The sequence below is a fragment of the Xanthomarina sp. genome, assembly GCF_035306605.1.
Taxonomy (GTDB): Bacteria; Bacteroidota; Bacteroidia; order Flavobacteriales; family Flavobacteriaceae; genus Xanthomarina.
Genome location: NZ_DATGNR010000056.1, coordinates 1 through 57,671 on the forward strand (window position 1 = coordinate 1; position 57,671 = coordinate 57,671).

Consider the following 57,671-nt stretch of genomic DNA (forward strand, 5'->3'; position numbering starts at 1 on the left):
CATTCCGAACAGAGAAGTTAAGCCCATTAGCGCCGATGGTACTGCATTTGTGGAAGAGTAGGTCATCGCCTTTTTAGAATCCCGATTCATTTATTTGAATCGGGATTTTTTTTTGGAATAATTTGAAAAAATAATCGGAAATCTCTTTCTTAGGTTCTTTTGATATTTTTATTATAGAATATGTTTGTATCTTTATATTAGTAGTGAAACGATTTATATGTTATTCTTTTGGAAAGTAATAAAGAACTAGACTTGGCTTGGGCCTTTATCAATAATACGTCCAGAAATATATTCTTAACGGGTAAGGCAGGTACTGGAAAAACAACTTTTTTACACAGGCTTAAAAAGGAATCCCTTAAACGTCTTATTGTTGTTGCTCCTACAGGAGTGGCTGCTATTAATGCCAAAGGAGTCACGATACATTCATTTTTTCAAATGCCTTTCGGTCCAATAATCCCTTCGAAAGAAAATCACCAAACTTTAAATTTTAGTAAAAAGTTCAGTAAAACCAAAATTGATATTATTAAATCCTTGGATTTATTGATTATTGATGAAATAAGTATGGTTCGTGCTGATTTACTAGATGGTATAGATCAGGTATTAAAGAGATATAGAAAATCTAAAAAGGATTTTGGAGGGGTTCAAGTTCTGATGATTGGGGATTTACAACAATTATCACCTGTAATAAAAGATAACGAATGGAACTTATTAAAATCATATTATAATACAGAGTTTTTTTTTAGTAGTCATGTATTTCAGTCTTGTAAAGCATTGACTATTGAGTTAAAGCATATTTACAGGCAGGATAATCAAAAGTTTATCAAGATTTTAAACGAAGTTAGGAATAACTCATTAACACAGGCTTCGGCTGATGCACTAAACAGTCGTTATATTGAAAACTTTAGGCCTAATCCTAAAGAAGGATATATTTATTTAACCACTCACAATAGAAAGGCTGAAAATGTAAATTTGGAAGAATTAAAATCGTTGTGTTCAAAGGTATATAGCTATAAGGCTGAAGTTGGAGGTAAGTTTCCAGAATATTCTTTTCCTACGGATGAAATACTTAATTTAAAAGTTGGGGCGCAAGTAATGTTTATTAAAAATGATAGTTCTCCAGATAAACGTTACTTCAATGGAAAAATTGGAAAGATTGTAGGCCTTAATAAAAATGAAGTTATTATACGTTGTCCGGAGGATGATTTTGATATAACCACAAGTCCAGAAGTTTGGGAAAATATAAATTATACTGTAGATAATGAAACAAAGGCTATAAAAGAGGAGAGAGTTGGGTTTTATAAACAAATTCCATTAAGGTTGGCTTGGGCTATTACTATACATAAAAGTCAGGGTTTAACATTCGAAAAGGCCATTATAGATGCGGCAGGTGCTTTTGCACATGGCCAAACCTATGTGGCATTAAGTAGATGTAAATCTCTGGAAGGACTTGTTTTAAAAAGTAAAATCAGCTCTAGTCATATAATTAGCAATACTGATATTAATTCCTTTAATAAGGAATCTGAGGTAAATGCTCCAGATGAAGATGTTTTAAGGCAATCACAATGCGAATTTCAATTAGATTGTATTTTTGAGATTTTTAATTTTCATGATTTTTTGTTTCCGGTTAATCGTACTTTAGATATTTACTATAAAAATAGAAATAGTATTGAAGGTAAAATAGAGCAGGCTTTATTAAGGATTAAAGAAGAAGCTGTAATTCCATTTTTAAAAATTAATACAAGCTTTATTGATCAGTTGAAGGGTATTTTAAATAATGGCGAACTTCCTGAAGATTGCAAATTAGTTCAAAAACGATTTAGTAAAGCTATTGGTTACTTTAAAGCTAACACTGAAAACATTATTGTTTCTGCTTGTAAAGCTCTTGTGTTTACAACAGATAATAAGGAATTGGAAAAGGAGCTGACTAAACACATGGATCTTATTGAGGAATTGTTAGAAGTAAAGCTTTTATACTTTAATGAGTTAGGTGATAATTTTGACAGTCATAAATTTTTGGAATTAAAAGCGAAATCTGCTTTTATAACTAAAGAAAAACCTAAGGTAGATAGGAAAACCGTTGTTGAAGGGACTTCTAATGTTATTTTATTTGAATTACTTAGAGAATTAAGAGATCGTATTGCTAAAGAAAATGATTTAATCCATTACCAAATATTTAATCAGAAGTCTTTATATGAAATGTGCGAAGTTTTACCAACTTCAACAAAAGACCTTTTAACAATTAATGGAATGGGAAAAGTACGAGTTGGAAAATATGGAGATGCCATTTTAAAAGTTATTCATGATTATTTAGAGCAAAATAATATAGATGTTCCACACAATACTAGTCGAATTCAATCTGAAACAATCAAAAAACCGAAGGTTGATACCAAAAAACTATCTTTAGATCTTTTTAAAGCCGGTAAAAACATTCAAGAAATTTCAGAAGAAAGAGAATTAAATGAAAACACCATTTTTGGGCATTTAGCTAGTTTTATTCCCTCAAAGGAAATTAAAATTACGGATTTAATGCCCGAATCTCATTTTAACGAATTGAAAGAAATTATTCCTAATACAGCTTTTGAAAACCTATCGGATTTAAAACATCAATTGGATGAGAAGTATACCTATGGTGAATTACGATTGGTTTTAGAATATTTAAAAGGCTAAATTGTTACTTTTTTATTTAAAAGTTAATAGATTTTTAACTGTGTTATTTGGAGGATGGTTTATCAAACATACTATCCATAATAGTCTTTAAACCAGTGAAAGCTAAGTAAACTGCAAGAACACAAATTAATATTGAAACAATTAGTATGGGTATATATAAGGGTTTTTCCTGATTGCTAAAAGCGATATAAATTAGAGTAGGACCAAGAAACATACATAATAATGAAAGCCCCATTTTTTTTAGCCCCTTTATTAGTACATCTTTGTTTGTTCTTTTAGTTTCCATGATTGTAATTTTTTATTGCTTCGCGAACATTTTTATATTGGTTTAAAAGAGATTGTGCTTCATTTTTAGAAATTTGTAGTACCTTCATAATCATATTTACACCTCTTTCTACAAGTTTATTATTACTTAGTTGCATATCCACCATTTTATTTCCTTTTACATGACCAAGCTTTATCATAGTTGCTGTGGTAATCATATTTAACACTAACTTTTGAGCTGTTCCAGCTTTCATTCTAGAACTTCCTGTTACAAACTCTGGCCCTACAACTACTTCAATAGGATATTTAGCTGTACTAGACAAAGGACTATTTTTATTGCAGGTAATACATCCAGTAACTATTCCGTTGTCATTACAGTTTTTTAATGCATGAATGACATAAGGTGTTGTTCCTGAAGCTGCAATTCCTACAACGATATCTTTTTTCGAGATATTATGCTTTTGTAAATCTTCCCAGCCTTCTGTTTCCGAGTCTTCTGCAAATTCAACCGCTTTTCGTATGGCCGAATCTCCTCCTGCAATTAATGCAATTACCAAATTATGCGAAACACCGAAGGTTGGGGGACATTCAGAGGCATCTAAAATACCTAATCTTCCACTTGTACCCGCACCAATATAAAATAATCGACCACCGTGCTCTAGTTTCTCAACAATCTGTTTAACTAAGGTTTCTATCTGAGACAAGCTTTTTTCTACTGCTTGTGGTACTGTTCTATCTTCTGCATTAATATTTGAAAGCAACTCGTTAACATTCATCTTTTCTAGATGATTATAGTTAGAGTCTTGTTCGGTAGTTTTTATAAATTCCATGATTTCAAAAATACTGAATTTAATAATCTAAGTAAATGTTTGGATGGGTTTATTCTTGTACGATATAGTTTACTTCTGAAACCTCCGATAATCTAAAATAGCCTAAAGGATAGTTGTTTGGATTTGTAATGTTTATACAATTTCCTTTTACAGTAGCTGGTTGGGTTTCAAAAGGACCTCCGGCTGCACCAGTTTGTTGTAATAAAATATACATAAATTCGTAGAATTGTTTTGAAACCCCATTACTTCTTATAAGAACTTCATCTCCTGGTTTTAATTCTTCTTCGACATAGTATCCGAAAATTAGATTTCCGTTCACAAATTCATCCTTAAAGGTATCCAAAGTGGCTAAAACTGGAATGTTCGGTATATATTCAAAAAAATAATAATTTTCTTCATCTACAGGGTCTGTGAAATACGGTTTAATTTCGGTGTCTTCACCAGAAATACCGCCTTCCAAATTCTGCTCTACAAATTCAATTTCGCTAACAGGTAAAAGCGTTTCTGTAGCAGTATATGTTTCGTTGTTATAGGTAATGGTTAAGTTGTAAACCCCATTTAATTCAGTAATAAAATTAGAGTTGTAATAAATGCCTGTATCGCTATCTTCTATAAAATGGAATACATTATTATGTTGGTCTGTGATGCTTACTTGTGCGTTATTAGCAGGAGGCACACCATCATTGAAATAGGGAGCTGTAGTTGTTAATTTAATAATTTGATTGGTTCCTGGAGTTCCTTTTACCCAATTAATGGAAGCTTCAATTACTAAACGTGGTTCTGTTGTTGGTACGTCTACCTCAATTACATCTTCACACGAATAAAGTGCTAAGGTTAATATGAGTAAAAATATATGCTTTTTCATTTTATTAAAATTTGAAATTATACGATATTGAAGGAACAATTCCGAAAATTGATAATCTTAACGCTTCATTAACTCGTGTTTCTTCATTTTGTTTAAAAGAAATAGAAGCTGCATTTTTTCTGTTATATGCATTGTAAATTCCAAAAACCCATTCACTTTGCCAACCTTTATTTTTATCAGGTTTAGGTGTATAGGTAGCCGAAATATCTAGTCGATTATAAGCGGGTAATCTGTATTCGTTTCTTAAACCATAGTTGGGAATATTAATTCCGTTATATACGTATTGTGCGTCTGGATAAGTAATGGGTTGTCCTGTTTGGAATAAAAAATTCACATTAAAACTCCATTTTTTTGTTAAATCGTAACTAGCTGTAATGGATATATCATGTGTTTTGTCGTATGGAGTTTTATACCAATCGCCATTATTTATTCCTGGTTCAAAGGATGACCTTCCAGGTGTTCTTTGTTCAGAATTAGCTAGGGTATAGGCAAGCCAACCTTTAAAACGACCTAAATTTTTTCTAAATAGTAATTCTAAACCGTACGCCTTAGCTTCTCCATTTAAAATAACTTGCTCAATGGCGTTATTAGCAATTAAATCTGCACCATCTATATAATCGATTCTATTTTTTACTTTTTTGTAAAAGGTCTCAACTTCTAAAGAATAAGTATTTTCCTTAAAGTTTTTAAAATAACCTAAAGCAACTTGATCTAGTTGTTGTGGCTTGATGTATTTGCCACTTGGGGTCCAAATATCTAAAGGAGTAGGTGAACTTGTGTTGGATAACAAATGTAAATATTGGTTCATTCGGTTGTAACTAGCCTTAATTGATGCGCTGGGATTTAGTTCGAAGGCCAAGGCCAATCTTGGTTCTAAATTACCAAAAGACTTTATAACATCACTACGTTTAAATTTATCCGTTCCAATAGGAATTGCTTTTTGGTAAATTTGAAGGTCTTGATTATAAATTACAGCCTGGTTATTTTCATAAGTATTTAATTCGTCTTGACCTAAGCGTAAAAAAGTACTGTAACGTAAACCATAGGATGCCATTATTTTATCAGTTAATTTGTGTTCTACATCTATATATATGGCATTTTCAAAAGCGTATTTATCTATAAGTTTCTGTGCATTAATTCCAGACTCTGGATTTGAAGGCTCGATTTCACCAGGATTAAATTTATGATAGATGCTGTTTAATCCATATTGGAAATTTATTTTGTTACTTAAATAGTGCTTGAAGTCGTATTTAATATTTACGTTTCTTATGCCAGAATTCCATTTAAATTCTATAAAACCTAGATCTAAACCGTAATAATAATCGGAGTATATTAAAGAGAGGTTAGAGAATAATTTATCTGAGAACAAATGGTTCCACCTAAAATTTAAAACACTATTTCCATAGGTGTTTTTAAAACTATCATTGAAACTTAAAACATCCCTTCCAAAGTAGCCGGATAGATATACATTGTTATTTTTATTGAGTTTGTAACTTATTTTGGTGTTTAAGTCATAAAAATAGGCCTTGTTTTCAAGGTCGAAAATAGGCAAAAATAGATGGGCGTAAGTTGCTCTACCTCCCAATAAAAATGAACCCTGTCCTTTGTTTATTGGACCTTCGGCTAAAAGTCTGCTGGAAATTAAACCAATTCCCCCATTAACTTTAAACTTGTTACTATTTCCTTCTTTCTGATAAATATCTAAGACCGAAGATACACGGCCACCATACCTTGCAGGAATGCCTCCTTTAAATAGTTTTAAATCCTTTATTGCATCCGGATTAAATACAGAAAAGAAACCAAATAGGTGAGAGGAGTTATAAATAGTTGCTTCGTCTAGAAGTATTAAGTTTTGATCTGATGCCCCTCCACGCACATTAAATCCTGAGGAGCCTTCGCCAGCACTTGTAACTCCAGGTAATAATGTTATAGCCTTTATAACATCAGCCTCTCCAAACACTACAGGGATTTTCTTAATAGTATTTGAACTCAAGGAATTGACACTCATTTGTGGTTTTTTAATATTTAATTTTTCAACATTTTGAGTGATAATTATTTCGTTTAAATTTTCAAGCGCTTCCGTTAAGCTAAAGTTTTTGCTTAAATTAGTTTCTAGAATAATGGTTTCTGATATATCGGTATATCCTAAATAGCTAACAACTATATTATAAGTTCCTTTTGGAATGGTAATGGAATAGAACCCATATTCGTTGGTAGTAGCTCCAGTATTTAATTCTGGAAATAGAATATTTACACCAATAAGTGTTTCGTTGCTGCTAATATCAGATACAATACCACTAAGGGTTACCTTGTCTTGTGCAAAAATCTCGCTATAACTTAATCCTGTAATTAAAAGTAAACAGAGAAATCTAATTTTCATTAATAAAGCATTTTGACTAAAGTTATAAAAAAAAGCTCCCAGAAGGAGCTTTAATTTATTAAATGTTATTTTTGAATTAAATAGCTTGTAAAATGCTATTTAATGTTGTGCTTGGTCTCATGATTTTGTTAGTTTCATTTTCTCCAAATCTATAATAACCACCAAGATCTGTAGGCTGTCCTTGTACCTCATTTAATTCTTGCATGATTTTCTCTTCGTTTTCTTCAAGCTGTTTAGCAATAGGAGCGAAGATAGCTTGCAATTCATTGTCTTTAGTTTGTTCAGCTAAAGCTTGTGCCCAATACATAGCTAGATAAAAATGACTTCCTCTGTTGTCAATTTCTCCAACTTTTCTAGAAGGTCCTTTTTTGTTATCCAATAATTCTTCTGTAGCAAGGTCTAATGCTTCGGCTAAAACTAATGCTTTTGGGTTGTTTGTAGCTTCGCTTAAATGTTCTAATGAAACAGCCAGTGCTAAAAACTCTCCTAAAGAATCCCAACGTAAGTGGTTTTCTTCTAATACTTGTTGAACGTGTTTTGGGGCAGAACCTCCAGCTCCAGTTTCAAATAAACCACCACCATTCATTAAAGGCACAATAGAAAGCATTTTTGCACTTGTACCCAATTCTAAAATCGGGAATAAATCGGTTAAGTAATCTCTTAATACGTTTCCAGAAACTGAAATAGTATCTTTTCCTTCTTTAACTCTTTCTAAAGTGAATTTTGTTGCTTCAAAAGGGGATAGAATTCTAAGATCTAATCCAGAAGTGTCGTGGTCTTTTAAGTATAGGTTTACTTTTTTGATTAATTCAATATCGTGAGCTCTGTTTTCATCTAACCAAAATACAGCAGGGGTTTCAGAGGCTCTAGCTCTTGAAACGGCTAATTTTACCCAATCTTGAATTGGGGCATCTTTAGCTTGGCACATACGCCAGATATCTCCAGCTTCAACTGTATGTTCAATTAATACATTTCCTGAAGCATCAATAACGCTAACAGTTCCGTTAGCTTTCATTTCAAAAGTTTTATCGTGAGAGCCGTATTCTTCAGCTTTTTGAGCCATAAGCCCTACGTTTGGTACTGATCCCATCGTTGTTGGATCAAAAGCACCATGTTCTTTACAGAAATCTATAGTTGCTGTATAAATTCCAGCATAACTACTATCTGGAATTACTGCTTTAGTATCTTGTAGTTTTCCATCGGCATTCCACATTTGTCCAGACGTTCTAATCATGGCCGGCATGGATGCATCAATAATAACATCACTTGGTACATGAAGGTTGGTAATTCCTTTGTCACTATTTACCATAGCTAGAGCTGGGCCATTTTTATAGGCTGTAGCAATGTCTTCTTGTATTTCTAGACGTTTAGCTTCAGGAAGTTCTTGTAGTTTTTCTACTAAATTTCCAAAACCATTATTAACATCTACACCAATAGATTTAAATGTATCACCATGTTTAGCAAACAAGTCTTTGAAAAATACTTTTACAGCATGACCAAAAATAATTGGATCACTAATTTTCATCATGGTAGCTTTCATATGTAAAGAGAATAGAACCCCTTGGTCCTTAGCATCTTTAACTTGAGCTTCTAAAAATTCAATTAAAGCTTTTTTGCTTAAAACAGTAGCATCTATAATTTCGCCTTCTAGTAGATTTAGATTGTTTTTTAATACTTCCGTTTCACCATTTGCTCCTTTAAATTGAATAGAAACTGTTGTCGCTTTATCTAAAGTCATCGACTTTTCATTATGAGCAAAGTCACCCGCATCCATAGTTGCTACATGCGTTTTAGAATCTTTGGTCCAAGCTCCCATAGAATGAGGGTTTTTCTTGGCGTAGTTTTTAACGGCTTTTGGTGCACGTCTATCCGAGTTTCCTTCGCGAAGTACAGGATTTACAGCAGATCCTTTAATTTTGTCGTAGCGTGATTTTATTTCCTTTTCAGTGTCATTTTTAGGCTCGTCAGGATAATTAGGTATTTTAAAACCTTTAGCTTGTAATTCTTCAATCGCAGCATTTAACTGAGGAGTAGATGCACTTATGTTTGGTAATTTTATAATGTTAGCTTCTGGTTGTTTTACTAATTCACCAAGAATAGCTAAGTCGTCGCTTACTTTTTGTTCATCAGATAAAAAATCCGGAAAAATAGCTAAAATTCTATTAGCAATGGATATGTCTTTTGTGTCTATATCAACCCCAGTTGGTTTGGTAAACGATTTTACAATAGGTAAAAAGGAATAAGTTGCTAAAGCTGGAGCTTCATCTGTTTTAGTATAAATAATTGTAGATGGATTTGCCATAAGATTTTTCAGTTTTATTTAATAGAATTTGCTTGATTTTTAAGCCATGCAAATATATGAAAATATAAACTCTTTTAAAATGAAGAACCCTTTAAATAGGCATGTTTTATGAAGATGATAAAAAAGTGAATTGTCTATTGCTGAATTCGATTATTCTATGTCTAGATTATAAGATATTAGTAGATTTAAGGCTCCTTCTTTTGAAAATTTGGCTTTATTTAGACTGTTTGATTCTGGATTTATGTAGAAATTATATGCGGTTCTAAAATCTGTCTGTTGTAAATTGCAGTTTTTGAAGACGCTTTGGCTTAAATTACAGTCTAAAAATTTGGCCTGGCTTAAATTTGCTTCAGAAAAATCAATATTTTCTAAAATGCAGTGATCGAAAACGGTTTTGTTAAGATTGCATTTGTAGAATGAAGAGAAATTTAAGTTTGATTTATTAAATGCAAATGATAGTAAAAACGGATTACAGTCGGAAAATGAAATGCCTAACAATTTACATTCCGTAAACAAAGTATCCTTAAAAGTGGTATTTTTCACTTTAACATTACTTAAGTTACAGTTTATAAATTTACATTCAATAAAGGAAATAGTGGCTAGATAGCTGTTTGAAAATTCACAATCTATAAAACTACAGTTATCGTATTCTGCTTTTTCTAATTCGTTTTTCGTGAAATCAACTTTATTAAATTCTTTATCTAAAATAAGAGGAAGGTTCATTTTGTGGATGTGTTTTTAGAAAATCAAAGGTAGGGAGGATATCTCAAATTATTATCAAACAAAAAGCCATATCATACTAGATCTAAATCTACTTTGATATGGCTTTCTTTGAAATAGCTTAACGTGATCTAATCTAGCATCTCTACTACATGGTATAAACTGTCGTTTACACTTTTCAATTCAAGTACTACTATTTCAAAAGAAACATTCGTTTAATACAACTTTCAAAATGTATTGACTTGTTGCCGAAATGTTTCTGATAAATTGTTTTTCTTGATGTTTTACACTTTGTTTATTGCTATGCAATCTAACTACTTATAAAACATTGCAATGGTTAACTAAATTTACTTTCGTAACATCTAATTAGCACAAGCTTTCAACTTCTTTAGGATTCCACTGTAAACAGTCAAACCTTCTACAAGTATCATGATTTCTTGGTGTACATGTATTCACACATATCCTTAAAACCTCAAAAAACAATTATAATAAAGAACGTTTCTTTTAGAATTTATAAGTAATTCTTTTATGTGAAACCAACAAAACGTCGTTTATAAATTCTAATACTAAGTTACGTTATCTTATCCTTAATCACAAGGGTTTTAACATATTATATATCAACCGGTTATAAACATTAGTTATTAACATTTGTTTATAAAAAAAGCCCTGTATTAACAGGGCTTTTCAAGATTATTAAACGTTTATTAACGTTTCATGTTTTCTTTGATTCTTGCTTTCTTACCAGTAAGACCTCTGAAGTAATAGATACGAGCTCTACGAACTTTACCTTTTTTGTTTACTTCAATTTTCTGTAATGCTGGCATATTGATTGGAATAATACGCTCTACTCCAATAGTTCCAGACATTTTTCTAATTGTAAAAGTTTCTGTAGATCCAGTCCCTCTTTTTTGAATTACTACACCTTTAAAGAACTGAGTACGAACTTTCTCACCCTCTCTAATTTCATAGTATACTGTAATTGTGTCTCCAGCTTTAAATTCTGGAAAATCCTTTTTTATTACAAATTCGTCTTGTACAAATTTTACTAAAGAATCCATATCTTTATATTTAATTATAATTTTTTCGAAACAACATATACGATTCTCGCCAGAGGTTAACCCGAAATTGGGTGCAAATATAAGTAAAAACTTTTATGTAGTATTATATAAGTTAAAAGTTTTTTTTCTTTTTTTGTAACCTATTCTAATGACTTAAAGTCTTAGTTTTCTTCAGATTAGCAATCCAAAAACAATTTATTAGGTTACTACTAATCATTTAGTAAGTCTGGACGTCTGTTTTTTGTGTGTTCGTAGGCTTTCTCCTCTCTCCATTTTTCAATTTCAGGAAAGTTACCACTAAATAGCACTTCTGGAACCTGCCAACCTTTATAGTCTCTCGGACGGGTGTAAATAGGTGGTGCTAATAAGTTATCTTGAAAAGAATCTGTTAAAGCAGAAGTTTCATTTCCTAGAACACCAGGAATTAGTCGGATAATAGCGTCACATAAAACAGCAGCTCCAAGTTCTCCTCCGGAAAGCACATAATCTCCAATTGAAATCTCGCGCGTAATAAAATGATCGCGTACTCTTTGGTCTACACCTTTATAATGCCCGCAGAGAATAATAATGTTTTCTTTTAATGACAAATGATTAGCTATGCCTTGGTTTAAGGTTTCGCCATCTGGAGTCATGTAAATAACTTCATCGTAATTTCTTTCAGATTTTAATTTAGTTATACACTTATCGATTGGTTCTATCATCATGACCATGCCTGCGCCACCACCAAACTGGTAGTCGTCAATAGTTTTGTAATTATCTGTTGTGAAGTCTCTTAAGTTGTGGAAATGTACTTCTACTAAATTGGCTTCAATGGCTCTTTTTAAAATAGAGGCTTCAAACGGACTTTTTAGTAATTCGGGTAAAACGGTAATAATATCTATGCGCATGATAAGACTTTAGAACTGCAAATATACTTGAAATGTTTTATGAAATTTTTAGTTTTAATGAGGAAGTTACCTTAATTATAATTTTCTAAATTAAGGTAACTTCATGAAAACGATTTTTGATAATATAAAGGGGAAATAACAACGGAGTAAAAAAAAACTGTAAACGAAAATTTACAGTTTTTTATAATAGAACTAATTTTCTATTTATGTTTATTTAATTCGTCTTGTAGTTGACGTCTTACTTTTTGTTCTCTTTCCAATGCTACTTTTCGATGTTCTTCAAATTCTTCTTCAATTTCTGATAGTGCATTTTTTGCTTCTTTTGTAACTAAATTACTATTCTTAAATTTATAAATAAATAATAACAAGAATGCTAGTAACAACCCGATAATTGACCACATCAATGCATTGTAATTAGATTTACTCATTTGTAAACCAAATAAAGACATATTGTCTTTTTCTGAAGTAGTTTTGTCTAAAACTTGTTGAGTGTTAGCTAAATTAGATTTTAATAAGGCAGTTTCTTCTGCCTGATTTTTTATAACCAATTTAGTGCTGTCCAATTGAGTTTGGATTGCTTTTAAAGAATCCAAAGTGTGAGATTTTAAAGTGTACAACCAATTTTCTTTAACAACTTTGTAGTCTTGATAGTTATTAGAACGCTTAATAACATAATTGAACTGGTTATCCAAACTTCCGCTAGTTAACGAAAGTTTATCGTCGTCTGATTGCTCTTGTGCGTAGGTATTAAAAGAAATAATGCAAAGGACGAACAATAAGGATTTAAAAATTTTCATTTGGGATTTTTTGTTTTTAAATGTTTATAATACGAAATTAAGGAATTAAGTTTAGTTTTAATTACCATTTATGAAAAAGCCTCACTTTGTGAGGCTAATTTTATATACGAATAGAAGCAAATTTTAGATGTTTAAAAACTCTTAAATTTTGAATACTTCTAATGGTGTCATGGTTTCTTGTGGTTATCAAAACATAAATTAATAGAGAGTTGCACGCAAAAAAAAAAATCTTGCTTTATACAAAAACAAGATTTTTTTAATATCAATTTTAGTGTGATACTAGTAATATGTATAACGTCTTACTTTAGCAATGTGTTTTGCTAAGCGAATAACTTGGTGGCTATAACCATATTCGTTATCGTACCATATATATAGTAGTACATTTTTCCCATCTTTTCTAACAATAGTTGCTTTACTATCGTAAATAGATGGAGCAGAGCTACCAACAATATCGCTAGAAACTAACTCATCGCTTAATTCATATTTAATTTGTTCTACTAAATCACCTTCAATAGCGGAGTTTTTAATGATAGCGTTGATGCCTTCAAGGGAAGTTTCTTTTTCCAATTCCAAACTTAAAATAGCTAAGGAACCATTTGGAACAGGGACACGAATTGCATTAGATGTTAATTTTCCTTCTAAAGCAGGTAGTGCTTTTGCAACGGCGCTTCCAGCTCCAGTTTCTGTAATTACCATGTTTAATGCAGCTGCACGTCCACGACGGTATTTTTTATGAAAGTTATCTACTAAGTTTTGATCGTTTGTGTAAGCGTGAATTGTTTCAAGATGTCCACTTTTTACTCCTAATGTATCTTCTACTACTTTTAAAATAGGTGTAATAGCATTAGTAGTACATGATGCAGCAGAAAAGATATCTACTTCGTCTGGGTTGTGCTCTAAATGGTTTACTCCGTGAACAATATTTGGAACACCTTTTCCTGGAGCTGTAAGTAATACTTTATCTGCACCTTTTGAAGATAAATGTCTGCTCAAAGCTTCTTTGTCTCTAAAAGCTCCAGTATTATCTATTACTAAAGCATTGTTAATACCGTAGCTTGTATAATCAATGTCTTCCGGATTGTCTGCTGAAATAATTTTAACAGTTGTTCCGTTAATTATTAATGCACTATTCTCTAAATCTGCAATTACAGTTCCTGGAAAATCTCCATGAACTGAGTCGTTTCTTAATAAAGACGCTCTTTTTTCTAAAACTGTTTGGTCTATGGTACCACGAGTAACTATGGCTCTTAAACGCAACTGACTACCTCTACCGGTAAGTGTTATTAATTCACGAGCAACTAAACGTCCAATTCTACCAAATCCGTAAAGAACAACATCTTTAGGTTTTATAATGTTTTGTTTGTTGGCATCTTTTAATTTATCGGCAACAAAAGCTAAAGCGTTACTAAATTTTTTCTCTTCTAAATGAAATTCGTAAGTTAACTTTCCAATATCCAGTCTAGCTGGTGGTAAATCTAAAGTTTGAATAGCTTGCGCAATTTCAACAGAATCGAAGATAGAAATTGGTTTTTGAACAACTTCGCCTGCGTATTCGTGTAGATTTAAAATTTGGCTAACATTTCTATCGATTAATTGGTTTCTGAAAAGTACCAATTCAATAGATTTGTCGTACCAAAGGTCGCTTACTATTTTAATAAACTCTACTGTAGCTTTTCTTCTATCCGCTTGAAATGCTAACTCGTTTTCAAAAGTTTCGTTAAAACTCATTGTTTTAAATTTTTAGTATGTGTCTGCTTTGTAGCTAGACTGGTTGTTAAATATTTTTCAGCTATATAAATGACTGAGTTGAATTTGGATGCAAAAATAAGACATTTTTAATGTATTTATACTCAGTTTTAAAAATAAAAATCCTCTAGAGTTTACTAGAGGATTGTTGTTAATTTTATTTAAAATGTTTATTTGAAATTATATCGTTCTATTTCACCTTTAGAGTTTATAAGTTCTATTCTTAAAGGTTCGTAATCTGATTTATTACTTATAATTTCCTGAACATCATCTACATTATAGACTTTACTATTATTAATAGAAATAACAATATCTCCTTCTTTAACGCCATTTGCTCTTAAATACTTGGAATAGGTTTGGCTTAAGTTTGTAATTTTTACCCCGTTATCCGTTTTGTATTTTTTGAGTTCTGCTTTTGTGGCATTTTTTACAATTCCTAACTGCGGAATTGTATAAGTTAGATTTCTATTAAGTGTTACAGACATTTCTTTTATATGTCCGTTTCTTAAAATTGTTACATTAACGACGTCATTTGGACGTTTGGTAGATAAATATCCTGTTAAATCGGAGAATTTTGAAATCTTCACATGATCAATCTTCTTTATAATATCCCCAGATTTAAGACCAGCCTTGTAGGCTCCTGATTCTTCTTCTACAGAATCAATATAGAAACCTTCTGTTTCTGCTAAGCTTAATTTTTCAGCAAAACTACTATTTAAGGCTCCTCCGGAAACCCCTAAAACACCTTTTTGAACATTTCCGTATTCTAGAATGTCTTCAACAACCTTTCTAGCAATATTACTTGGAACTGCAAAAGAATAACCAATGTAAGAACCGGTTTGCGATGAAATGGCTGTGTTAATTCCAATTAAATCACCATGAGTATTTACCAAAGCACCCCCAGAGTTTCCTGGATTTACTGCAGCGTCGGTTTGGATAAAGGACTGTGTGCTTCTACCTCCTGTTAAATCTCTAGATTTAGCACTTATAATTCCTGCGGTTACTGTGGATGTTAGGTTAAAAGGGTTTCCAACTGCTAGGACCCATTCACCAATTTTAGCTTGATCACTATCACCAAATGTGGTGTAAGGTAAATCATGTTCGGTTTCAATTTTTAATAAAGCAATATCTGTTTTATCGTCTGAACCTATTATTTCTGCGTTGTATGTGCTATTGTCGTTTAGAGTAACTGAAAGTTCTTTCGAGCCAGCAATAACGTGGTTGTTTGTGATTATATATCCGTCTGGTGAAATTATCACACCTGATCCTGAACCAATTTGTGGACGTTTAGGAGATCTTCCAAAAAATAAATCCTCGAAAGTCATCTGCCCAGAATTTCCAATAGAAGTGCTTTTAACATGAACTACTGTATGAATTGTTTTATCAGCAGCTTTAGTGAAATCAATACTGTTTTCAGGGATAAAACTAGAATTTGAATAATTGTTCACAGGAAAAACTGCAGGGGCAGACTCTGTTTGAACAGTTGTTTGTGTATGGTCTTTTTCTATAAAAAGTTTGTAGGATGAAAGTGTAATAATTCCACCTAAAACAGAAACTAAAACTAGAGTTGTTATCTTTTTCATTATTTAATAGAATTATATGGTTTATAGCTCAATTACGATTAAAATTAATTTTTTCTTTAATTCATTTTTAATTTTTAACGATTTTTAACTTCGTATTTAACGAGTGTTTAACAAGATGATTAATCGTCTTAATTCTTATATTTGCCTGACTTATGGAAATAACCTTTTACAAATATCAAGGAACTGGGAACGATTTTGTGATGATTGATAATCGTCAACAACAATTCGACAAAAACAATACCAAACTAGTTGCAAGTCTGTGTGACAGACGTTTTGGCATAGGCGCCGATGGACTTATCCTTTTAGAAAATCATCCAGAATTGGATTTTACAATGGTTTATTACAATTCCGATGGAAAAGAAAGTTCCATGTGCGGTAATGGTGGGCGATGTATCACAGCTTTTGCTAAGGATCTAGGGATTGTTCAAAATAAAGCAGTTTTTGAAGCAATTGACGGATTGCATCATGCAATTATTGAAAATGACCTAATAAAATTGCAAATGCAGGATGTACTTTCAATAGAAAATCATCAACACTATGTGTTTTTAAACACAGGTTCACCGCATCATGTTCAATTAGAATCAAATTTAAAAGAACTACCAATAAAAGAAGTTGGTTCGAAAATCCGATATGGCCAACCTTATAATGAGGAAGGTTCCAATGTTAATTTTGTAAAAAAACTTTCAGAAGATATTTTTCAAGTTAGAACATACGAACGTGGAGTAGAAGATGAAACTTTGTCTTGTGGAACGGGAGTTACTGCCGTGGCACTTGCCATGTTTGAAATAGGCCAAACTAATACAAACTTGATAACACTTAAAACTGAAGGTGGAGACTTACAAGTTTCTTTTGAAAAAAACAAGGACTCGTATAGAAACATTTGGCTTATTGGGCCTGCTGAAAACGTATTTAAAGGAATCTGGACATGCTAACTTTAAAAGGAAAGGATATTTATTTAAGAGCTCTGGAACCTGAAGACCTAGACTTTATTCACAGTGTAGAAAACGACGAAACTGTTTGGGAAATTAGCCATACACAAACACCATTTTCTAGGTTTTTAATTATGGAATATCTAGAAAATGCACATAAAGATATATATGAAGTAAAACAATTGCGTTTGGTTATTTCAAATTATAGTAATATTGCTCTTGGAATGATAGACCTGTTTGATTTTGATTTCAAAAATAGTAGGGCTGGAGTTGGAATTCTTATAAAGGAAACTGCAGAAAGGCAAAAAGGAGTTGGCAATGAAGCTTTAGGTTTACTAATTAATTATTGCAAAACCCATTTAAATCTGCACCAATTGTATTGTAATATATCTGAAGATAATGAAGCTAGTTTGAAGCTTTTTGCAAAACATGGTTTTGAGATAATTGGATTAAAAAAAGATTGGACCTACGTAAATGGTTCATATAAAAACGAATATTTACTTCAACGAATTAATTAATGTATTTTAAAAAAATATTTATTGCCATAGCTTTAATTGGTCTAGTAGTAGCAGGTCTCTTTGCAAACTATATTTACGGAGTTATGTTAGTTAGCAACACAGCTTTTAATAACGAGCAAGCTTATATTTATATACCTACCGATGCCAATTATTCTGAGGTAAGGGAACAGTTAAAACCTTTATTAAAGGATATTGAAAAATTTGATGCTCTTGCCAAACAAAAAAAATACATCTCTAACATCAAGGCAGGCCGATATGTTATTAAAAAAGGGATGAATAATAACGATATTATTAATTCCATTAGAAGTAAAAATGTGCCTCTAAAATTATCTTTTAATAATCAGCCAAGTTTAGAATTACTTGCAGGAAGGATTTCCATGCAAATTGAAGCAGACAGTTTAAAATTGTATGAAGTGATGATGGATGAGGAATTTCTTGCCAACAATTCATTTTCTAATGCCACAGCATTAGGTATGTATATACCAAATAGCTATGAGTTTTTCTGGAATACGTCGGCTAGCGAGTTTAGAGATAGAATGTTAAAAGAATATAAACGCTTTTGGAATGACAGTAGAAAGGAAAAAGCGAAGGCTCTTGGTTTGTCCGAAAAGGAAGTGATGACCTTGGCATCCATTGTGCACGAGGAGTCTAAGCAAGCTGACGAGCAACCAAGAATAGCAGGAGTATATTTAAATAGATTGCGTATTGGTATGCCTTTACAAGCAGATCCAACCTTAAAGTTTGCAGCATACCAATTGCCAGAGTATAAAAATACTATTATTAAAAGGGTTTTAAATATTCACAAGGAAATAAACTCACCATACAATACTTATAAAAATGCAGGTTTGCCTCCAGGGCTTATAGCTATGCCAGATATTAGTGCTATAGATGCTGTTTTGAATCCTGAAACTCATTCATATTTATATTTTGCGGCTGATGCTAAAAGATTAGGTTATCATAAATTTGCCAAAACTCTTAGTCAACACAATGCCAATGCCGCTGAATACCATAGATATTTATCATCACAAGGTATTAACAAATAAAAGTACATGCAGATTAAACATTCCATAATAGCGTGTTTAATCACCTTTGCAGCTTTTTCCCAAAGTGGAATAAATAGCTTTTTAAAACCGAGCGATACTTTAAATATTTCTAGACGGAACGCTGTAGTAATTTCTGAAGTTTCAATTGCTAGCTTAACTTTGTTAGGCTTAAACCAGATGTGGTACGTTAATTATCCAAAGTCCAACTTTCATACTTTCGACGATAATAACGAATGGCTCCAAATGGACAAAGTGGGGCATGCTTTTTCTGCCTATCAATTAAGTAGGTTAGGGGCCAACACTTTAAAATGGAGTGGGGATAATCAAAAGTCTCAATTAATTTATGGTTCTAGTCTTGGACTAGGGTTTTTAACCATTGTAGAAGTTTTTGATGGTTTTTCTGAAGAATGGGGCTTTTCCTGGGGAGATATGGCGGCCAATGTTTCGGGTACGGGATTGTTTGTAGGGCAGGAATTGCTTTGGAAGGAACAAAGGATTACTCTAAAATATTCCTTTCATAGAACAGAATATGCCCAACAAAATCCTGATAAATTAGGAAATGGGCTTTCCGAAGAGTTTTTAAAGGACTATAATGGTCAAACCTATTGGTTAAGTTTTAATTTACACAGTTTTTTTAAGGACAGTAAAATTCCTAAATGGCTAAATATAGCTATTGGTTATGGTGCAGAAGGGATGGTTTCTGGTACAAATAATACTACAGATACTCCCATTGTTCATTCAAATCCTTACCGACAATATTATTTGAGTTTAGATTTGGATTTAACTAGAATTAAAACTAATTCACACGTATTAAGGACGTTTTTTGATGTTTTTAATGTAGTTAAAATGCCATTTCCAACGGTGGAGTTCACCGATAAAAAAGGCGTTAAGCTACACGGAATCTACTTTTAGGAACACTTAATCGATTAACTTTCAGATATTAAAAAATTGTTCTATCTTTGCCAACTGAAATTTTCAAGTAACTATCTTATAGATATTTACTGAAGAAATTTAAAAATATGATAAAAAATATTGGAAGTTACTTAGTCTTATCACTTACAATATGTTTCTTAGTTGTTGGATCGATTTATATGAATAAATCGGTTAAAGAGAAAAGTTATACATCACCAAGATATGCATTGAATAATGACAATCATGGAGAAGTTTCTCAAGACAACTTGTTTCCAATCAAGGAACCTCACGTACCATTTTCACCAACTTTAGGAAAATCTTTTGTAGGCTTCAAAGAAGCCTTAGGCTTTAAAGAGTCTGGAGGAGATTATTTTACGGTGAATACTTTAGGGTATTTAGGGAAGTATCAATTTGGAAAGGAAACATTAAAATTGATAGGAATCCACAATCCTGTTCACTTTTTAAGTAATCCAGAATTACAAGAAAAGGCATTTATAGCTAATGCTGAACGTAACAAATGGGTTTTAAGGAAAGACATTAAGCGTTTTTCTGGGAAAATAATTAACGGGACAAAAATTACAGAGTCAGGCATTTTAGCAGCAGCCCATTTAGCCGGACCTGGAAATGTAAAAAAGTATTTAAGAAGTTATGGAGCAGACAGTTTTTCTGATGCATACGGGACTTCAGTAGCTTATTACATTAAAAAATTCTCAGGTTATGATACCTCGAAGATTGAGCCAAATAAAAAAGCCAAGGTAAAACACTCGGCTTAGGCATTAGTCTTTATGAATAATAAATAGCGTTGGTCTTTTATGTAGGTCTACGCTATTTTTTCTCCATTCCTTTACACTTTGAGTTTTAATGAACTCTGTTGGCAAAGTAATGTCGCAAGACACACAAACCATAGTTTGATCATTTAAGGTACTGCAAATGTCTTCTAGTAGCTTATTATTTCTATATGGCGTTTCTATAAATGATTGTGATTGGTTATGACTATAGGAAAGTTGCTCCAATCGTTTTAATTCTTTCTTTCTATCATCTTTATCGATGGGTAAATATCCATTAAAAGCAAAACTCTGTCCATTCATACCAGAACTCATTTGAGCCATAATTATAGATGAAGGTCCAACTAAAGGCACGACTCTTATGTTTTTTTGATGTGCTAGTTTCACTACGTCAGCTCCTGGATCTGCTATGGCCGGGCAACCAGCTTCAGATAACAAACCAACATTCTTACCATGTAAACAAGGGTCTAAATAGCTTGGTAGCTCTGTAACATCTGTGAATTTATTTAAATGGAACATGGTCAAGCTGGACTGTTTTTTTCCAGGTTTGATATGTTTTATGAAACGTCTAGCCGTTTTTTCATTTTCAACAATATAAATATCTACTTCTTCAATAATCTTTTTAACGGATATAGGTAGTACTTCCAAAGGAGCTGTTTCTCCTAGAGTAGTGGGAATTAAATAGAGTTTTCCGATTTGGTTGGTCATTAATTGAAATTTATTTAATAATAAGTTTATGGTTTTTTTTAAGTCCTGTTGAGGAAATAATTTCGGTTAAATATAGGCCTTTTGCTAAACTTTTAGTTTTTACTTGAATTTCAGGAGCTTGGGACATAGAAATTGATTGTATTAGCTTCCCTTGTAGATTGTAAATGTTTATGGTTTCAATTAAAATCTGAGTATTTATGCTTTTAATGGTAAACACGTTGTCTGTAGGGTTTGGATAAATACTCACTTCCCAAATAGAACTTTCTGCAATACTTAGGTTTGGATCTGAAATTTTATAAACAGATCCAGAATTAATCCCAACAATATATAATTCACCATTAACATCTTCGCCAAATGTTGTCCATCCATTTCCTGGGTAGGGCTCTGTAAAAGACATGTTCCAATTACCATTTTCATTTTTAAGAATACCAATTTCATTGCTGCAGTAATCAGCAAATAAATACCAACCATTTAGATTTGGTTGTTGGGTTCCCCTATATACATATCCACCAGTTATCGAGCATTTAAAATTACCGCTATTGGAATGTGTATATTGTGCAATTGGAAAGGTTAATTCTGAGTTATTTGGACAATTACCTGAAGTATTATAAGGTTGATCTCCTTCAAAACAAGGCCAACCATAGTTTAATCCTGCTTGAGTACCTGAAACCATATTAATTTCTTCAATTTCTCCCTGACCTACATCAGCTATCCAAAGATTTTGGGTTTGGCTATCAAATGAAAATCTCCATGGGTTTCTTAATCCATAGGCCCAAATTTCCGGTAATGCATTTGGGTTTTCTGTATTAGGGTATGGGTTGTCGGTAGGAATGCCATAATTGTTACCATTTTGAGGATTATTTACATCTATCCGTAGCATTTTTCCTAATAGAGTAGTTAGGTTCTGTGCCCTGTTTTGAGGGTCTCCGCTACTTCCTCCATCTCCTAGTCCAATATATAGATACCCATCGTTTCCAAATATTAAATTACCGCCATTATGATTGTTGTAGGGTTGATCCACGGTAAATAAAATTTCTTCTGTACAAGAACTAACGGTATTGGAACCTGGAGGATTTGCAACATATTTTGCTACAACAGTATTGCCGCTATTGTTAGTGTAGTTTAAAAATAAAATTCCGTTCGATTGGTATTGTGGATGAAAGGCTAGGCCTAATAAACCTTGTTCTCCACCACTTAAAACTCGTGATTCTATATCTAGAAAAGGTGTTTCGTTTATAGTTCCATCTGGATTAATAATTTTAATTAAACCACCACGCTCTACAACAAACAACCTGTTGTCTCCGGCATGTTTTAGATCTAAAGGACTACTAAAACCTGAAGCAATTTCATTTAATTCAATATCTTGAGCAAAAAGAAAGTAAGGAAATAGTAAAATAGCGAAGAGTTTAGTTCTGTTTTTCATCTTGATAAAATTATATTACAAAGTACGAAAAAAAACAAACTAAAATTAGAAAACACTCAAAATCATTTAGTTAAGGATTTTGTTTGCTATTTCTTGGCAAGCTTCATCCAACATTTTATAGGTGCTTTCAAATCCTTGAATCCCTCCAGTGTATGGGTCAGGTACATCGTAGTCTTGATTTTTGTATATCTCGTTAAGAATCATTTTAACCTTAGCTATATCTTGTTCATTTCTAGCTAAACGTATAACGTTTTGATAATTTGAACTGTCCATAACATATATGTAATCGAATTTATCAAAATCGGAGGTAGTAAACTGTCTTCCTCTTTGATTTGATATATCTAGACCATACTTCTTTGCTATTTTTACAGATCTAGGGTCTGGAGGATCACCAACATGGTAATTTCCAGTCCCAGCTGAATCTATAAAAAACTTGTCTTTAGGAAGTTTGGATTGTAAAATGCCTTCAGCTAATGGGGAACGGCAAATATTACCTAAACAAACCATTAGAATTTTTATCATAATTTACTCTCCGAAAAACCCGGAAATTATTTAATTAAACAGCTAGCTTTTTTGAAAGGTCATCAACGTATTTTCTAAACTGCTTATCGGTTGTTGAAAGGTTATCGACTGTTTTACATGCGTGTAGTACAGTGGCGTGATCTCTTTTTCCAATTTGCGATCCAATACTAGCTAACGAAGCTTTGGTGAGTTTTTTAGCAAAAAACATGGCCAATTGCCTAGCTTGAACAATATGACGTTTTCTAGTTTTAGACTGAAGTGTATCGATATCCATTTGGAAATAATCTGAAACTACTTTTTGAATATAATCTATAGAAACCTCGCGTTTTGTGTTTTTTACAAACTTCTCAACTACTTGTTTAGCTAAATCTATGGTAATTTCTTTCTTATTGAAAGACGACTGAGCAATTAACGAAATAATGGCACCTTCTAGTTCGCGAATGTTGCTTTTGATATTTTTCGCAACATATTCAATAATATCTTCAGGCATTTCAACACCATCACGATATAATTTGTTTTTTAAAATTGATACTCGTGTTTCAAAATCAGGGCTTTGTAATTCAGCCGAAAGGCCCCATTTAAATCTAGATAATAAACGTTGTTCAATGTCTTGCATGTCAACAGGAGCTTTGTCACTTGTTAGAATAACCTGCTTCCCATTTTGATGTAAATGATTGAAAATATGGAAAAAGACATCTTGAGTACCTGTTTTTCCAGAAAGGAATTGTACATCATCAATAATTAAGACATCTATTATTTGATAGAAATGAATAAAATCGTTTCTATTATTTTTCTTTACCGAGTCTATATATTGTTGCGTAAACTTTTCAGCAGAAATATATAGTACTGTTTTTTCTGGATATTTATCTTTTATGTCAACACCAATCGCGTGTGCTAAGTGAGTTTTCCCTAAACCAACCCCTCCAAAAATTAATAAAGGGTTAAATGAAGTTCCTCCTGGTTTTGATGAAACAGCCAATCCAGCACTTCTTGCCAGCCGATTTGAATCTCCTTCTAGGAAATTCTCAAAACTGTAATTAGGGTTAAGTTGTGACTCGATCTTTACATTTCGAATACCTGGAATTATAAATGGATTTAATAATTCAGGGCTTTTATTGTTTAGTGGAATATCGACATCTTGTGCTTTAACAGCTGAGCGATTTGAACTAGGGATTTTTTCTGTAAATGGTTGCTTGTTACCGTAAGTGTTTTCCATTCTAATAATGTAAACAAGTTTGGCAGTCTCTCCTAATTCTTTGGTTAAAGCTACTTTTAAGATTTTAACATAATGTTCTTCGAGCCATTCATAAAAGAATTTACTAGGCACTTGTATGCTCAAAGATTTATCAGTAAGCTTCACTGCTATAATTGGTTCAAACCATGTTTTGTATGCTTGCGGCTGAATGTTATCCTTTATAAATTCAAGACAATTTTTCCAAACCGATTGCGCAGTTACACTCATTATAATATAAAAGATTTATAGATTAATTAATAAACAGAGTCGAATTCTCTGGCTGATTTAATAGTTTGACAAATATGTGAACAAAATTCTGAAAAAAAAAATCAATTGCTATTGAATATGAACAAAATTATTCCCATGTTTAATGCTTTGCCTAAACTACGAAAAATATATTAAAGACTTGTATGAATTTCGATGAATTACCAATTAGAGTTAGATATGGTGAAACCGACCAGATGGGAGTGGTTCATCACGCAAATTACGCATTATACCTAGAGATGGGCCGTACTGAGTGGCTTAGAAAGAAGGGGATTTCGTATAAAGAAATGGAGGATGATGGTGTTATGCTACCGGTAGTGTCCATGAGTTTGAATTATAAGAAATCAGCCCTTTACGATGAGGTTATTAAGGTAAAAACTCTGCTGAAAAAAGAGCCATCTGTTAGGATAGAATTTGAATATGAAATTACGAATGAAGCAGGGGAATTGTTAGTAACCGCAACAACTGTTTTGGCATTTATAGACATGAAAACTAAAAGACCTATAAAATGTCCTGATTATATTTTTGAGAAATTAATACATTAGGTTTCTAGTTCTTTTATTTCAACTTCAAAAATTGATTGAAAACTTTCTACGGTTTTTGTTACTTCTTTTAATCTAACAGAAATTTCAATTTTGCAATCTAACTCTAAAGTTTGATTAACAATTTTGAGATTCTGTTCTTTTATTAAGCGCATAACCTTATTCATGTTTTTGTAATCAAAACGTATTTCAAAGCGTTTGTTAATAGTTTTGCTTACAATTTTAGATTCTTCTAAAGCCATTTGAGCTGTTGTTTTATAAGCAGATATCAAGCCTCCAACGCCAAGTTTTACTCCTCCAAAATACCTAACTACAACAATTAAAACATTTGTAACTTCAAAGGATTGGATTTGTCCATAAATAGGCATTCCGGCACTATTATTTGGTTCCCCATCATCATTTGCTCTAAACTGAAGGTTGTTTTGATCTGTTCCTAATTGATAGGCATAGCACCAATGTCTAGCTGAATGATGTTGTTTTTTTAATTCTTCCAGATGTACTTTTACTTGATCTTCATTTAAAACAGGAAAGGCATACCCGAAAAACTTACTGTTTTTCTCTTTAAATAGAACTTCGTTTGAAGGTTTGTTTATTGTTTTGTACGTGTCTTTTTTATCCATTAAGCCAAAGTTACTAATAAGATTGAAATAATAGCAAGTCCAACCCCAATCCAATTTTTTAAAGAAAGATTTTCTTTAAAAAATAGCAGTCCAACTATGGAAGTAAACATAACTATAGCCACATTATTAATGGTGAAAATGGTTGAACTCTCTAACGATTCGTGATTTAGTGCTTTTAAAATAAAATAGATGGAAGAATAATTAACAATTCCTAATACAATGCCGCCAACAATACTAAGCGGATTAAATTTGAATTCTTTTTTAATCATTTTTATAAAAAGAACACCAAGTCCTATACATGCTGCAAAAAAGAAGATGGTTGCCGAAAATAGCGGAATTCCTCCATCTTCAATATAAGTGGTTTCTATATATTTTATCGAGGTATCAATTGTCCCAGAACCTAAAAATATAATAATGGGAAACATGAGGTTGCTTTTAAAGTTAAATCGCGTGTTTTTTTTAACCGAGACAAAATATACGGCAACCAAAGCGAATAGAATACCTAGGAGTTTTTGAAACCCGGTACTTTCATTGTATACGTAAATACCGAATATTATAGGGATAATCACGCTCATTTTGGTGGCAACCGAAGCAACTGATAAGCCATTCCGTTGTGAAGTAATTGCCATAGCACTGAATATACTTATAAATAAGAAGCCCAAAGCAAAGGCTCCAAAAAACCATTGAGAATGGATGATTTCTTGAGAGTTGAAATTGTTTTTAGAAATTATAAGACCACATAAACAAGCGGTTATGTAATTAAATACGATAGCTTGAAGTGTGTTAATTTTAAATCTATCAAATAATTTGAAGATTAAAAATATTAACGTAGAGGCTAGTATACTTAATAATAAGTCTATCAAAAGAGGTCTTTTTTAACGGTAAATAAGTTGGTTACATCTTCCGTTTTTGGATTGATGTTCCAGGTGTGTATACCTAATTTAGCTGCTGCTAGAGTGTTTTCTTCAGTATCATCTATAAACAAACAGTTTTCTGGGTGTAAGTTGTTTTCTGTTAGAACAAACTGATAAATATCTGCATTCGGTTTTCTAAGTTTGATTTCATGTGAGAGATAAAACACATCAAAACAATTTTTAAAATCTTCGTAAAAAGGTACTTCTTTTTTTATTAAATCGATATGAAGTGTGTTGGTATTACTCAATAAAATTAGTTGGTGTTTTTTTTCTGAAGCTAACTTTTTCACAAACTCCAATCTATGTTCAGGGAAATCTTTTATAATACAATTCCAGGCATAAAGGATTTGGTCTTCTGTTAAATCAGGGAAGTTTTCTAAATAAAACTCTAAAAACTCTTCTGTTGAAATTAAGCCTTGTTCGTAAAAGCTATTAAACGCAATCATTTCATCAGACAGAGATTCTAATTTAAATATATCAAGGGCATGATTCATGGCGCCTTCTTTATCTAAGTTGATAAAGACATCTCCAAAATCAAATATTAAGGTTTTAATCATAATTGTATTTTGTCTTTTCGATTCTTATTCAGGTGAAAATCTAAAGGTGTTTTTGTAGTTATGGATTTATATAAGTTTTTAAAACGTCGTCTAAAATAAATGATTCTTGAACTAATTTCCCTTTAAATGTTGGTGCTTTCACACCTTTTTCAAAGTGTGTTTTTCCTGTAAAAACTCTAGCTTCATCCCAAAGATTTTCATTTATAAAGGTTTGAAGGGTTTGACTGCCACCTTCAATAATTATTGACTGCACGTTTTTTTTGTGTAAAAATTTACAAATTTCAGCAGCTAGATTCAGAGAGAAGTCTATCTCATCTTCAGAAATAATAAGGGTATCAACTTTATTATTAAAAACATGAAATTCTTTTGAAAGCTTGTTCGTTTTGTCTAAAACCACTCGAATAGGGTTTCTTCCGGTCCAATCTCTTACAGTTAAACTAGGGTTATCTTCTAGTACTGTTTTGGTTCCAACTAAAATAGCTTGTTCTTCAGCTCGCCATTTGTGTACTAATTGTCTAGAATATTCGTTTGTAATCCAAACAGGTTTTTGTTCATTTTTAGTTTCAGGAGCAATAAATCCGTCTTCGGTTTCTGCCCATTTTAAAATGATATATGGACGTTTTTTATTGTGAAAAGTAAAAAATCGTTTATGATGTTCTTTACATTCTTCTTCCAAGACTCCAACCTGAACTTGACATCCGGAGGCTTTCAATTTTTCAATTCCTTTTCCCGCTACTTGACTATGTGTATCTGTAGTTCCAATAACTACAATTGGAATTTTGTGTTTGATTATTAAATCGCTGCAAGGAGGAGTTTTTCCAAAGTGGCTGCAAGGTTCTAAGGTTACATAAAGTGTAGCTTTACTTAAAACGGATTTATCTTTAACGGATTCAATAGCATTTACTTCGGCATGTTTTCCTCCATATTTACTCGTAAACCCTTCACCAATAATTTCATTATTATACACAATAACACTACCAACCATCGGATTTGGAGCTGTACTTCCAAGCCCATTTTTAGCAATTTCAATACAGCGTTTTAGGTATTTTTCATGTATCTTCATCCCGAGAAATTTCAGTGTAAAAATAACACAATAAAGTGAGCAATAATAATATTGTTATTAGAGAAATATCCAAAGCTGATAATAAGCAAATAGCACAAGTTATTCGAGATGTTTTAGTTGAATTTGGTGCCCCTAAAGTTGGCACTGCTTATGAAGATGTTTCCTTGGATGATATGGCAAAAACCTATAATAGGGAGCGGTCTGCTTATTTTGTAATTGAACGCGAAGGAAAGATTTTAGGTGGAGCAGGGGTTGCTCCATTGGTTGGTTTGGAGGAGCACATTTGCGAGCTTCAAAAAATGTATTTTTTAACAGAAGTTAGAGGTATGGGTTTGGGTGAGGAACTGATGAAGAAATGTTTAGAAAACGCTAAAGCATTTGGCTATAAAAAATGTTATTTAGAAACTTTGCCATATATGGATGCTGCACGAAAACTATATACTAAAGTAGGATTTGAAACCCTTGATAAACCAATGGGAAATACGGGCCATTATTCCTGTAATGTTTGGATGATAAAAGAATTATGAGATTAAAAGATATTCAAAGCATTTTTCATAAAGAATTAGATGTCATTTTTGGTGTTAATGAAGTCGGTAGCTTTTTTAATATATTAATTTCACATTATTTAAAACTCAACAGAATAGCTTTGGTTTTAAATCCAGAGTTAACGATTTCTAAAGAAGAGGAACAGCCTTTGTTTGATGCTTTGAGTAGATTGAAGCTGCAGGAACCTATTCAATATATTATTAAGGAAACAGAGTTTTTTGGTTTGCCTTTTAAGGTGAATGAAAACACCTTAATCCCTAGACCAGAAACAGAAGAACTTGTTGAATGGATTGTGCATACTATGAGTATGAGAGAAGAAATTAAACCAATTAATATTTTAGATATAGGCACAGGAACTGGATGTATAGCTATTTCTTTGGCTAAAAACATTCCAAATGCAAAAGTTTATGCTGTAGATGTTAGTGGGGAAGCTTTAAAAGTGGCTAAACTTAATGCAGAATTGAATAAAGTTGATGTGAGCTTTTATAAAGTTGATATCCTAAATGAAGCTTCTTGGGATTTAGAATTTAAGAATTTGAAGTTCGACATTATCGTGTCTAATCCACCTTATGTAAGAAACTTAGAAAAAATAGAAATAAAGAACAACGTTTTAAAATACGAACCACATTTAGCCTTGTTTGTTGAAGATGATAAGCCGTTGCAGTTTTATAATGCCATTGCAGATTTTGCTGTTGATAATTTGACAGAAAATGGCTTGTTGTTTTTCGAAATTAATCAATACCTTGGAAAAGAAACCAAGCAATTGTTACAAGATAAAAACTTTGCTGATTTAGAGTTAAAACTGGATGTTTTTGGAAATAACCGCATGTTAAAAGGCGCAAAGAATTTTTAATCGATGACTATCAAAGAACAAATTTTACAATTACGAGAAGAACTTAATAAACATAATTACAATTATTATGTATTGGATAATCCAATTATTTCCGATTATGATTTTGATGTCAAGCTCAATCAGCTTATTGCTTTAGAAGAGCAGCATCCAGAGTTTTTCGATGCGAATTCTCCAAGTCAAAGGGTTGGTGGTGAAATAACTAAAAATTTCGAAACCATTGTTCATGAACAACGAATGTATTCTTTGGATAATTCATATTCTAAAGAAGATTTGTTGGATTGGGAAACTAGAATTAAAAAGCTGGTAGATGGTCCATTACAATTTACATGCGAATTAAAATACGATGGAGCCTCCATTAGTCTAACTTATGAAAATGGAAATCTTATAAAAGCTGTAACTAGAGGCGATGGAGTTCAAGGTGATAATGTAACAGCTAATGTTAAAACCATTAAATCTGTGCCTTTAAGATTGAAAGGCGATTTTCCTGAGAAATTTGACATTCGTGGTGAAATTGTACTTCCGTTTGAAGGTTTCAATAAAATGAACGAAGAGCGAATAGAAATAGGAGAAGAACCATATAGAAATCCAAGAAATACGGCTTCTGGAAGTTTGAAACTTCAAGATAGCAGTGAAGTGGCAAAAAGGCCATTAGAGTGTTTGCTTTACAGTATTGTAGGAAATAATTTAAATATAAACACCCAATTTGAAAGTTTAGAAAAGGCTAGAGAATGGGGATTTAAGGTGCCACAAGCAGCTAAGCTTGTAAATTCCATAGATGAAGTTTTAGACTTTATAAATTATTGGGATACACACCGACATCATTTGCCTTACGAAACAGATGGTGTGGTTGTTAAGGTGAATAACTTGCAGCAGCAAGAAGAATTAGGATATACAGCAAAAGCACCACGTTGGGCAATTGCTTATAAGTTTAAAGCCGAACAAGTTTCTACCAAATTAAATAGCATAAGTTACCAAGTGGGAAGGACAGGAGCTATAACTCCTGTAGCTAATTTAGAACCTGTAGAATTAGCTGGAACAACTGTAAAAAGAGCTTCTTTGCATAATGCAGATCAAATAGAGAAATTGGATATTCGTGTTGGAGATGAGGTTTTTGTTGAAAAGGGAGGAGAGATAATTCCTAAAATTATAGCTGTAGATTTTAGCAAACGACCAGAAAACTCTCAACCTACACAATACATTGAGAATTGTCCGGAATGCCAAACAAAATTGGTGAGAACAGAAGGAGAGGCTCAACATTATTGTCCAAATTATAATGGATGTAAGCCGCAAATTATTGGTAGGATTCAACATTTTATATCCAGAAAAGCCATGGATATTGAAGGGCTGGGGGGAGAAACGGTTGCCTTATTAGTAAACGAAGGTTTGATAGACAATTATTCGGATTTATATGAATTGACTAAAGATCAAGTTTTGCCTTTAGAACGGATGGCTGAAAAAAGTGCGGATAATTTAATTAATGGAATAGAGCAATCTAAACAAATTCCATTTGAGAGAGTTTTATATGCTTTAGGTATTAGATATGTTGGAGAAACTGTAGCGAAAAAATTAGCCAAGCACTATAAAAGTATTGATGCCTTAGCTGTAGCTTCACATGACGATTTAATAAATGTGGATGAAATTGGAGTTAAAATAGCAGAAAGTGTTATCGAGTTTTTTAATGCTGATTCCAACAAGGGAACTATTGAAAGATTAAAAAATTTCGGTGTTCAGTTAGAAATTTCTGCAGAAAAATTAGCTAGTCAAACTAATAGATTGGCAGGCAATATTTTTGTTGTTTCAGGGGTGTTTCATACAGTTTCTAGAGATGAACTTAAAAAACTTATAGAAGACAACGGAGGAAAAGTATCTTCTTCTATATCTGGAAAGACCAATTATGTTGTTGCAGGAGACAATATGGGACCAAGTAAAAAAACAAAAGCCGAACAGTTAGGAGTTTCTATTATAAGCGAACAAGATTTTTTAAGTATGGTTTCATAGGAGCAATTCAGGAGAATTAGAGCTCGATAATAGGTTCTTTTTCATCAATTAATTATATCATATTTTGATTAAAAGGACTTTAGGGTTAAAAGTGTATTATGGTAAACCATGTTTTGGGCTTTTCTTTTTTTGATTTCTTATCCTTTATTGAGGGCATTTATGTTGAAATGCTGATTGCACCAATTATTACTGTTTTCTACTTTATAAAGGAGAAAAGAAAATCATTGCTCTTTAGTTTATTTATGCTTGTCTATTCGATAGCAGATCTTATTAATTTTTTTGATCAGGAAAGTTTTAATGAAGCTGTTTATTTCGTTTGCAATGCCTTGTATATGTTGTCCTATCTCTTTTTGTTGTTGGAAATGGCGAAAACAATGAGTTTTACGTTCATTATAAAAAAACTACCCATTCATTTAATTGTATTAACCTTACTTAATGTGTACATGATGTATGTTATGGTTATTATAATTAATCCTATTTTATTTGAAACAAATCATTTAATAATGGTTCAGGCCATGGAGCAGATGTATAATGTTTTTCTGTTGGCTATTTTAAGTTTGTCCTTTTTAAACTATATTATAAATGAAAGTAGTAAGACGTTGCTATTGTTTTTTGCGTGTTTAACCATCACATTTTCCGAGTTTTTATTAATTGGCTACTTCTACCTATCTGGCGAAATGCTCCAAATTCGCTATAGCGCAGTAGTACTTGAATTAAGTGCGTTTTTACTCTTTTACTTCCATGCTACTAAGGAGTTAAATCCAACCGAGGTTTAAATCTTGTTGGTAAATTTATTTATATTAAAACAACAATGTTTAATTTGCTGATAAACAGAGTGTATAGTTCATTGTGTTAATTTTAGCATATTTTTAAAATAGTGTTTTACCGACAAAATGTATCTTATTATCGACTAATGTTTATATTTGTATATATTTGCTTCGGAATTAAGATTTTATGAGTTTAATTAAATCAAATATTATAATAGTAGTCATTGTATTCCTATGCATTTCTTTTACGCTTTTTCAGGTTAAAGATGAATACTATATTTCTAATGTATCTAGAGCATTGATTGTACCCTTAATTTCAGTATTGTATTTTGCCAATACTAAAGTTAGATCTCCTTATTTTTCTTGGTTTCTTTTAATTTACTCTTTTTCAGAATTAATTGTTTTTGTAGAACAATTTTTAGATTCAACTTTACAATTACATATTTATTATTTTATAGGAAATCTTCTGTATATATTGGCTTATTTGTTCTTGTTAGTAGATATAATTAAAGGGTTGGATTTTAAGAAAGTCTTTAAAAAATACAAATTACACTTGTCTGTACTGCTCTTGTTAAATATTTATATTTCCTATATGCTTTTAGGGATTATAGACCCATTTATAAGGAATTCTAATTGGGTTTATGTTGAAATGGTATATAATGCTGTCCTGCTTTTACTATTAACATTTTCACTAATAGCCTACTTTTACAACGACAATAAAAAAACCTTACTTTGTTTTATTGCGACCTTATTTGTAGTGTTCTCAGAATTTCTCCAACTAGGGTATTTTTATGTAGTTGAAAAGGATGTGCTTAAATTTACTTCAACCTTCTTGTTTGTACTAGGCTTTGGGTTTTATTACTTTTATGCAAAAACCAGGCATGTAAACACGTTTCGATTGTATCATTAAATTTGAAGGGTACGTTTTTGGTTTGGACTATTTAGCTTGAACCTCAAGTGATTTACTTGGGAAAGATTTACTATCCTGTTTTGATGAATAATTGTAAGTAAGCCAGTTCCCATCTATAGGCGTACAGTACAGATAAGTGTGAAGTTGCTTGAAAAACTGTTCGGTAGCTGTAAATCACTTTGGTACTACGCTCTTCAAGCAATTCCTTTTTTATTTACACAATAATAGACGTTCCATTTGCTGTTTTGTTTTTGTTGGAATCGAAAAAGAAATCGATACGGCCTAAATTAATCCCATAGCAGCCAACTTGGTTTACGAGAACATTTTTCCCCTCAATATTTTGTGCAACTGTAGGTTTTGGTAAAAAGGTGTGGGTGTGACCGCCAATAATTAAATCGATATTTTTTGTGCTTGAAGCCAGTTTTAAATCGCTTGGTTTATCTGGGTTGTTGCTGTAATTATAACCAATATGAGATAGGCAAATAACGAGGTCGCAGTGTTCCTCTTCTTTTAAAATTCGGCTCATATCTTGAGCAATTTCTATTGGGTCGTGATATACGGTTTCCTTATAAAGATCTTTCAATACCAAGCCATCCAATTTAATTCCTACGCCGAAAACACCAATTTTTACACCTGCTTTTTTAAAGGTTTTATAAGGTTTAACATGCGTATCTAAAATTGTGTTTGAAAAATCGTAATTGGCTGAAATAAAATCGAATTTAGCATGCGGTAATTGTGCATATAATCCGTCAATACCATTGTCAAAATCGTGATTTCCAATGGTTGCCGCATCATACTTTAATTTACTCATTAACTTAAATTCTAATTCGCCTCCATAGTAATTGAAGTAAGGTGTTCCTTGGAAAATATCTCCAGCATCCAACAACAAGGTATTCGGATTTTCATTTTTAATGTTTTGAATTAAGCTAGCACGTCTAGCAACTCCTCCTTTGTTAGGATTTCTTCCGTCTTCAGGACCAAAAGGGTCAATATGGCTATGGACATCGTTCGTGTGAAGTATAGTCACCTGCGTTGTTTTATCGGCAGCGATAAATGAAGGTAAACTTAACCCGCCAACAGTAACTAAAGCTGTTGCTGCAGTTGTTTTTTGAATAAAATTTCTTCTTTTCATGTGTTTCAACATAAAGTTTTTTGTTTTTTACATGCAACCATATCACTTATTGCACGGGTGATTAAAGATGAGGTATCTATACTTGTTATTGTAATCTTATAAACCTATCGTCAATAACCGGGTTAATAGTGTCATGTTTATGGAAATGATCTATAAAAGCATTTCGTATTTTATAATTCAATATATACAAGGTGTCGCTAGGTTTAAAAAAATCCATACCATCGCCACCATTATACAAATAGTCATTGGTTGCTACATAGTATATTTTGGAAGTGTCGATTGGTTTACTGTTAATAGTAGCTTCAACTAACTCGTAGTTTTTATCAACTACAATTTTTAGTTTAGAAATTGGATGAGCTCTTTTGGCTGCCAATAAGTAATCAATCATTTGGTTAATTTGAGACCCTTTAATAGGGGCTACTACAATACTGTTTTCAAAAGGCATAATCTCGTAGGCAGTTCTTGTGGTAATATCACCTTTGGAGATAATAGCGCGTATACCACCATGATTTGTTAAAACCATATCAATATCTTTTCCAGTACGCTTTTTGAAAACCGGATTTCCTTCTTCAAAAATTACGTCTGCAAACAGATTTCCAATAGCAGTATTTAGCTCGCCATCGCTTTTGGAATAGGTGTTCATGGAGTAGCTAATAACACTATCCATGTCTTTGTTCAAATGATCTCTATAAGGTTTAATAAATGCCTCAATTTCTGTGTCGGTTGCAAGGCTGTCAGAAACAGGTATTTGTTTTCCTTCAATGCGTGTTAAGTGCTGTTTTTCTTGTTTACAACTTACTATCAACAGGATGAGGAATAGAGCAAAAAGTGGTTTAAAATTCATGGTGAAACATGTGTGTTTAAATAATATTTTGTGTGTACATTTACTACCTTTGTAACAAAGTATAAAGATATAATGATTTTAAAGGGTTTAAAAGAAAAATCTATTAAAAAGAAATTAAATAGCCTTCTGAAAAATCGAGAAGCAAATTTTAATACCGATAAAATAGAAAATATAGGAGTTATTTTAAATGCTGATGAAACCAACGATTTTGAAGCCCTAAAAACCATTGCTCAAACTCTAGGTGTACTACCAAATAAAGTAAAAATTATTGCATTTACAGCAAGTAGTAAAGCACAGGCTTACTCTTGGGATGCATGTTTTAATATGAAGGATTTCACTTGGAATGGAAAAGTAAACAATACTGAATTACAAACTTTTATTGATACTAAATTCGATTTATTAATTAGTTATTACGTTGAAGATGTTTTACAGCTAAAATATTTAACAGCGGCCTCCAATGCAAACTTAAAAGTTGGGATTTTTCAACATGACAAACGGATAAACGATTTAATTATAAAAACAGAATTCAATAAACTGGAGCTTTTTAAAGCCGAATTAAAAAAATATTTAAACGTATTAAACAAATTACATTCATGAAAAATAAACTAACAGGTTTAGGAATAGCTATAGTAACGCCATTTAAAAACGATTTAAGTGTCGATCATGAAGCTTTAAGTAACCTTGTAAATTATAATATAGAAAACGGAACCGATTATATAGTTATAAGCGGAACAACAGGAGAAAGTGTAACCGTTACCAAAGAAGAAAAAAAGCAAATTATAGCCACTATAGTAAAATCTAACAACAGTCGTGTGCCTTTGGTTTTAGGAATAGGAGGAAATAACACAGCAGATATAATAGAAGAAATTAAAACAACTGATTTTACACATATTTCCGCTATTTTATCTGTTTCACCTGCCTATAGCAAGCCAACTCAAGAAGGAATTTATCAGCATTTTAAAGCTATTTCTTTAGCTTCGCCAAAACCAGTAATTTTATATAATGTTCCTGGTAGAACCTCATCCAATATGTTGCCAGAAACAGTCATTAGATTGGCAACGGATTTCGAAAACATTGTTGCCATAAAGGAGGCTGCCGGAAACATGGCGCAGTATTTCCAATTAATAAAAAACAAACCTAAAGATTTCTTAATAATTTCTGGCGACGACGATTTGGCATTGCCAGTAACTTTAGCTGGTGGGGCAGGAGTTATCTCGGTTATTGGGCAAGCTTTTCCAGAGGGATTTTCAAAAATGATACATTTAGGAATAGAAGGAAATGCCAAGGAAGCCTATGAACTTCATTATCAGTTTTTAGATGTAATTTCTTTAATCTTTTCTGAAAACAATCCATCAGGCATTAAAGCTGTATTAGAACAGAAAAACCTGTGTAACGATACCGTAAGATTGCCACTAGTTCCTGCAACAAATTTGTTGAAAACTAAGATTGGAAACTTTATAAATGATTTTCAAAAAAGTTAAATTATACTTAAACCTGACACAAAGCAGGTTCAAGCATTTATTTTAGCTGTAAATAATATTTTTAAAATCCATTAAAATAGCTTAATTTTGCATCCTGTTTAAAAATTATGAAGAAACTTTTTTATTTATTTATAACTTTCACTGTTTTAAGTTCTTGTAGCCAATATCAAAATGCTTTGAAAAGCTCAGAAATATCTGAGAAATTCAGGGTTGGAGAAGAACTATATAACGAGGGGAAATATGCTAAAGCAAATAAATTGTTTGCTCAAATAGTTCCAAATTATAGAGGTAAACCACAAGCGGAAAAACTTATGTTTTTGTACTCTAAAACTTTTTATGAAATAAAGGATTACTATTTGGCTAGTTACCAATTTGAGCGATTTGTTTCGGGATATCCTGAAAGTGAAAAAGTAGATGAAGCCGCTTTTTTAAGTGGTAAAAGTGCATATATGTTGTCTCCTGTGTTTTCTAAAGATCAGACAGAAACAAAAGAGGCCTTAGAAAAATTACAAATATTTATTAATTTATATCCAAATTCAGAATACATACCTGAAGCAAATAAATTAGTACAAGAATTAGATTTTAAATTAGAGAAAAAAGCTTTCGAAATAGCAAAACAATATAACCGTATTGCAGGATTTAATGGAGATTATAATGCTTCGATTAAAGCTTTCGATAATTTTATATTAGAGTTTCCAGGATCTATATTTAGAGAAGACGCATTTTATTACAAATTGGACTCGGCTTACAAAGTAGCTATTAATAGTGTAGAATCTAAAAGAAAAGAACGACTTGAAAAAGTAAAAGGACACTACAATAATTACAAGAAGAATTATGGCGATTCGGAACGTATGGAAGAAGCCAACAAAATGATTGAAGAAGTTAATAAAGAATTAGAAAAATATAGTACTAAAAGCTAAATAGAATAAAATGGATTTAAAAAAAATCAAAGCTCCTGTTAATACAATTACTTACGACAGAAATAAAATTGAAGAATCTACAGGAAATATATACGAAGCTATTTCTGTTATTTCTAGAAGAGCAGAGCAAATTAATTCTGAAATTAAAAAGGAGTTAATTGAAAAACTTGAAGAATTTGCTACCTTTAATGATAGTTTAGAAGAGATCTTCGAAAATAAAGAGCAAATTGAAGTTTCTAAATTTTATGAAAGATTACCAAAACCTTACGCTTTAGCTGTACAAGAGTGGTTAGACAATAAAATTTATTACAGAAACACAGAAGACGATAATCAAGCATAAACACGATGTCTATATTAAGCGGCAAAAATATCCTTTTAGGCGTTAGTGCTGGAATTGCCGCTTATAAGGCTGCATCATTAGTTCGGCTTTTTATAAAAGCAGGAGCTCATGTAAAAGTGGTTATGACACCATCTGCAAAAGATTTTGTTACTCCGTTAACACTTTCTACCTTGTCCAAAAACCCTGTTCACTCAACTTTTGTTGACGATGTGGATAGTGAACTTTGGAACAATCACGTAGAATTAGGTCTTTGGGCAGATTTTTTTGTTATAGCCCCAGCAACGGCAAATACTATGTCGAAAATGGCAAATGGTGTTTGCGACAACTTGCTTTTAGCTACATATTTATCTGCCAAATGTCCAGTCTATTTTGCTCCTGCCATGGATTTGGATATGTATAAGCATCCTACTACCAAGGAATCTTTTAAAAAGTTAGAAAGTTTTGGAAATACCATAATACCTGCAACTAGTGGTGAATTGGCAAGCGGGTTGTATGGGGAAGGGCGAATGGCAGAACCAGAAGATATTTTTGCTTTTATAGAGCAGGATGTTATTGGTAAACTGCCACTACGCGGTAAGAAAATTTTAATAACAGCTGGACCAACCTACGAAGCAATAGACCCGGTTCGTTTTATAGGAAACCACTCTAGTGGAAAAATGGGCTTCGAAATAGCTAAAGCTGCTGCCAATCTTGGTGCTGAAGTAGTATTAGTTTCAGGTCCAACTCATCTTAGATTAAACCATAGTTTGGTTAAGGTAATTTCTGTAACCTCAGCAGAGGACATGTATCAGGAAGCTCATAAACATTTCGATAAAATGGATGTGGCTATTTTAGCGGCAGCCGTAGCAGATTACAGACCAAAATTAGTAGCAGATCAGAAAATTAAGAAAAATGATTCTAGCTTAACTTTAGAGTTGGAAAAAACCAAAGATATTTTAGCGTCGTTAGGAGCCATTAAAAAAGACCAAATCTTAGTTGGTTTTGCTTTAGAAACAGAAAACGAACTAGAAAATGCAAAAGGAAAATTAAAAAGAAAGAATTTAAATTTAATTGTTTTAAATTCGTTACAAGATAAAGGAGCAGGTTTTAAAACCGAAACCAATAAAGTAACCATAATTGACAATAAAGATCAGGTTACAGCGTATAAGTTAAAGTCGAAAGCAGAAGTAGCTCAAGATCTTCTAAACGAAATTATAATAAAATTACATGAATAGAATTCTTATATTTTTAATGTTGATATGTGGTGTTTCACTCCATGCGCAAGAATTAAACTGTAAAGTTGTTATTAATGCAGAACAAACCGGAAACAGTAATCTTCCTGTGTTTAAAACCTTAGAAAAGCAAATCTTTGAATTTGTTAATAATACCAAATGGACTGATAAGGAGTTTTCTCCAGTAGAACGTATAGAGTCTTCCATGTTTATTAATATTACCGAGCATTCTGGTGATGTTTTTAAGGCTACAATACAAGTACAATCATCTAGACCTGTTTACGGATCATCATATACAACAAGTGTTCATAATATAAACGATAAGGATTTTACTTTTAGATATCTTGAATTCCAAAACATGGTTTATAATCCAAATTCATTTGAATCTAATTTAGTTTCTGTCTTGGCATTTCATGTTTATATGATTTTAGGAATAGACGCCGATACTTTTTCGTTAAATGCGGGAGATTCATATTTTAAACAAGCTCAAAACATAGTTAACTATTCGCAAGGTGAAAACTCTAAAGGTTGGAAGTTGAGCGATGGTACCCAATCTAGATATATGTTAATAGATAACATACTGTCTCCAACTTTTGAAGGATACAGAAAAGCAATGTACGAATATCATAGAAATGGATTGGATTTAATGAGCGATAACACAAAAGAAGCAAAAGCCAATATCTCCAAAGCATTAATTGGTTTGCAAGCTATGAATAGGGTTAGACCGAATTCATTTCTTTTAAGAACATTTTTTGATGCCAAGGCAGATGAAATTTCAGATATTTTTAGCTCAGGACCTCAAGTCGACATCACACAACTAGTTGATGTTTTAAACAATATCGCTCCTATGTATTCTAGTCAGTGGAGAGAGATTAAATTTTAGTGTTTCACCTAAAGAATCACGTATTATATCAGGTTTTTTATTAGCTATCATTTCTTGAAATTACTTACCTTTAACCTAAATTCTAGAAATACTTTTGATCACATCTTTATCCATAAAAAATTACGCATTAATAGATAACCTTCAGGTAAAATTTAACCAAGGCTTTTCTATTATTACCGGTGAAACTGGCGCAGGAAAATCCATCCTATTAGGAGGGCTATCTCTTATTCTTGGTAAACGAGCCGATTTAAACAGTATAAAAGACACTACTAAAAAGTGTATTATAGAAGCTGTTTTCGATGTAACCAATTATAATTTAGAAAGCTTATTTGTGGCAAACGATTTAGATTACGAGCCGCAAACCATAATAAGGAGAGAGATTTTACCCTCAGGGAAATCTAGAGCTTTTGTAAACGATTCCCCGGTGAATTTATCGAGTTTGCAAATTTTGGGCGAACAGCTCATTGATATACATTCACAACACGAAACCCTTCAATTGGTAGACGATTCTTTTCAGTTTGAAATTATCGATGCTTTAGCAAACAATAAAGAGGTGTTAAAAGCCTATGGAATTCAATTAAAGCAGTTTAGAGCTATTCAAAAAGATTTGGATGCCTTATTGAAGTTTAAAGCAGAAGCAACTAAGGAATACGATTATAACACATTTCTTTTAAAAGAGTTAACCGAAGCTAACTTGGTAGATGGCGAATTAGAAACTCTTGAGGAAGAGTTTGAAACCCTAAACAATATAGAAGAAATTAGAGAGTCTTTATCTCATTCCACATCGATAGTTGGCGAAGAGGAAATAGGAATATTATCCTTATTAACACAATTAAAAGTAAACTTTAAAAAAATTAGTCCTTATGCTAGTAAGTACGAAAGTTTATTAGAAAGAATTGATAGTAGCTTTATAGAGTTAGACGATGTGTTTTCAGAAATTGAAAAACTTCAAGAGCAATTAGATGCAGATCCAGAGCGCTTGGAAAAAGTGAATTCCAAATTATTACTACTGAATAATCTGTTTAAAAAGCACTTAGTTTCTACCGTTTCAGAGTTGATTGAAATTAAGGAAAGCCTTTCCGTAAAAGTTTCAGAAACCGAAAACTTAGACGAAAACATTCAGAAGAAGGAACAGGAGTTAGAAGCTGAAAACAAGGCTTTAAACAAGCTAGCAAAACAGCTGCATGAAAACCGATTAAAAGCTATTCCAGAACTATCTAAGCAACTAGAAGAGATTTTAAGCACCTTAGGAATGCCTAATGCTAAATTTAAAATTACTTTAAATTTTAGTGATGTCTTTTTAGCAAATGGTAAAGATGAGTTATCGTTTTTGTTTACAGCCAATAAAGGCGGCCAATTTAACGAACTTAAAAAAGCAGCTTCAGGAGGGGAGCTTTCTAGAATAATGCTTGCAATAAAGTCTATTTTGTCCAAATACAAACAACTACCAACCATCATGTTCGATGAGATTGATTCTGGAGTTTCTGGAGAAATAACTAATAAAATGGGGTTAATTATGCTGGAAATGAGCCAATACATGCAGGTGTTTGCTATTACACACATTCCTCAAATTGCAGCCAAAGGTCACACACATTTTAAAGTGTTTAAGGAAGATGTGGACAATGTAACCTTATCAAATTTAAAAGAATTAAACTACGACGAACGGTTGGTGGAATTAGCGCAAATGCTTGGCGGAACAGAAGTTTCAAGTTCCGCCTTAGCGCACGCCAAGCAATTACTCAATTAATAAAATAAAAGTTAAGTTTTTAGATGAAAGTTTTATTAACTTTGATCCCTTAAGAACGTAACACCAAACAAAAATAACTAGCGATATGTCTTACAACTTATTAAAAGGAAAAAGAGGAATTATATTTGGGGCGCTTGATGAAAATTCTATAGCCTGGAAAACTGCAGAACGTGTTCACGAAGAAGGCGGTACCTTTGTATTAACAAATGCTCCAGTTGCATTAAGAATGGGTCAAATAAATGCTTTGGCTGAAAAAACAGGTTCACAAATTATTCCTGCAGACGCTACTTCATTGGAAGATTTAGAAAATCTAGTTGAAAAATCTGTGGAAATTTTAGGAGGAAAACTGGATTTTGTTTTGCATTCTATTGGTATGTCTATCAATGTAAGAAAAGGAAATGCATACTCAGATCAGAACTACGATTGGACTCAAAAAGGGACAGATATTTCAGCTATGTCATTTCATAAGGTTATGCAAACTTTATATAAAAAGGATGCTATGAATAAATGGGGAAGTATTGTTGCGCTAACCTATATGGCAGCTCAACGTGTATTTCCTGACTATAACGATATGGCAGATAATAAAGCCTATTTAGAAAGTATTGCAAGAAGTTTTGGTTATTTCTTCGGAAAAGATAAAACGGTACGTGTTAATACCATTTCACAATCACCTACACCAACAACTGCAGGTAGTGGGGTAAAAGGTTTTGATGGATTTATGGCTTATGCAGATAAAATGGCACCCCTAGGAAATGCTACAGCTTTAGATTGCGCTAATTATACAGTGGCAATGTTTAGCGATTTAACAAAAATGGTAACCTTGCAAAACTTATTCCATGATGGAGGGTTTAGTAACATGGGGGTAAGTAACGAAGTTATGGAAGCCTTTATTAAAGGATTAGAAAAGTAAAAGTATATAATTTTATAGAGTTAAAGCGAGTCATAATTTATGACTCGCTTTTTTTTTATTTAATAAATTTCTCATTTACAAGTTGATTTCTTATAAATTTTCTTACATTTAAAGTGCTAGAAATCATTTTATTAATTAATTTAAACCGACATGAAGAAAATTACTTATTTATTTTACGTCCTGTCCTTATGCTTTTGCTCCATAAGTTATGGGCAATATTTAACAGAAGGATTTGAAACCTCTGTTCCACCTCCAGGTTGGACATTGAACTCAACTAATGCTGCTTTTTCTTGGGGGCAAGCAAGTACCGCTCATACTGGCACTAATAGTGCAGAGGTAGTTTACGACCCAGCACTTGCTCCACAAAATGAAAGCTTGTTAACACCTGTTTTAGATTTAACAAGTGCTACAAATCCAAGGCTTATATTTTGGTTTAATATGAGTTATTACTGGAGTGTGGATCCGGAAGATAATTATGATTTTACCGTTAGTATTACTGATGGAACCACTACAACACCCTTATGGAGTGAAGTGGACTACGGTATTTTTGTAAATTGGGAATGGAATGAAGTTACTATAGATTTAACTCCTTATGCGGGCAGTAGCAACATGCAAATTGTATTTAATTATACAGGTACTGATGGTGCTGCTTTGAATTTGGACGATGTTTTAATTAACGAAGCTCCAACTTGTACAACAGCTGTTGTTGATAGTGCTACTGTGGTAGACGATTGTGCGGCACTCCAATTTTCAATAGATGTTGAAGTATCTACTGTGGGTGATGGAGCTTTTATTACAGATGGTTTAGGAGGATCTTTCCCAATTGTTGCAGGAACTGTTTCTACCGGAACTTATACTGGTGGCGATGTTATAACCTTAAGTGTAGAACACACTGATTCTGATTGCGATTTCATTTTAGGAAGTTATCAGATAGGGTGTACCTTGCCAGGTTCTGTTTGTGAAAATTCAATAGTAGTAGGGCCACTGCCTTATACCACTACAGATAACACCGCGAATTATGGAGATGATTATGAAGGTACTGATGTACCAAGTATTGCTGGTGCACAATACGCGAATGGAACAGGGAGTGCAAGTTATATTACAGGAGACGATGTAGTATATGAATTTACACCTGATCAAGACGGGTCTTTCAATTTCGATTTAACAAACACATTGGATGATTGGATTGGTTTTTGGTTATTTGAAGGATGTCCTTTTAGTTCTGTTGTAGCCTATCATACAGCTACAAATGGTACAACCAGAAGTCTGCCTGAAATTAATCTTACTGGCGGAACAACCTATTATGTTGTCATATCCTCTTGGCCAGCTCCGCAGTCGACGCCATATACTTTAAATATACGAGAAAACACCTGTACATCTGTAACAGTAGACTACGAAGTAGTCAATGATTGCGATGTAAGTGGAGGGTTCTACATAGATGTAAATATTACTGATATGGGAAGTGCTACAGATATAACCGTTTTAGACAATCAAGGAAGTGGGTCTCAACCTTTAAGTGCCCCAGGAACTTTACAATTTGGCCCATATGCACTTGGTACAAGCGTGACGATCACTATTAATGATGATAATGATGTTAATTGTACTGTAGTAAGCTCAGTTCTTACGCAAGAAACCTGTCCGCCAGATTGTGCTACAACGCCATTTCCAGAAGATGGAGCTACCAATATTCCTGTTGGAAACATAACTTTTACATGGGAAGCCCCAACATCAGGGCCAACTCCAACATCTTACAATTTATACGCAGGGGAAACTCCTGCAGGGGATGATTATGGATTAATAGGTAACTACACTGGAACATCAGCTAATTTAACTATTAATGGTTATAATATTCAACTGTATTGGATTATTAAACCGGTTAATGGCACAGAGGAAGCATCAGGATGTCCAATTTGGACCTTTACTACCGAGCCAGCACCAGGTTATTGCTTGACGGCAGTGAACGGACAATGGCCTAGTTCTACGTATACACCAACAACTTGTGATGGAACTACCGAGAATGTAATAACAACTGCAGGTTGGGCAGGAGAGTATTCTGTGGTATCTGTAACTGCAGGAGTAACTTATCAATTTCATAGTTCTGTTCCAACAGATTTTATTACGATAAGTGCTGATGGCGGTGCAACCGCTGCTGCTTACGGAATAACCCCTGTTACTTGGACGGCTCAAGCCACTGGAACGGTTAACTTTTATCTTCATACAGACGACCAATGTTCTAGTGAATCAGTAAGTAGAACGAGATCTGTTTTTTGTGGCGGAGAGTTAAGTGTGGATTCCTTTGAATTAGATAAAGCATTTACTTATTATCCAAATCCAGTATCAAGCATATTAACTTTAAGTGGTGTGCAAACAATTCAAGAAGTTGTTGTGTACAACATGTTAGGACAAAAAGTTTTAGGTGCGCATCCTAACGCTATGACTAGCGAGTTGGATATGTCGGATTTAAATGCTGGAACTTACTTTGTAAAAGTTAAAAGTAACCAAGCCGAACAAACAATTAAGGTAATTAAAAAATAAAGTTCATATTCTTTAAATAATAAATAAAAGCCACTCGAAAGAGTGGCTTTTATTTATTGGTTTAACTACATTTGTTACATGCAAATACAGTTTTCGTTTATTATTCCCGTGTTTAATCGTCCAGACGAAATACAGGAGTTGTTGGACAGTTTCGTAAAATTAGATACAGCTTTAAAGTATGAAATTGTAATAATTGAAGATGGATCTACCATCACTTCTGAAGCTATAGTTAATTCGTACCAAGAACGTTTGAATATTGCTTATTTTAAAAAAAGTAATTCAGGTCCTGGCGACTCAAGAAACTTTGGTATGAGTAAAGCTACAGGCAATTATTTTATAATTTTAGATAGTGATTGTATTTTACCTTCTCAATATTTAAATGAAGTTGAAAAAAGCTTAAATGAAAACTTTGTTCATTGTTTTGGAGGACCAGACTCTTCACATGATTCCTTTTCCGACATACAGAAAGCCATAAACTTCTCAATGACGTCCTTTATAACCACAGGAGGGATTAGAGGGCATAAAAAAAGTGTCAATACCTTTCAACCTAGAAGTTTTAATATGGGGCTTTCAAAAGAAGCCTTTTTGAAATCGAAAGGCTTTGGGGAAATTCATCCAGGCGAAGATCCTGATTTATCTATTAGACTATGGAATTTGGGATATAAAACAAAACTTATTGCGGAGGCTTATGTGTTCCACAAACGCCGTATCTCTTGGTCTAAATTTTATAAGCAAGTTAATAAGTTTGGCTTAGTTAGACCTATTTTAAACCAATGGCATCCTGAAACAAAAAAAATAACGTATTGGTTTCCTACTTTGTTTGTTTTCGGGTTTATTCTTTCTGTGTTTTTATGGGCCATTTTAAGCTTAAAAGTACCATTGCTATTGTTTGGTGGTTATTTTTTAGTGGCATTTGTTTTGGCCTTACTGAGCACAAAAAGTTTGAAAATTGCCATATTATCTCTTTTAGCCATTGCTATACAGTTTGTTGGCTATGGTTCAGGGTTTTTAAAGTCGACTATTTTAGTAAATTTCTTAAAAAGGCATCCAGAGGAAACATTTCCGGACTTATTCTTTAAAACATCATGTTAAAACAAATCAAAACACACATATTGTCTTCATTTAAAAGTAAGAAAATCAACGTGTTTCTTTTGTTTGTTTTGCTGTCATTTGTTGTGCTAATAGTTCTTAAATTATCGAATACTTATACCAATACCATCACTTTTGAGATTAACAAGATACAAATACCAGAAAAGCATTTGGTGTTAAATAATCATTCTCAAAAGCTACATATAACCCTTCGATCACAAGGATTTAATCTGTTAAAATACTACTTCAATAAACCACAAATTAACATAGATTTTAGTCAGCACATTACAAGAAACAAGGATTTTTATGTTTGGAATAAGCACCAAGGTTTTTCTGAATTAAACCTCCAGTTTTCCAAAAATGAAGAAATTATCAGTATTACACCCGACACGTTAAAATTTAGGTATGATGTTAATGCTATAAAAAAGGTTCCAGTTAAATTGCAAGCAAAACTCCAGTTTATTAAAGGATTTGATTTATTGGATTCCATAAAAATAGTTCCAGATTCTATAAAGATTATTGGTCCAGAAATTTTGGTTTCAGAAATCGCTTTTATTGAAACAGATTCAATTGAAATAAAAGAAGTGAAATCTGATATTAATTCGGTTATAAAATTAAAATTACCTACAAATAAAAACGGTAATTTAAGCTTTTCTAATACCAAGGTAGCCATTCATGGAGATGTAGATAAATTTACTGAGGGCCATTTAAAAGTGCCTGTTAATGTCATTAATATTCCAGAAAATTTAACAATTAAGTATTTTCCTAAAAAACTTTATGTAACTTATTACACGAGTTTGTCTAATTACGCTAAGGTACAAGCAAGCGATTTTGAAATTGTTTGCGACTACAATAAGCTAAAAAACGGATCGGATTTTTTAATTCCAGAGATAGCAAAAAAAGCCGAAAAAGTAAAGCATATTAAGTTGTCTCATGAACATATTGAATTTATTATTTTAGAATGAAAATTATAGGTTTAACAGGAGGTATAGGTAGTGGGAAAACAACCGTCGCCAAAGAATTCATGGCTTTAGGTATTCCAGTATATATTGCGGACGAAGAAGCTAAACTTTTGATGAATAACTCCAAGGTTATTAAAAGAAAGTTAATAGCTTTATTTGGTAATGCGGCCTACAAAGACCACGTTTTAAACAGACCATATTTAGCAGATAAAATTTTTAATAATGAGGAAAATCTGAAAAAGATGAATGCCGTTGTTCACCCAGAAGTGGCTAAGCATTTTAAAGCCTGGTTAAAAAAGCAGCAGGCACCCTATGTTTTAAAAGAATCTGCCATACTTTTTGAAAATGGTGGCTATACCCACTGCGACTATATAATTACCGTAACCGCCCCGATGTCTCTCAGAATAGAACGATTGTTAAAAAGAGACGAAACTACAGTAGAAAAAATACAATCTATCATGAATAATCAATGGGATGATGATGCTAAAATTGAAAAATCACATTTCATAATTGTCAATAAAGATTTAAAAGAAACACGCCAACAAGTGCAACTTACTCACGATAAAATCGTTAACTTAATAGGATAAAACCTGAATTTTAACATTTTTGTTAATGTAAGGTTAAATGGTAAGTAATGTAAATGTTAAAATGTTAATTTTGAGCGATGAGCAAAAAGTTATTCGTAGTACTAATACTATTAATGAGTTTATCATTAGTTGGTATTATTTTCGTTCAAGCATATTACATAAACAACTCTCTTAAAAACGAGCAAGATCAGTTTACTTTTAATGTAAAAAAGGCACTTAGTTTTACATCAAAAAAAATAGAAAATACAGAGTTTAAGGAGTATGCTTTAAAAATTCAAGATTTGTTGGATCAAGGTGTAAAGCCTGATACATCAGCTTTTAGACAGTTTTATTTAAAAGAAGAAGTAAAGGGGTCTAATGAGAAATTAATATATAGAAACAGTATTTTAGAAGAGAATTATAAATTGTCTTCTTCGATCTTTGACATAGGTTTAGACAGTATTAATATAAAAAAAGTACTGAGCGATAGAGAAACAAAAATTTTAAAAAGCGATGGATTGGAATCTAATTCTAATTTGAATCTAGATGCCATGATGTTCGAATTTGGTAAGCTGTCCAAAGGTGTTGAAATATTTTACGACACGGCATACGAGGATTTATCCTATCGAGTGCCCATTCATAAACGCGTTACCAAAGAAGAAATTCACGATCTTTTTAAATCGAAATTGGCCGAGGATAACATTAATATCGACTTTCAGTTTGCTATTTACAGTAACGATTTAGCTACTAAAATTCAATCGGATGATTTTGAATTACTAACGGAATCCACCTTTAGTGTTCCTATTTTTCAGAATAAAAATGATATAAGTAATTATAGGCTGTTGGTTAATTTTCCAAAACGAAATACTTTCGTGCAGTCTTCAATTGTAAGAATGACATTACTATCCATCATTTTTACTTCCATTATCATTATTGCATATTCAAGTGCTTTAATGCAATTATTTAAACAACGTAGAATTTCTGAAATAAAAACCGATTTCATTAATAACATGACCCATGAGTTTAAAACACCTATAGCAACCATAAACTTAGCTTTAGATGCCATTAGAAACCCAAAGGTTATCGATGATAAAGAAAAGGTGCTTCGTTATCTTAACATGATAAAAGAAGAAAACAAACGGATGCACGCTCAAGTTGAAAATGTATTAAGAATATCTAAACTTGAAAGAAATGAATTAAATATTAGTAAGGAGCGTGTTATACTACACGATCTTATAGAAGACGCTTTATCGCATGTAGAATTGATTGTTGAAGATGCCAAAGGAGAAATTCATTTAGATTTAGCAGCAACAAACTCTATGGTTTTGGCAAACGAAACACATTTTACCAATGTGCTAGTAAATATTCTGGATAATGCAATAAAATATACACCAGAATCAAGAGCGCCAATTATTCATATTTCTACCGAGAATGTAGGAACTAATATTATTTTAAAAATAAAAGACCAAGGTAGTGGTATGAGTAAAGCCGCACAAAAACGTGTTTTTGAAAAGTTTTATAGAGAACACACAGGAGATAGGCATGATGTTAAAGGTCATGGATTAGGTTTAGCCTATGTTAAACGAATTGTAGAAGACCATCAAGGTCATATATCAGTTGAAAGTGAAAAAGACAAAGGAAGTTTGTTTATTGTTAAACTTCCATTAATATCGTAAAAGCTATGAATGAACAACAAAAAAAAATATTATTAGTTGAAGATGATCCAAATTTCGGGACAATTCTGAAGGATTATTTAACTATGAACGACTATGAGGTTACCCACGCCAAAAATGGAATGGAAGGCTTCGAGAAGTTCAAGAAGGACGATTTTGATCTGTGTATTTTGGATGTTATGATGCCATATAAAGATGGATTTACTCTAGCTAAAGAAATTAGAGAGAAAAATACAGATGTACCCATTGTATTCCTTACGGCTAAAGCTATGAAGGAAGATGTTTTAAAAGGCTATAAGGTTGGAGCGGATGATTATTTAAACAAACCGTTTGATAGCGAAGTTTTATTAATGAAAATTAAAGCTATCATGCAGCGTAAGGCTACAGAAACAGTGGCAGACAGCAAACAGTTTGAATTTCAAATAGGAAAGTTTCATCTGAATTCTAAACTACGTTTTTTAATATACGATGGAGGAGAGCAGGTGAAGTTATCTCCAAAAGAAAATGAATTGCTACGTATGTTGGCTTTGCATGAAAACGATTTAATGCCAAGAGAATTGGCTTTAACTAAAATTTGGAGAGACGACAACTATTTCACATCAAGAAGTATGGATGTGTATATTGCGAAATTGAGAAAGTATTTAAAACTAGATGAAAACGTTGAAATTTTAAATATTCACGGAGAAGGGTTTAGATTGGTTGTCAATCAAGAATCTTAATCATAAATAAAATTACACTCAGAAAGACTGTCTACCAAGGCAGTCTTTTTTTTGCATGTTTTTGAACGAGTATAATTTCAACAACCAGGAAAAAAAGCAGTAAAAGAATGTTTGTTATACACGCACTTTTTTATATTTATCAAAATTAAAATTATATAGAAATGACGCTTCAAGGTCAAATAGTGGATATTAAAAATCGGAATATTTTTAGTGGTGAAATTACCATTAAGGACGGAAAGATTTTAAGGATAGAAGAAAAGCAGCACAATGTGAAGCATTACATTATTCCAGGGTTTGTAGATGCTCATATCCACATAGAAAGTTCGATGTTGGTTCCAAGTGAATTTGCTAGAATTGCAGTAAAGCATGGAACTATTTCAACGGTTTCAGATCCTCATGAAATAGCCAATGTGCTTGGTGTAGCGGGTGTAGAGTTTATGATAAATAATGGAAAAGAAACCCCCTTTAAATTTAATTTTGGAGCGCCAAGTTGTGTGCCAGCCACCCAGTTTGAATCGGCTGGGGCTGTTATCGATTCGGAAGGGATAAAAACTTTAATGGCACATCCTGATATTAAATACTTAGCCGAAATGATGAATTATCCCGGTGTTTTATTTGATGACGAAGAAGTTCTTAAAAAAATAGCATGGGCAAAGCATTTTAATAAACCCGTTGATGGCCATGCTCCGGGAGTTAGGGGAGACGCTATTACCAAATATATAGGTGCAGGAATTTCTACGGATCATGAGTGTTTTACTTATGATGAAGCCTTAGAAAAGCTCCAAAAAGGTATGAAAATTCTAATACGGGAAGGTTCAGCGGCCAAAAACTTTGAAGCCCTTATCGATTTGCTTCCCGAATATTTTGAAAACATCATGTTTTGTAGTGATGATAAGCATCCTGACGATTTGTTGTTGCATCATATAAATAATTTATGTGCACGTGCTGTAGCCAAAGGAATGGATGTCTTTAAGGTGTTACAAGCAGCATGTGTGAATCCTGTTAAACATTACAATTTGGATGTTGGTTTGTTACAGGTAGGGGATTTTGCCGATTTCATTTTGGTAGAAGATTTAAAAGAGTTTAAAACACTTCAAACCTATATCCAGGGTGAATTGGTTTTCGATAAAGGAGTTTCATTGATTAAATCGGTTCCTTTTGAAATTCTAAACAATTTTCACACTAAGAAAAAGGAGGTTTCAGATTTCATGTTTGCATCTTCAGCTAAAGAAATTCGTGTTATTGAAGCATTGGAAGGGCAGTTGGTAACTAACGAACTTATTGTGGAAAGTTTGTTGAAAGACGGGAATTTGGTGTCCAATATTGAAAAGGATGTTTTAAAAATGACGGTTGTTAACAGATATCAAAATCAAAAACCAGCTATTGCTTTTATAAAGAATTTCGGATTAAAGGAAGGAGCGATTGCCAGTTCTGTAGGTCACGATTCCCATAATATTATTGCAGTAGGAGTAAGTGACGAAGCTATTTGTAAAGCCGTGAATCTTCTTATTGAAAATAAGGGTGGGATTTGTGCTGTTTCAAACACAAGCTCGCACGTAGTGGCACTTCCTGTAGCGGGAATTATGAGCGATCAGGATGCGAAAACGATAGGCGAACAATATGCACAGTTAGATACCATGGCGAAGCAGTTAGGAAGCGTTTTACACGCTCCATACATGACCTTGTCGTTTATGGCTTTATTGGTGATTCCTTCGCTTAAACTAAGTGATAAAGGCTTGTTTGACGGGAATACCTTTCAGTTTACTTCTTTAGAAAACATATAACTAGTATTATGCCCATTTTAGAAACTACTTACAAAGCTCCGTTATTTTTTAGAAACGGGTTTGTTGCAACGGTTTATTCTGGTTTAATTAGAAAAGTTTCAGGTTTAAATCAAAAAAGAGAACGACTTACCTTGTCTGACGGAGATTTTATAGATCTAGATTGGAGTTTTACAGAAGAACGAACAAGTAAGCTAATTGTTTTACTGCATGGTTTAGAGGGGCATGCGCAGCGGCATTATATTACAGGAACAGCTAAGTTTTTTAATCAGAATCAGATTGATGCTGTTTCTGTAAATTTTAGAGGTTGTAGTGGCGAAGATAACCTATCATTTCGTTCCTATCATTCTGGAGAAACCGAAGATTTAAAAGAGATTATTCAACATATATTACAAACCAAACACTACTCTGAAATTTACATTAAAGGGTTTAGTTTAGGCGGTAATGTTACCTTAAAATACTTGGGTGAAACTACAGATATTCCTGAGCAGATAAAGACGGGAATTGCGGTTTCGGTGCCTTGTTATTTGGCAGGTGCAGCCAAGGAATTACACACTTTAAAGAACAAAGCTTTTCATGATAAATTCAAACATAATTTAAAAGAAAAATTGCTTTTAAAGACACAAAAACATCAATCAGTATTAAAGGAGTCCGACATACATTCCATTAAAACCCTTTACGATTTTGATAACCTTTATACTTCTAAAGCCCATGGATTTAAGGATGCTTTTGATTACTACGAGCAGTGTTCTAGTTTGCAATTCCTTCCAAACATCCAGATTCCAACATTAATTATTAATGCTCTTAGCGATTCGTTTTTATCTCCAGAGTGCTATCCGGTTAAGGAAGCTAAAAACAATGAGAATTTATTTTTGGAGATGCCACAGCACGGTGGTCATGTAGGGTTTATTGATAAAGGAAAATTTTATTATAATGAAAAACGAGCTTTGGAGTTTATACAAAAACTTCAATAATATTTTAATTAAATAAGAGAGAGCTATGACTAATAAACAAATTGCAGAATCTTTTTTACAATTAGCCGGAAATGGAAAAGTAAAAGACGCGTTTGAGAATTATGTTTCGGATGATTTTATTCATCATAATCAATATTTCCAAGGGACTCGAGCGGCTTTAAAAGACGCTATGGAAGAAGCTCACGTTACAAGTCCTAATAAGTCTATTGAAATTAAGCATAGTTATATAGATCAAAATACCGTGGTTACCCACTCTCTTGTTGTAAAACAGGATATGGATATAGCCGTTGTACATATCTTCCGATTTAAAGCAGACAAAATTGTTGAGTTATGGGATTTAGGTCAGCAAATTCTAAAAGATTCTCCTAACGAAAATGGCTTGTTCTAAGCAGTAAAAATTAGTCTTTTTGAACCCTTAGTTAGTTAAACAGCTTTCATTGCTCCTATAAAATTTTCTATATGTTGAGAAGCTGAGGAATGTTTGTTTTGCTAGCACTTTACCGAGTAGAGCTTCCATCATGTAGGGAAGCTAGGTTTAATGAGGCAGCAATGCTTATCTAGGTTTTGTTTAATTGAAATTTAGTTAGCTTGAGATTGCCATAGCTTTACCCTGAGGTATATATGGCTTTGATACGGGATTACTACGGCTTTACTATGGAGTATCTACGAGGGAACCCCCATGGACTCCTCTGTTTACAAGGGTTTAAAGGGGGTTCGTATATGGTGTAATCCGCAAATTTTTAGAAGTTTCTGCTTCGTTTAAGTAATAGGCGAATACGTATTGTTTAGAAACGAAACAAACTTTGCGTAGCTATACCTAAACTGTGTTGTACAGATACATAAAGGTAATATATTACTTATACATATCCAAATACTTAAGTTGCTCTTCGATGGCTGTTTTAAAGTCTGTTTTTAATTCAGTGACCAATTCAGAGACTTTAGGTACATTATGAATATTTGTTACTCCTTGTCCAGCAGACCAAATGGTTGCCCAAGCTTTAGCATCGTCTTTGTGGGCGGTTAGTTCTTCACCGAAATCTACTTTCTTTTCTCTTTTTAGCAAGTCATCTGTAATTCCCATTGCTTTTAGGCTTGGGCCTAAAAAGTTGGCAGCCACTCCAGAAATAGCTGCAGTATAGACAATATCACTAGCTCCAGACTGAATAATCATGTCTCTATATTCTTTTGGGGCTTTACTTTCTTGTGTGTTAATAAAGCGGGTTCCCATGTAGGCTAAATCGGCTCCCATTTGCATAGCAGAAGCCACATCACGTCCTGTACTTATTGTTCCAGCAAGTAAGATGGTTTTCTTAAAGAAACTTTTAATTTCAGCCACCAATGGCATTGGATTTATTGTTCCAGCATGCCCACCAGCTCCGGCAGACACAAGTATTAATCCGTCAACTCCAGCTTCAGCAGCTTTTTCAGCATGACGTTTTTTAATAATATCATGAAAAACTAATCCTCCATAAGCATGTACCGCTTCTACTAGTTCTGAAACAGCTCCGAGAGAGGTAATGATCAAAGGAACTTTGTGTTTAATACACAGTTTTAAATCTGCTTCTAATCGGGGATTTGTATTGTGAACAATTAAATTCACTCCAAATGGGGCCGCTTTTTTACCAGTTTCCTTTTCAAAAGCAGCAAGAGCAGTTTTAATTTCAATTAACCATGCTTCAAAGCCTTCACTTGTGCGTTGGTTTAATGCAGGAAAGGTTCCAACAATCCCGTTTTTACAACATTCAATCACTAGTTGCGGACCAGAAATTAAAAACATGGGTGCTGCAACTACTGGTAAGGCTAAGTCTTTTATAAAGGAAGGATTGTTCATGATGTATTTAATTTTAAAATAAGGATTTGTATGTGATTAGAAGGAGCATTCCAGATGTTTTGTAATTAAAATATGGACGCTAATTACCTTCATTTACAAATATACCAATCTAATGTTTTGTTTTAAATAATTTGTTTTAGAATTCTTAGTCTGTCTTTTGAGTCGCTTAGTTTTATTTTAATAAAAGTTTTTTCTTACATTTATGGAAACCAGATAATTATGCTTAAAAAAGTTTTTGGAAGTGCAGTTTTTGGGGTTGAAGCAACTACCATAATCGTTGAGGTAAATGTGGACAAAGGAATTGGGTACCATTTAGTGGGTTTGCCGGATAATGCTATTAAGGAAAGTAATTACAGAATAGCTGCAGCCTTGCAAAATAATGGTTTTAAGATTCCAGGGAAAAAGATAATAATTAATATGTCTCCTGCCGATTTAAGGAAAGAAGGCTCTGCGTATGATTTAACCTTAGCCATTGGAATTTTGGCTGCTTCCAATCAAATTCAGGCTAACACCTTGGAGGATTATTTAATAATGGGAGAATTGTCGTTAGACGGGAAGTTGCAACCAATAAAGGGTGCCTTACCCATAGCAATTAAAGCCAAAGAGGAGGGGTTTCGGGGTTTTATACTTCCTAAGGAAAACTCTAAGGAAGCAGCGGTTGTTACTGGATTAGAAGTATATGGGGTTGAAACTATTGAAGAGGTTATCAATTTTTTTGATAAAGGAGAAAGCTTGGAGCAGACCATTATTGACGTTGAGGAAGAATTTAATAAAAACCTCAATTTTCCAGAATTCGATTTTTCAGATGTAAAAGGTCAAGAATCTATAAAGCGCTGTATGGAAATTGCGGCAGCGGGAGGACACAATATTATTTTAATTGGTCCGCCAGGAGCAGGGAAAACGATGCTTGCTAAGCGTTTGCCAAGTATTTTACCCCCTATGACTTTGGATGAAGCTTTAGAGACCACTAAAATACATTCGGTGGTTGGGCGCGTGAAAGAAAACACGGGGCTTATGGCGCAACGGCCTTTTAGAAGTCCCCATCACACGATATCGAACGTCGCCTTAGTAGGCGGGGGCAGTTATCCACAACCAGGTGAGATTTCCTTATCTCATAATGGTGTTTTGTTTTTGGACGAATTACCAGAATTTAAACGCGAAGTTTTGGAAGTGATGCGTCAGCCTTTGGAGGACAGAGAAGTTACTATATCTAGAGCTAAGTTTACGGTGACCTACCCATCATCATTTATGTTGGTTGCAAGTATGAATCCGAGTCCGAGTGGTTATTTTAACGATCCCGATTCACCTGTAACCTCCTCTCCAGCAGAAATGCAACGTTATTTAAGCAAGATTTCAGGCCCTTTATTAGACAGGATTGACATACATATAGAAGTGACCCCAGTTCCTTTTGAAAAACTGTCGGACCATAGAAAAGGCGAGTCTTCTATAACTATCAGGAAACGGGTAACAGCAGCACGAGAAATTCAAACGAAGCGATTTAAAGATTCCAACACCGTTCATTACAATGCTCAAATGAATACCAAACAAATTAGAACGTTTTGTTTGCTAGACGAAGCTTCTTTGCAGTTATTAAAAACAGCTATGGAGCGATTGAATTTATCTGCCCGAGCTTACGACCGGATTTTAAAGGTAGCGCGAACCATTGCAGATTTGGAAGGTAGTGAAGATATTAAAGGCGCACATATTAGTGAAGCGATACAATATAGAAGTTTGGATAGAGAAGGTTGGTTGGGTTAAGGGAATTTAGACCCTTTGAATGACCCTAGTGAAAGGATAATTTTTTTAGGTTCGTTAAAAATTGAAAATGTTTAAGCCTGATGCTTTTATATTATTATGAATAAATTGAAGGAATTTTCAATCTTTTTAATACTTTTAGATTCTATTAACCAATCAATTATATTATGAAAAAAATTAGTTTATTCCTTATAGGTATTCTTCTTGGTGCCTTGGCGACTTACTTTTATTGTCCTAGCCGAAACCTAGAAGAAACTGAAGTTCCCATTGTAGCACCAAAAGGGCTTATAAAGCCAGAAGAAGCTAAAATATTAGACCAAGCATTTAACAGCAGGCATGCTTTAATTAGTGACTCTATAGTGAAACGACCAGACAACCGTTCGGCTTGGTGGTCATTAGAAGACATACAAAATTATTTAAAATATGCTGAAAACGAATCTAAGGAGTTGGGTTACACTATGGATGGTGTTCGCGTATATTTAGGGGCTTATCCAACCGACAGTGAGGTTGGTTACACCACTATGTTTTTAGTGCCTACAGGACATCAAAACCTTTCTGAAGGTAGTAGTATGTTTTTTAATATGGTAGAACCAGGAGGAGATATTCCTGATGGAAGTGGGTTGAATAAAGGAAGTGCAGGGAATCCTCCACCAAATAATTACCCTCAATAAACTATTTTGTGGAAGCCTTTTTTATTCAAAATTATAATTTAATTACAAGGTTTTTTGAGATTCTAGCCGTAGTAACAGGGCTATGGTATTTTAAAAAGTACCGGGAGACTTCTGCTAAGTATTTTATTTATTTTTTAGTATATGCTTTTTTAGTAGATTTTATTGGAGCCTATCCAGATCATTTTAATAATTTCAAATTTTTAAATAAGTTTCAAACCCTTATTCAAGGTACCAAATATCAGTATAATGTTTGGTGGTTTACCTTATTTTGGGATATTGGGGCTGTTTTATTTTTTGCCTTCTATTATCATAACATATTAAAATCCACACTATTTAAGAACATGGTTAAAATGCTTAGTTTCTTATTTATAGGATATACGGTTTATTATTTGATGTTCCATTGGAATGATTTGTTTATCAAGACGCTACCGGTCATTTGT

54 protein-coding genes and 1 rRNA gene (1 of these 55 running past the window's edge) are annotated in these 57,671 nt (G+C 32.9%); 33 read left to right on the forward strand and 22 right to left on the reverse strand.

The features are described 5' to 3' along the window. Nucleotides 1–74, forward strand: a 5S ribosomal RNA gene (gene rrf / locus VKY41_RS08200); the annotation flags it as partial. 154 nt (nucleotides 75–228) lie between these two features. Continuing rightward, nucleotides 229–2,667 carry a helix-turn-helix domain-containing protein gene (locus VKY41_RS08205; protein WP_500813959.1) on the forward strand — a complete coding sequence of 813 codons (2,439 nt, stop codon included), beginning with the start codon at nucleotides 229–231 and terminating at the stop codon, nucleotides 2,665–2,667. Nucleotides 2,668–2,710: 43 nt separating this feature from the next. Here the strand turns inward: VKY41_RS08205 and VKY41_RS08210 are convergent, their stop codons facing one another. The 11 genes from VKY41_RS08210 to VKY41_RS08260 all read right to left on the reverse strand — a co-directional run bounded on the left by VKY41_RS08210 (nucleotide 2,711) and on the right by VKY41_RS08260 (nucleotide 16,099). After that, on the reverse strand, nucleotides 2,711–2,953 hold the full coding sequence (locus tag VKY41_RS08210) for a DUF6095 family protein (protein WP_500813960.1): 243 nt from the start codon (nucleotides 2,951–2,953) through the stop codon (nucleotides 2,711–2,713). Further along, the gene (murQ, locus tag VKY41_RS08215) at nucleotides 2,943–3,761 is read right to left on the reverse strand and encodes an N-acetylmuramic acid 6-phosphate etherase (protein WP_500813961.1); all 819 of its coding nucleotides are present in this window, start codon (nucleotides 3,759–3,761) and stop codon (nucleotides 2,943–2,945) included. The genes VKY41_RS08210 and murQ overlap by 11 nt, the downstream gene beginning before the upstream one ends. Before the next feature lie 49 nt (nucleotides 3,762–3,810). Next, nucleotides 3,811–4,626: a DUF4249 family protein gene (locus VKY41_RS08220; protein ID WP_500813962.1), complete on the reverse strand. Its 816-nt coding sequence runs from the start codon at nucleotides 4,624–4,626 to the stop codon at nucleotides 3,811–3,813. Nucleotides 4,627–4,630: 4 nt separating this feature from the next. Next, entirely contained in the window at nucleotides 4,631–7,006 is a 2,376-nt protein-coding gene (locus VKY41_RS08225) for a TonB-dependent receptor (protein WP_500813963.1), read from the reverse strand. Between the two features lie 76 nt (nucleotides 7,007–7,082). Then, the gene (locus tag VKY41_RS08230; protein ID WP_500813964.1) at nucleotides 7,083–9,308 is read right to left on the reverse strand and encodes an NADP-dependent isocitrate dehydrogenase; all 2,226 of its coding nucleotides are present in this window, start codon (nucleotides 9,306–9,308) and stop codon (nucleotides 7,083–7,085) included. Between the two features lie 150 nt (nucleotides 9,309–9,458). Continuing rightward, nucleotides 9,459–10,031: a pentapeptide repeat-containing protein gene (locus tag VKY41_RS08235; protein ID WP_500813965.1), complete on the reverse strand. Its 573-nt coding sequence runs from the start codon at nucleotides 10,029–10,031 to the stop codon at nucleotides 9,459–9,461. A 701-nt stretch (nucleotides 10,032–10,732) separates the two neighbouring features. After that, nucleotides 10,733–11,086, reverse strand: a complete 354-nt coding sequence (gene rplS, locus VKY41_RS08240) for a 50S ribosomal protein L19 (protein WP_500813966.1) — start codon at nucleotides 11,084–11,086, stop codon at nucleotides 10,733–10,735. 209 nt (nucleotides 11,087–11,295) lie between these two features. Continuing rightward, a complete protein-coding gene (trmD, locus tag VKY41_RS08245; RefSeq protein ID WP_500813967.1) occupies nucleotides 11,296–11,973 on the reverse strand; it encodes a tRNA (guanosine(37)-N1)-methyltransferase TrmD in 678 nt (225 codons plus the stop codon). Nucleotides 11,974–12,173: 200 nt separating this feature from the next. Then, complete coding sequence (locus VKY41_RS08250) at nucleotides 12,174–12,770, reverse strand: tRNA (guanine-N1)-methyltransferase (protein ID WP_500813968.1); 597 nt, start codon at nucleotides 12,768–12,770, stop codon at nucleotides 12,174–12,176. Nucleotides 12,771–13,049: 279 nt separating this feature from the next. Further along, on the reverse strand, nucleotides 13,050–14,498 hold the full coding sequence (locus VKY41_RS08255; protein WP_500813969.1) for a glyceraldehyde-3-phosphate dehydrogenase: 1,449 nt from the start codon (nucleotides 14,496–14,498) through the stop codon (nucleotides 13,050–13,052). A 188-nt stretch (nucleotides 14,499–14,686) separates the two neighbouring features. After that, nucleotides 14,687–16,099 (reverse strand): trypsin-like peptidase domain-containing protein, encoded by a 1,413-nt coding sequence (locus tag VKY41_RS08260; protein WP_500813970.1) that lies wholly within the window; start codon nucleotides 16,097–16,099, stop codon nucleotides 14,687–14,689. A 152-nt stretch (nucleotides 16,100–16,251) separates the two neighbouring features. Between VKY41_RS08260 and dapF the strand changes: the two genes are divergently transcribed. The 5 genes from dapF (at nucleotide 16,252) to VKY41_RS08285 (ending at nucleotide 20,274) form a co-directional block, all read left to right on the forward strand. Then, nucleotides 16,252–17,031, forward strand: a complete 780-nt coding sequence (gene dapF / locus VKY41_RS08265) for a diaminopimelate epimerase (protein WP_500813971.1) — start codon at nucleotides 16,252–16,254, stop codon at nucleotides 17,029–17,031. Further along, the gene (locus VKY41_RS08270) at nucleotides 17,025–17,546 is read left to right on the forward strand and encodes a GNAT family N-acetyltransferase (protein ID WP_500813972.1); all 522 of its coding nucleotides are present in this window, start codon (nucleotides 17,025–17,027) and stop codon (nucleotides 17,544–17,546) included. Before dapF ends, VKY41_RS08270 begins: the two co-directional genes overlap by 7 nt. Continuing rightward, entirely contained in the window at nucleotides 17,546–18,589 is a 1,044-nt protein-coding gene (gene mltG, locus VKY41_RS08275; RefSeq protein ID WP_500813973.1) for an endolytic transglycosylase MltG, read from the forward strand. Before VKY41_RS08270 ends, mltG begins: the two co-directional genes overlap by 1 nt. 6 nt (nucleotides 18,590–18,595) lie before the next feature. Then, complete coding sequence (locus tag VKY41_RS08280; RefSeq protein WP_500813974.1) at nucleotides 18,596–19,501, forward strand: DUF2279 domain-containing protein; 906 nt, start codon at nucleotides 18,596–18,598, stop codon at nucleotides 19,499–19,501. Between the two features lie 179 nt (nucleotides 19,502–19,680). Further along, nucleotides 19,681–20,274 carry a peptidoglycan-binding protein LysM gene (locus VKY41_RS08285; RefSeq protein WP_500813975.1) on the forward strand — a complete coding sequence of 198 codons (594 nt, stop codon included), beginning with the start codon at nucleotides 19,681–19,683 and terminating at the stop codon, nucleotides 20,272–20,274. Between the two features lie 3 nt (nucleotides 20,275–20,277). On the opposite strand, the gene VKY41_RS08290 is transcribed toward VKY41_RS08285, so the two are convergent. The 4 genes from VKY41_RS08290 to dnaA all read right to left on the reverse strand — a co-directional run bounded on the left by VKY41_RS08290 (nucleotide 20,278) and on the right by dnaA (nucleotide 24,401). Next, nucleotides 20,278–20,994 (reverse strand): SAM-dependent methyltransferase, encoded by a 717-nt coding sequence (locus VKY41_RS08290; protein ID WP_500813976.1) that lies wholly within the window; start codon nucleotides 20,992–20,994, stop codon nucleotides 20,278–20,280. 10 nt (nucleotides 20,995–21,004) lie between these two features. After that, the gene (locus VKY41_RS08295) at nucleotides 21,005–22,417 is read right to left on the reverse strand and encodes a PQQ-dependent sugar dehydrogenase (protein WP_500813977.1); all 1,413 of its coding nucleotides are present in this window, start codon (nucleotides 22,415–22,417) and stop codon (nucleotides 21,005–21,007) included. 66 nt (nucleotides 22,418–22,483) lie between these two features. Next, nucleotides 22,484–22,939 carry a low molecular weight protein-tyrosine-phosphatase gene (locus tag VKY41_RS08300; RefSeq protein ID WP_500813978.1) on the reverse strand — a complete coding sequence of 152 codons (456 nt, stop codon included), beginning with the start codon at nucleotides 22,937–22,939 and terminating at the stop codon, nucleotides 22,484–22,486. A gap of 34 nt (nucleotides 22,940–22,973) precedes the next feature. Next, a complete protein-coding gene (dnaA, locus tag VKY41_RS08305) occupies nucleotides 22,974–24,401 on the reverse strand; it encodes a chromosomal replication initiator protein DnaA (protein ID WP_500813979.1) in 1,428 nt (475 codons plus the stop codon). Nucleotides 24,402–24,583: 182 nt separating this feature from the next. Between dnaA and VKY41_RS08310 the strand changes: the two genes are divergently transcribed. Further along, nucleotides 24,584–24,982, forward strand: a complete 399-nt coding sequence (locus VKY41_RS08310) for an acyl-CoA thioesterase (RefSeq protein ID WP_500813980.1) — start codon at nucleotides 24,584–24,586, stop codon at nucleotides 24,980–24,982. Here the strand turns inward: VKY41_RS08310 and VKY41_RS08315 are convergent. The 4 genes from VKY41_RS08315 to ribD are packed head-to-tail and all read right to left on the reverse strand — an operon-like array spanning nucleotide 24,979 to nucleotide 28,133. Next, nucleotides 24,979–25,599, reverse strand: a complete 621-nt coding sequence (locus VKY41_RS08315; RefSeq protein WP_500813981.1) for an IMPACT family protein — start codon at nucleotides 25,597–25,599, stop codon at nucleotides 24,979–24,981. The genes VKY41_RS08310 and VKY41_RS08315 overlap by 4 nt on opposite strands. Beyond that, a complete protein-coding gene (locus VKY41_RS08320; protein ID WP_500813982.1) occupies nucleotides 25,599–26,462 on the reverse strand; it encodes an EamA family transporter in 864 nt (287 codons plus the stop codon). The genes VKY41_RS08315 and VKY41_RS08320 overlap by 1 nt, the downstream gene beginning before the upstream one ends. Further along, nucleotides 26,459–27,070 carry an HAD family hydrolase gene (locus VKY41_RS08325; protein WP_500813983.1) on the reverse strand — a complete coding sequence of 204 codons (612 nt, stop codon included), beginning with the start codon at nucleotides 27,068–27,070 and terminating at the stop codon, nucleotides 26,459–26,461. Before VKY41_RS08325 ends, VKY41_RS08320 begins: the two co-directional genes overlap by 4 nt. Before the next feature lie 58 nt (nucleotides 27,071–27,128). Then, nucleotides 27,129–28,133: a bifunctional diaminohydroxyphosphoribosylaminopyrimidine deaminase/5-amino-6-(5-phosphoribosylamino)uracil reductase RibD gene (gene ribD, locus VKY41_RS08330; RefSeq protein WP_500813984.1), complete on the reverse strand. Its 1,005-nt coding sequence runs from the start codon at nucleotides 28,131–28,133 to the stop codon at nucleotides 27,129–27,131. A gap of 35 nt (nucleotides 28,134–28,168) precedes the next feature. Here ribD and VKY41_RS08335 point away from each other — a divergent pair, with 35 nt between their 5' ends. The 5 genes from VKY41_RS08335 to VKY41_RS08355 all read left to right on the forward strand — a co-directional run bounded on the left by VKY41_RS08335 (nucleotide 28,169) and on the right by VKY41_RS08355 (nucleotide 33,207). Continuing rightward, nucleotides 28,169–28,660, forward strand: a complete 492-nt coding sequence (locus VKY41_RS08335; protein ID WP_500813985.1) for a GNAT family N-acetyltransferase — start codon at nucleotides 28,169–28,171, stop codon at nucleotides 28,658–28,660. Beyond that, nucleotides 28,657–29,532 (forward strand): peptide chain release factor N(5)-glutamine methyltransferase, encoded by an 876-nt coding sequence (gene prmC, locus VKY41_RS08340; RefSeq protein ID WP_500813986.1) that lies wholly within the window; start codon nucleotides 28,657–28,659, stop codon nucleotides 29,530–29,532. The genes VKY41_RS08335 and prmC overlap by 4 nt, the downstream gene beginning before the upstream one ends. A gap of 3 nt (nucleotides 29,533–29,535) precedes the next feature. After that, entirely contained in the window at nucleotides 29,536–31,530 is a 1,995-nt protein-coding gene (gene ligA / locus VKY41_RS08345) for an NAD-dependent DNA ligase LigA (RefSeq protein ID WP_500813987.1), read from the forward strand. 98 nt (nucleotides 31,531–31,628) lie between these two features. After that, the gene (locus VKY41_RS08350; protein ID WP_500813988.1) at nucleotides 31,629–32,306 is read left to right on the forward strand and encodes a hypothetical protein; all 678 of its coding nucleotides are present in this window, start codon (nucleotides 31,629–31,631) and stop codon (nucleotides 32,304–32,306) included. Between the two features lie 178 nt (nucleotides 32,307–32,484). Next, nucleotides 32,485–33,207, forward strand: a complete 723-nt coding sequence (locus VKY41_RS08355; protein ID WP_500813989.1) for a hypothetical protein — start codon at nucleotides 32,485–32,487, stop codon at nucleotides 33,205–33,207. A gap of 214 nt (nucleotides 33,208–33,421) precedes the next feature. Here the strand turns inward: VKY41_RS08355 and VKY41_RS08360 are convergent, their stop codons facing one another. Beyond that, on the reverse strand, nucleotides 33,422–34,339 hold the full coding sequence (locus tag VKY41_RS08360; RefSeq protein ID WP_500813990.1) for a bifunctional metallophosphatase/5'-nucleotidase: 918 nt from the start codon (nucleotides 34,337–34,339) through the stop codon (nucleotides 33,422–33,424). An 85-nt stretch (nucleotides 34,340–34,424) separates the two neighbouring features. Beyond that, complete coding sequence (locus VKY41_RS08365) at nucleotides 34,425–35,183, reverse strand: 5'-nucleotidase C-terminal domain-containing protein (RefSeq protein ID WP_500813991.1); 759 nt, start codon at nucleotides 35,181–35,183, stop codon at nucleotides 34,425–34,427. Between the two features lie 72 nt (nucleotides 35,184–35,255). Between VKY41_RS08365 and VKY41_RS08370 the strand changes: the two genes are divergently transcribed. From VKY41_RS08370 to VKY41_RS08450, 17 genes are all read left to right on the forward strand, one after another. Then, nucleotides 35,256–35,780: a DUF6913 domain-containing protein gene (locus VKY41_RS08370; protein ID WP_500813992.1), complete on the forward strand. Its 525-nt coding sequence runs from the start codon at nucleotides 35,256–35,258 to the stop codon at nucleotides 35,778–35,780. Beyond that, on the forward strand, nucleotides 35,777–36,664 hold the full coding sequence (gene dapA / locus VKY41_RS08375; RefSeq protein WP_500813993.1) for a 4-hydroxy-tetrahydrodipicolinate synthase: 888 nt from the start codon (nucleotides 35,777–35,779) through the stop codon (nucleotides 36,662–36,664). Before VKY41_RS08370 ends, dapA begins: the two co-directional genes overlap by 4 nt. Before the next feature lie 107 nt (nucleotides 36,665–36,771). After that, the gene (locus tag VKY41_RS08380; protein ID WP_500813994.1) at nucleotides 36,772–37,584 is read left to right on the forward strand and encodes an outer membrane protein assembly factor BamD; all 813 of its coding nucleotides are present in this window, start codon (nucleotides 36,772–36,774) and stop codon (nucleotides 37,582–37,584) included. Between the two features lie 10 nt (nucleotides 37,585–37,594). Further along, nucleotides 37,595–37,924 carry a DNA-directed RNA polymerase subunit omega gene (locus VKY41_RS08385; protein ID WP_500813995.1) on the forward strand — a complete coding sequence of 110 codons (330 nt, stop codon included), beginning with the start codon at nucleotides 37,595–37,597 and terminating at the stop codon, nucleotides 37,922–37,924. Between the two features lie 5 nt (nucleotides 37,925–37,929). Then, nucleotides 37,930–39,138, forward strand: coding sequence for a bifunctional phosphopantothenoylcysteine decarboxylase/phosphopantothenate--cysteine ligase CoaBC (gene coaBC / locus VKY41_RS08390; RefSeq protein WP_500813996.1), 1,209 nt, complete (start codon nucleotides 37,930–37,932; stop codon nucleotides 39,136–39,138). Then, a complete protein-coding gene (gene porD / locus VKY41_RS08395; protein WP_500813997.1) occupies nucleotides 39,131–40,018 on the forward strand; it encodes a type IX secretion system protein PorD in 888 nt (295 codons plus the stop codon). The genes coaBC and porD overlap by 8 nt, the downstream gene beginning before the upstream one ends. A 94-nt stretch (nucleotides 40,019–40,112) precedes the next feature. Next, complete coding sequence (recN, locus tag VKY41_RS08400) at nucleotides 40,113–41,765, forward strand: DNA repair protein RecN (protein WP_500813998.1); 1,653 nt, start codon at nucleotides 40,113–40,115, stop codon at nucleotides 41,763–41,765. An 85-nt stretch (nucleotides 41,766–41,850) separates the two neighbouring features. Beyond that, complete coding sequence (locus VKY41_RS08405) at nucleotides 41,851–42,675, forward strand: enoyl-ACP reductase FabI (protein WP_500813999.1); 825 nt, start codon at nucleotides 41,851–41,853, stop codon at nucleotides 42,673–42,675. A 150-nt stretch (nucleotides 42,676–42,825) separates the two neighbouring features. After that, on the forward strand, nucleotides 42,826–45,210 hold the full coding sequence (locus tag VKY41_RS08410; protein ID WP_500814000.1) for a T9SS type A sorting domain-containing protein: 2,385 nt from the start codon (nucleotides 42,826–42,828) through the stop codon (nucleotides 45,208–45,210). Between the two features lie 78 nt (nucleotides 45,211–45,288). Beyond that, a complete protein-coding gene (locus tag VKY41_RS08415; protein ID WP_500814001.1) occupies nucleotides 45,289–46,302 on the forward strand; it encodes a glycosyltransferase family 2 protein in 1,014 nt (337 codons plus the stop codon). 20 nt (nucleotides 46,303–46,322) lie between these two features. Then, nucleotides 46,323–47,264: a YbbR-like domain-containing protein gene (locus VKY41_RS08420; protein ID WP_500814002.1), complete on the forward strand. Its 942-nt coding sequence runs from the start codon at nucleotides 46,323–46,325 to the stop codon at nucleotides 47,262–47,264. Then, nucleotides 47,261–47,848: a dephospho-CoA kinase gene (gene coaE / locus VKY41_RS08425; protein WP_500814003.1), complete on the forward strand. Its 588-nt coding sequence runs from the start codon at nucleotides 47,261–47,263 to the stop codon at nucleotides 47,846–47,848. The genes VKY41_RS08420 and coaE overlap by 4 nt, the downstream gene beginning before the upstream one ends. Nucleotides 47,849–47,961: 113 nt before the next feature. Then, nucleotides 47,962–49,503 carry a sensor histidine kinase gene (locus tag VKY41_RS08430; protein ID WP_500814004.1) on the forward strand — a complete coding sequence of 514 codons (1,542 nt, stop codon included), beginning with the start codon at nucleotides 47,962–47,964 and terminating at the stop codon, nucleotides 49,501–49,503. Between the two features lie 5 nt (nucleotides 49,504–49,508). Beyond that, nucleotides 49,509–50,219, forward strand: coding sequence for a response regulator transcription factor (locus tag VKY41_RS08435; RefSeq protein WP_500814005.1), 711 nt, complete (start codon nucleotides 49,509–49,511; stop codon nucleotides 50,217–50,219). 161 nt (nucleotides 50,220–50,380) lie between these two features. Further along, nucleotides 50,381–52,003: an adenine deaminase gene (gene ade / locus VKY41_RS08440; protein WP_500814006.1), complete on the forward strand. Its 1,623-nt coding sequence runs from the start codon at nucleotides 50,381–50,383 to the stop codon at nucleotides 52,001–52,003. 8 nt (nucleotides 52,004–52,011) lie between these two features. Continuing rightward, nucleotides 52,012–52,974, forward strand: a complete 963-nt coding sequence (locus tag VKY41_RS08445; protein WP_500814007.1) for a YheT family hydrolase — start codon at nucleotides 52,012–52,014, stop codon at nucleotides 52,972–52,974. Between the two features lie 25 nt (nucleotides 52,975–52,999). Continuing rightward, complete coding sequence (locus VKY41_RS08450) at nucleotides 53,000–53,362, forward strand: nuclear transport factor 2 family protein (protein WP_500814008.1); 363 nt, start codon at nucleotides 53,000–53,002, stop codon at nucleotides 53,360–53,362. A gap of 465 nt (nucleotides 53,363–53,827) precedes the next feature. On the opposite strand, the gene VKY41_RS08455 is transcribed toward VKY41_RS08450, so the two are convergent. After that, entirely contained in the window at nucleotides 53,828–54,805 is a 978-nt protein-coding gene (locus VKY41_RS08455; RefSeq protein ID WP_500814009.1) for an NAD(P)H-dependent flavin oxidoreductase, read from the reverse strand. A gap of 219 nt (nucleotides 54,806–55,024) precedes the next feature. Between VKY41_RS08455 and VKY41_RS08460 the strand changes: the two genes are divergently transcribed. From VKY41_RS08460 to VKY41_RS08470, 3 genes are all read left to right on the forward strand, one after another. Next, nucleotides 55,025–56,563 carry a YifB family Mg chelatase-like AAA ATPase gene (locus VKY41_RS08460; protein WP_500814010.1) on the forward strand — a complete coding sequence of 513 codons (1,539 nt, stop codon included), beginning with the start codon at nucleotides 55,025–55,027 and terminating at the stop codon, nucleotides 56,561–56,563. Nucleotides 56,564–56,727: 164 nt separating this feature from the next. Continuing rightward, a complete protein-coding gene (locus tag VKY41_RS08465; RefSeq protein WP_500814011.1) occupies nucleotides 56,728–57,231 on the forward strand; it encodes a hypothetical protein in 504 nt (167 codons plus the stop codon). Between the two features lie 8 nt (nucleotides 57,232–57,239). Further along, nucleotides 57,240–57,671, forward strand: the 5' portion of a protein-coding gene (locus VKY41_RS08470) for a hypothetical protein (RefSeq protein WP_500814012.1). Its footprint extends 285 nt past the window's final position; the window shows 432 of its 717 coding nt (coding positions 1–432); the start codon lies at nucleotides 57,240–57,242; its stop codon lies off the right edge, out of view.

Excerpts from the sequence above, each read along its gene's own strand:
- ligA (WP_500813987.1), top strand. The coding sequence starts at position 29,536 with ATGACTATCAAAGAACAAATTTTACAATTACGAGAAGAACTTAATAAA.
- dnaA (WP_500813979.1), bottom strand. The coding sequence starts at position 24,401 with ATGAGTGTAACTGCGCAATCGGTTTGGAAAAATTGTCTTGAATTTATA.
- VKY41_RS08285 (WP_500813975.1), top strand. The coding sequence starts at position 19,681 with ATGAATAAATCGGTTAAAGAGAAAAGTTATACATCACCAAGATATGCA.
- VKY41_RS08260 (WP_500813970.1), bottom strand. The coding sequence starts at position 16,099 with ATGAAAAAGATAACAACTCTAGTTTTAGTTTCTGTTTTAGGTGGAATT.
- VKY41_RS08225 (WP_500813963.1), bottom strand. The coding sequence starts at position 7,006 with ATGAAAATTAGATTTCTCTGTTTACTTTTAATTACAGGATTAAGTTAT.
- VKY41_RS08450 (WP_500814008.1), top strand. The coding sequence starts at position 53,000 with ATGACTAATAAACAAATTGCAGAATCTTTTTTACAATTAGCCGGAAAT.
- VKY41_RS08465 (WP_500814011.1), top strand. The coding sequence starts at position 56,728 with ATGAAAAAAATTAGTTTATTCCTTATAGGTATTCTTCTTGGTGCCTTG.
- VKY41_RS08210 (WP_500813960.1), bottom strand. The coding sequence starts at position 2,953 with ATGGAAACTAAAAGAACAAACAAAGATGTACTAATAAAGGGGCTAAAA.
- trmD (WP_500813967.1), bottom strand. The coding sequence starts at position 11,973 with ATGCGCATAGATATTATTACCGTTTTACCCGAATTACTAAAAAGTCCG.
- VKY41_RS08380 (WP_500813994.1), top strand. The coding sequence starts at position 36,772 with ATGAAGAAACTTTTTTATTTATTTATAACTTTCACTGTTTTAAGTTCT.
- dapF (WP_500813971.1), top strand. The coding sequence starts at position 16,252 with ATGGAAATAACCTTTTACAAATATCAAGGAACTGGGAACGATTTTGTG.
- VKY41_RS08365 (WP_500813991.1), bottom strand. The coding sequence starts at position 35,183 with ATGAATTTTAAACCACTTTTTGCTCTATTCCTCATCCTGTTGATAGTA.
- VKY41_RS08410 (WP_500814000.1), top strand. The coding sequence starts at position 42,826 with ATGAAGAAAATTACTTATTTATTTTACGTCCTGTCCTTATGCTTTTGC.
- VKY41_RS08220 (WP_500813962.1), bottom strand. The coding sequence starts at position 4,626 with ATGAAAAAGCATATATTTTTACTCATATTAACCTTAGCACTTTATTCG.
- ade (WP_500814006.1), top strand. The coding sequence starts at position 50,381 with ATGACGCTTCAAGGTCAAATAGTGGATATTAAAAATCGGAATATTTTT.
- VKY41_RS08460 (WP_500814010.1), top strand. The coding sequence starts at position 55,025 with ATGCTTAAAAAAGTTTTTGGAAGTGCAGTTTTTGGGGTTGAAGCAACT.
- VKY41_RS08350 (WP_500813988.1), top strand. The coding sequence starts at position 31,629 with ATGGTAAACCATGTTTTGGGCTTTTCTTTTTTTGATTTCTTATCCTTT.
- VKY41_RS08230 (WP_500813964.1), bottom strand. The coding sequence starts at position 9,308 with ATGGCAAATCCATCTACAATTATTTATACTAAAACAGATGAAGCTCCA.
- VKY41_RS08280 (WP_500813974.1), top strand. The coding sequence starts at position 18,596 with ATGCAGATTAAACATTCCATAATAGCGTGTTTAATCACCTTTGCAGCT.
- VKY41_RS08360 (WP_500813990.1), bottom strand. The coding sequence starts at position 34,339 with ATGAAAAGAAGAAATTTTATTCAAAAAACAACTGCAGCAACAGCTTTA.
- VKY41_RS08430 (WP_500814004.1), top strand. The coding sequence starts at position 47,962 with ATGAGTTTATCATTAGTTGGTATTATTTTCGTTCAAGCATATTACATA.
- dapA (WP_500813993.1), top strand. The coding sequence starts at position 35,777 with ATGAAAAATAAACTAACAGGTTTAGGAATAGCTATAGTAACGCCATTT.
- VKY41_RS08315 (WP_500813981.1), bottom strand. The coding sequence starts at position 25,599 with ATGGATAAAAAAGACACGTACAAAACAATAAACAAACCTTCAAACGAA.
- coaBC (WP_500813996.1), top strand. The coding sequence starts at position 37,930 with ATGTCTATATTAAGCGGCAAAAATATCCTTTTAGGCGTTAGTGCTGGA.
- VKY41_RS08255 (WP_500813969.1), bottom strand. The coding sequence starts at position 14,498 with ATGAGTTTTAACGAAACTTTTGAAAACGAGTTAGCATTTCAAGCGGAT.
- VKY41_RS08235 (WP_500813965.1), bottom strand. The coding sequence starts at position 10,031 with ATGAACCTTCCTCTTATTTTAGATAAAGAATTTAATAAAGTTGATTTC.
- rplS (WP_500813966.1), bottom strand. The coding sequence starts at position 11,086 with ATGGATTCTTTAGTAAAATTTGTACAAGACGAATTTGTAATAAAAAAG.
- VKY41_RS08290 (WP_500813976.1), bottom strand. The coding sequence starts at position 20,994 with ATGACCAACCAAATCGGAAAACTCTATTTAATTCCCACTACTCTAGGA.
- VKY41_RS08405 (WP_500813999.1), top strand. The coding sequence starts at position 41,851 with ATGTCTTACAACTTATTAAAAGGAAAAAGAGGAATTATATTTGGGGCG.
- VKY41_RS08415 (WP_500814001.1), top strand. The coding sequence starts at position 45,289 with ATGCAAATACAGTTTTCGTTTATTATTCCCGTGTTTAATCGTCCAGAC.
- porD (WP_500813997.1), top strand. The coding sequence starts at position 39,131 with ATGAATAGAATTCTTATATTTTTAATGTTGATATGTGGTGTTTCACTC.
- murQ (WP_500813961.1), bottom strand. The coding sequence starts at position 3,761 with ATGGAATTTATAAAAACTACCGAACAAGACTCTAACTATAATCATCTA.
- VKY41_RS08455 (WP_500814009.1), bottom strand. The coding sequence starts at position 54,805 with ATGAACAATCCTTCCTTTATAAAAGACTTAGCCTTACCAGTAGTTGCA.
- VKY41_RS08250 (WP_500813968.1), bottom strand. The coding sequence starts at position 12,770 with ATGAAAATTTTTAAATCCTTATTGTTCGTCCTTTGCATTATTTCTTTT.
- mltG (WP_500813973.1), top strand. The coding sequence starts at position 17,546 with ATGTATTTTAAAAAAATATTTATTGCCATAGCTTTAATTGGTCTAGTA.
- VKY41_RS08270 (WP_500813972.1), top strand. The coding sequence starts at position 17,025 with ATGCTAACTTTAAAAGGAAAGGATATTTATTTAAGAGCTCTGGAACCT.
- VKY41_RS08295 (WP_500813977.1), bottom strand. The coding sequence starts at position 22,417 with ATGAAAAACAGAACTAAACTCTTCGCTATTTTACTATTTCCTTACTTT.
- VKY41_RS08325 (WP_500813983.1), bottom strand. The coding sequence starts at position 27,070 with ATGATTAAAACCTTAATATTTGATTTTGGAGATGTCTTTATCAACTTA.
- ribD (WP_500813984.1), bottom strand. The coding sequence starts at position 28,133 with ATGAAGATACATGAAAAATACCTAAAACGCTGTATTGAAATTGCTAAA.
- VKY41_RS08385 (WP_500813995.1), top strand. The coding sequence starts at position 37,595 with ATGGATTTAAAAAAAATCAAAGCTCCTGTTAATACAATTACTTACGAC.
- VKY41_RS08310 (WP_500813980.1), top strand. The coding sequence starts at position 24,584 with ATGAATTTCGATGAATTACCAATTAGAGTTAGATATGGTGAAACCGAC.
- VKY41_RS08355 (WP_500813989.1), top strand. The coding sequence starts at position 32,485 with ATGAGTTTAATTAAATCAAATATTATAATAGTAGTCATTGTATTCCTA.
- VKY41_RS08370 (WP_500813992.1), top strand. The coding sequence starts at position 35,256 with ATGATTTTAAAGGGTTTAAAAGAAAAATCTATTAAAAAGAAATTAAAT.
- VKY41_RS08435 (WP_500814005.1), top strand. The coding sequence starts at position 49,509 with ATGAATGAACAACAAAAAAAAATATTATTAGTTGAAGATGATCCAAAT.
- VKY41_RS08300 (WP_500813978.1), bottom strand. The coding sequence starts at position 22,939 with ATGATAAAAATTCTAATGGTTTGTTTAGGTAATATTTGCCGTTCCCCA.
- VKY41_RS08445 (WP_500814007.1), top strand. The coding sequence starts at position 52,012 with ATGCCCATTTTAGAAACTACTTACAAAGCTCCGTTATTTTTTAGAAAC.
- coaE (WP_500814003.1), top strand. The coding sequence starts at position 47,261 with ATGAAAATTATAGGTTTAACAGGAGGTATAGGTAGTGGGAAAACAACC.
- prmC (WP_500813986.1), top strand. The coding sequence starts at position 28,657 with ATGAGATTAAAAGATATTCAAAGCATTTTTCATAAAGAATTAGATGTC.